The sequence below is a fragment of the Algoriphagus resistens genome (assembly GCF_001442615.1).
In the GTDB taxonomy this organism is placed as follows: domain Bacteria; phylum Bacteroidota; class Bacteroidia; order Cytophagales; family Cyclobacteriaceae; genus Algoriphagus; species Algoriphagus resistens.
In genome coordinates, this window is record NZ_LMXN01000011.1 from 115,343 (window position 1) to 173,013 (window position 57,671).

Sequence of the window (57,671 nt, forward strand, 5' to 3'; positions counted from 1 at the left end):
TTGAGGTTCGTCCACATTTTAAGCTCTTTGTATATCCTTCTTTTGAGGCACTTGAACAGATAAAATTTAATTGAATCGGTGTCTCCAATTGATTTACTGCTGTTTTTCAAATCCAGGAACACATCATGAATGGCGTCTTTAACCAATTCCTCATTACTGTTGATCCGCAACCCATAGCTATACAAAGTGTCAAAAAAACGTTCATAAATAAGGATGAAAGCGGAATTGTTGCCAGACTTAAATCCTTTCCAAAGCTCAAGGTCAGTGGAAAACGGTGGATTTTCTTCTTTACGGCTATTCTCCATTTCCGATCCTCCGGTAACAGGGTTTGGCAAATTGCTATTCATCAGATAAGAGGGTCTATTGTGCTTTAAAGGAAAGAATAATTTTTCTCAATTAAAATCTGATTAACAGCTTACATTCCTCAAGTTCAGCTAATTCTGGGCTACTTGCTGAATTCCTTGCCGCATATAGCCTGATTTTACCAATGATTTAAACAGGCCGAAGTCGCCTTGAGGATACTGTCGTAATAAGGGGGTTCTAGCCGGATGTAATCCTGTTTTTCTATCGAAAGGGGCATACTACAAAAGAGATTTCCCATAGGGCGCCGTTTGAATGTATGCAATTGATTTCCCAGCCAATTTTTAATCTGGTTTTATTTACGGGATTTAACGACTAAATTTGTAACCTTTGACTCGTCAAAAAAACCTAAAAACTCAATATGGCTTGGTTTAAAAGAACTGACAAAGGCATCAAAACATCTACAGCTGAGAAGAAAGATGCACCCGATGGCCTTTGGTTTAAGACCCCAAATGGAAATATCATCCATACCAGAGAGCTCAAGAATAACGCTTATGTATGCCCAGATGATGATTTTCATGTGAAAATCGGGTCGAAGGAATATTTTGAAATTCTTTTTGACAGCAACAAATTCAAGGAACTGGATGCCAATATGACATCTGGGGACCCTCTGAAATTCACAGATACCAAACCTTACGTTTCCCGCATAGAGGCTACGATTAAAAAAACAGAGCTGAATGACGCTGTGAGGTCTGCCGTGGGCAAAATGAATGGATTGGACATTGTGATTGCCTGTATGGATTTTAATTTCATCGGGGGATCCATGGGTTCTGTAGTGGGAGAAAAAATTGCAAGGGCAATTGATCATTCTCTGAAAAACAAGATCCCTTTTCTGATGATTTCCAAATCTGGTGGTGCCCGCATGATGGAGGCTGGATTTTCCTTGATGCAAATGGCTAAAACATCTGCAAAGCTTGCGTTGTTGGACCAGGCAGGAGTGCCTTACATTTCCATGCTTACCGATCCTACTACCGGTGGGGTTACCGCATCATATGCCATGTTGGGGGATTTCAATATCGCTGAGCCAGAAGCGCTGATAGGTTTTGCAGGACCAAGGGTAATCCGTGAGACAATAGGCAAAGATCTGCCAAAAGGCTTCCAGAGTTCAGAATTTGTGCTGGAGCATGGATTCCTTGATTTCATCGTAGATCGGCGTCAGCTGAAAGGCCGATTGACCACCTTACTAAACCTTTTAAATAATTAATCTGGTTACCACAAAAAGGATTTGATTATTCGGGTCAAATTTGACCTATGATTTAGCCTCTTTTAGTGATTAATAAATATATTTGTGCTCCCGTATTGGGCCAATCCATAAGAAAAATTAAACCAAAATTTCATGGGTTCAGTAATTATCACATCCATTGTAGCTTTTACGATAATCATCTTGCTACTGGTATTTATTCTCCTTTTTGCCCAGTCTAAGCTGGTCAATTCCGGGGATGTCAACATCATCATCAATGGTGACGAGAGCTCTCCAATCGTAACCTCAGCGGGAACCACTCTCCTTTCTACGCTAGGAGGGCAAAAAATCTTCCTTCCTTCCGCTTGCGGTGGTGGCGGTACCTGCGCCATGTGTAAGTGCGTGGTCGAAGAAGGCGGGGGAGAAGTTCTTCCTACCGAAGTAGGCCACTTGAGCAGGGCTGAGCAGCAAAGTAACGTCCGTCTGGCATGTCAGGTGAAGGTGAAAAATGACATGAAGATCCGGGTACCGGAAGAGATTTTCGGTATCAAGAAGTGGGAATGTGAAGTCATCTCCAACTACAACGTTTCTACTTTCATCAAGGAGTTTAAAGTTAAACTTCCTGAAGGCGAGACGCTTGACTTCGAAGCAGGTGGATATATCCAAATCGATGTGCCTGTGATCACAGTGAACTTCAAGGGAATGGATATCACTCCTCATCCTGATCTAGGTCACCCTGCTGACGTGTATCAAAGTGACTGGGATAAATTCGGTCTTTGGGACTTGACGATGAAGAATGACGAGGAGCTGTTCAGAGCTTATTCCATGGCCAATCACCCAGCAGAAGGTAACATTGTGATGTTGACTATCCGTATTGCTACACCACCTTGGGATAGAGCCAATAACAAATGGATGGATGTGAATCCAGGTGTTTGTTCTTCGTATGTGTTCTCCAGAGTCCCTGGTGATAAAGTGACTATCTCCGGGCCATATGGTGAATTCCATATCAATCCTACACAGCGTGAGATGATTTATATCGGTGGTGGTGCAGGTATGGCTCCATTGAGAGCACAGATTTTCCACCTTTTCCATACAGAGAAGACCAGTAGAAAAGTTTCCTACTGGTATGGCGGTAGATCTAAGAAAGAGCTTTTCTACACTCCACAGTTTAGAGATATCGAAAAAGAATTCCCGAATTTCCAATTCAATATTGGATTGTCTGAACCACTTCCGGAGGATAACTGGAAGATCAAGAAGTCACTGGATGACAAAGAAGGTGACGGATATGTTGGATTCATTCACCAAGTATTGTATGACAATTATCTGAAAGATCACCCAGAGCCGGATGAGGTAGAATACTACCTGTGTGGCCCGCCTTTGATGAACTCAGCAGTTTTGAAGCTGCTAGATGATCTGGGAATTCCTCAGGAAAATATCCGATTTGATGACTTCGGAGGTTAATTGAAAACAAAAGATCCCGCTCAGGCGGGATTTTTTGTTTAACCCGAATTCTATTTTAGGATCTGTACTGAGATCCGAAAAGTCAAAATAAATCAAACACTTAGCGAATGAGGCATAGCACAGCTCTGGTGAATGGGTTAAATGAAGCGAAGCGATTGATTTTGCAATAGTTTTGAATCGTTGTAGGAAGTCTAATGCATATTTCGGGTTTAACCCCATTTTTGATTATTTTTACCAGAGACAATCACCCCTTATGAACATTCAATCTTACTTTGATCCTGTAGCCGAGTACCTTTGGCAGAAAAAATATCCTGACAATTCTTTTTTCAAGCAAATCCACTTTTTCGGAGAGGAATTTCCAGACCTCAAAGGAGTACAGATTGCCCTTGTAGGGATCCGGGAAAACCGGGGTCTTGCTAAAATTGAAAGTGCCGATCGGGGAAGCAGCGAAATCAGAGAGAAGCTATACGATCTCAAGAAAGGCTTTGGAGCCTATAGGGTAGCTGATTTGGGAGATTTGATTTCCGGAGAAAAATTAAGTGATACTTACCAGAGGATGCAGGAAGTGGGCGATTTTTTGATGAAACATCAGATACTTCCGATATACTTCGGAGGGTCCCACGATCTGGACTACGGGCAGTACCTGTCTTACCAGAAAATGAAGAAGCTGGTCAGTCTTTTGACCGTCGATGCCAAATTGGACATGGAAGAAGATGGGCCACTAGCAGATCAGCATACTCAGGAAATCATCCTTCATCAGCCTAATTTTCTCTTTTCTTCTGCGCATCTGGCATATCAGAGTTTTCTGGTAGACCCGTCTTTGATCAACGTGATAGAAAAGTTGTATTTTGAACATATACGCTTGGGAGAGTTGAGAAATGAGTTCAAAGAAGTGGAGCCGTTGATACGCAATGCAGATTTGTTAAGCTTCGATTTGTGTGCAATTCAGTCAGCGGATGCTCCAGGTGCAGTGAATGCAGAGCCCTTTGGATTGACAGCCGAGGAGGCCTGCCAGATCTGCTGGTTTGCCGGGACCAATGAGAAGTTGAGTTCTATAGGAATTTATGGGTATGAACCCTATTATGATGATGCGGCCAATAAGACGGCGAAGGTAGTTTCCGTGATGATCTGGTATTTCTTGGAAGGATTTTATTCCCGTAAAGACAGTCTTTCTTTCAAAAGCAGTGATTATACCAAGTACACTGTTTCATTGGACACCAAACCGAATACACTTGTTTTTTATAAAAGCAAAAGAAGCGGCAAATGGTGGATGGAGATTCCCCACAATGAAACAGAGAAATTTGATCGGGTTAGTACAGTGCCTTGCAGTTATGCGGACTATCAGATGGCTCAAAAAGGGGAAATTCCTGAGCGCTGGATCAATGCTCAAATCAAGTTGCTTTAGTGAAGACCTATACCAAGCAGCAACTTGCTCTGCGCAATGGTCAGGATAAGCCCGAAATATGGGTCGCTTACCTAGGGGTAATTTATGATGTAAGTAGTTCCAAACTTTGGAAAAAGGGGATGCACTATGAGCATTGGGCTGGTCAGGATCTTACTGAAGAGCTACCTGATGCTCCTCACACAGAGAAAGTATTTGAAAAATTTCAAGCCATTGGGCAATTAGCATAGATGATTTTAATCGCAGATAGTGGGTCTAGTAAAACTGACTGGAGAGTTATTCATTCAGATCGCAGGATAAGTCAGCACCGCGGTATTGGGTTTAATCCCTATTACCAGACTTCTGAGGAAATGGCGATTCAGATGCAGGATGACGTCCTGATTAACTTGGCCAGTGAAATAGAAGAAGTATTTTTCTATGGTGCAGGGTGCTCCTCTCCTGATAGAAAGCATGAGGTCTCATCTGCTCTTCAGACTGTTTTTCCAAAAGCTATAATCACAGTTGATCATGATCTCACTGCAGCGGCCAAGTCCACCTGTGGTCACCAGCCGGGAATTGCCTGTATTTTGGGCACCGGATCAAATAGTTGTGATTATGATGGAAAGGTAATTATAGACACCCGCCCTGCTCCGGGTTATATTTTCGGAGATGAGGGAGGTGGAGGCTATGTGGGCAGAAAGCTTTTGAAAGATTTTATCAATGATGAAATGCCTGAGGAGATCAAAAAAGAGCTGATTGAAAGTTTTCATCTCACTGCTATTTCCATCCAGGAGCATGTGTATCAGAAACCTTTTCCGAATCGGTACATGGCCAGCTTCTGTAGATTTATCACCGAGCACAAATCCGTTCCTTATTGCTATATGCTCTACTACAATTCCTTTCAGGAGTTCTTCAAGCAGCATGTGATGAAATACAAGGATTACACGGAGAAGCCTGTGAATTTCGTGGGCTCTATCGCATATTACAACAGTGATATCCTTCGCAAAGCTGCCTCAGATGTGCAGATTAATGTAAATCTAATAATTGAAAGCCCGATTGCAGGCTTGACACTTTACCACAAAGAAGAATTAGAGAATAGAGCCTGATCCCGTGCCTACTGGATCACACTGGGATGATTACAAATCCTGCGAGATTCCATATGGCCTTTAAAAGTCAAATTGTAATCATATAAATTAAAAAGCCGCCGTTCGTATCATCACGGATGGCAAGTGTTATATCCAAATTTCGGTTTGTGGGACGCAAACCTAGGCAAAGCAGAAAACAGAGCATGATCAGCATCTGTTAGCAGACAGGTGCAAGATACCGTGACCTTTAAAAAATTACACAATGAAAGTAACTGAAAGTACCTCCCATTATGACAATTTGGAGCAAATGAATTTGTTGGATTTGCTCTATAATATCAATAAGGAAGATAAGAAAGTACCGCTTGCTGTAGAAAAGGTGATTCCGAAAATCAGTGAATTGGTAGACCATATCGTACCACGGATGGAAAAAGGAGGTAGACTGATTTATATCGGGGCTGGCACCAGCGGCAGGCTTGGCGTATTGGATGCTTCCGAATGCCCACCTACGTATGGAGTTCCATTCGATATGGTCTTAGGGCTTATAGCAGGAGGGGATAAAGCGATCAGAAAGGCTGTGGAGAATGCCGAAGATGATCCTGATCAGGCATGGAAGGATATTTTGGAATATGGATTCAATGATCAGGATACCGTTATCGGGATTGCAGCATCCGGAACCACTCCTTATGTCATCGGAGGGGTTAAAACTGCGAGAGCAAATGGACTTTTAACTGGAAGCATTACCTGTAATCCAGACTCTCCACTTTCAAAGGAAGTGGCTCATCCAATAGAAGCAGTAGTTGGGCCTGAGTTTATCACGGGAAGTACACGAATGAAATCCGGCACAGCGCAGAAGCTTATCCTCAATATGATATCCACCACTGTGATGATCAAACTTGGAAAGGTGAAAGGTAATAAAATGGTAGATATGCAGCTTTCGAATGCCAAGTTGGTGCAGCGTGGTACCAAGATGATTATGGAGGCTACGGGGCTTGATGCGGAGAAAGCCAAAGGGCTTTTGCTTAGTGAAGGATCTGTTCGAAAAGCCACCGAATATTTTTATAAAAACCAAAAGTAAGCTTCCCGGAAAATTATTTGAGGAGATGATTAGAAATATCTAGATAGAACGTATCTTTGCAGCCCGATTAAGCGATTGGTTTTCAATTGCTTAATTGTCAACAATCAATCCAGCAGTGATGCTGCAATTCTATGAAAGATAACAATCCAAAAAAGCCGTTTTTCGGCGAAGGGAAAAAAGATTCCAAACCTTCCAATTCAGGACAAAGAGGAGGGTATAAAGGGAAATCAGAGGGATTTAATAAATCCAAAGATTCAGGTTTTTCTAAATCTGGCGCAGGAAAGAAGCCTTTCAGCAAAAGCGACGATGACTTTTCTGATTTCAACAAAAAATCAAGATCCAACAAAAAGGAAGGCTTCAAAACGCTAGGAGAAAAGAAATTCGGTTCTAAATCTAATTTTGGAGCCAAGAAAGAGCAAGGTTCTGACTATTCAGAAAAGAAGGATTTCGGTACTGGAAAGAAACAGTTTTTTGCTAAGAAGGAAGAATCTGAAGGGCCTAAACCCTACAAGAAAGAGTTTAAAACAAGTAAACCCGAGTCCTCAGACAAGCCAGGTGGACTTATTTACAAAGGACGTGGTAGGGATCAAAAGCCGGTTTTTGCGGAAGGAAGACCCACTTACAAGTCTGATAAGAAAGAAACAAGAGGTTTCGGTAAAAAGCGTTTTGTGGATCAGGACACGAACGTAGAAAGACCGGATTATAACTTCGAGAGCCTGCCTCAAAAGAAGAAAAAGCAGGAGAATGAAGAGCATCTTATCCGTCTGAATAAATACATCGCCAATTCAGGTATTTGCAGCAGAAGGGAAGCTGATTCACTTATCAGTCAAGGTTTGGTTACCCTGAACGGAGAGGTTTGTACAGAGCTTGGCCGCAAAGTAAAGAAAACCGACCGTGTAGTATATCAGGGTAGAAAAATCAATCCTGAGAAGCCGGTTTACGTCTTGCTGAATAAACCAAAAGACTTCATCACTACCACTGATGATCCTATGGATCGTAAAACAGTTATGAATCTTGTTGGGAATGCCTGTGAAGAGCGGATATTCCCAGTAGGACGATTGGATAGGAATACCACCGGGTTATTGTTGTTTACCAATGACGGTGAATTGGCTGCTAAACTTTCTCACCCTTCCAATGAAATCAAGAAGATCTATCAGGTGACCCTGGATAAACCCCTTACCAAGAAAGATGAAGAAGCTATCATCGAAGGCTTGACCTTGGAGGATGGAAAAGCTGATGTAGATGATATGCAGGTCTTGTCCTTGGATAGAACTATCCTAGGTCTGGAGATTCACATAGGAAGAAACAGGATTGTCCGTAGAATCTTCGCTCATCTGGGCTATGATGTGACCGCACTTGACCGTGTGGTCTTTGCAGGATTGGACAAAAAAGATCTGAAACGGGGGCATTATAGATTCCTCTCAGAGCAGGAAGTGATCCGCTTGAAGTTCTTTGTATAAGCATTAAAAGCTCCTGAATCGGGAGCTTTTTTCATTTAATGCCATATGCTTGCTTCTCCAGAAGCGCAAATGAAACAGAGCTGACACCAAATGTATAAAGATTTAGGGTAGGACAAGGTGTTAAGAAATCTTCAAGGCTGAGTCTGCCTATGCGCTGGGAAAGTTTCATTTTATTCACTTTATTGCATAAGTCTTTTAGTTAATGAAATCCAAAATCCCGAGGTCATGACCCCGAGAGCAGCGATTCGGGGATAAGCAATTCGGGAGCTGTCATTTACCGAACTTTTATAGCATCCATCCGGGCTTAAATCCGGAAGACAAATCCTAAGTCTATAGTGAAAAGTCAAGGTATTAGGATAGCACGGGTCTTGAAGAAGTGTTCCTGAGGTGTGACTATCTGGGATACTTTGATGTACAGACAAAAATATTAGTCGTCATAGAAAGCGGGAAATTTTGGCGATTATCTGCCTAGGGATATCTGAATATCCGCTATAAAATGGGGACAGTAAATAAGCTACAGCCAATAAGTGCAACTCACAATGGAAGCAGCCATAGATAAGACACCATACTCTTTGTATAAGAATTAAATATTTTTCATATCGGATTTAACTGTTAAAATTAAAATTATGTCTAATCAAATCAGTATTAAAGGAAATGTATCATTTGACCGATCCAGTGATGTTACTTCAACTGTGAAATTGTGGGAAGCAAATAATAAGGAGTCGATTGGGGAATATACCGTGACAGCAGAAGCGAAAGGTAAATTTACCATAAACGCTACTGCCGAATCAGATAACCCTATTTTCTATATCACTGTTGAATTGCATGATCCAAACGTAGTTCTACTGTCAGTTCTGTCTCCGGATTTGAAGGAGGATATTACAAAGAATGGGATTGTAGTAAATGAATTAACGACAGTGGCAGCTGCGTTTACCTGCGCTCAGTTTTTTAACGGACTTCAGCTGTCAGGAAATCTACAAGGAGTAAGGATTGCAGCCAAAAATACCCCAAATCTTGTCAATCCTGTCACAGGATCTTGGGGTGATGTGTTAATAGACCCATTCAACATCACGCAGAATGAGACGCTGGCACGCTTGAATACCTTGGCAGCACTCATCACGGCCAGCGGTACGGTAACTATTGAGGAATACAACTGGCAGAGTGAATTTTTGAAGTATGCAACACCGTTAGGAGGCCAGCGGCCGAAGAATACTGCCGAGGCTATGATTGGTATTGCCCAATCTCCCTGGCTATATCCGGCAGACCTGTTTAACCTTTTTGATGAAGCCTATCCCCAGCCGAAAGATGGCTTCCCTGCAAAGCCCAACAGCAAGGTTCCGGTCAGCCGGAGGAGTTCCCCTTTTGTACCTTATTTGAGTTTTGCCCCAGAGGATTTTGCATTGATTTTAGCTTTTGGCCAGGGTGGAATCTGCGCCCCCGGAAAGCTATCTCTTGATCAAGATGGAAACTTGTGGACTGGTTTGAACTGGATGCCGGGAGCACAGAATGGGGTATACCAAGGTATCGGTGGGGGGCTGGTTAAGCTTGATTCAGCAGGCCGGTTAATGTCACCACCAGTAACCGGTTACACGGGAATGGGGGTTGATGGCGCAGGCTGGGGTACTGCAGTCACCAAGGATGGCACCTGTTGGGTGACAAGTTTTAATGGGGCTATTGGGGTATATAGACTGGAAGACGGTTCACCGGTTGTTGATAAAGTTCCGGAAGAGCTAGCTGGAGCCTTAAACGAGATTGGAGGATTGCAGGGCATTGGTGTTGCACCAAATGGTGATATCTGGATTGTCGGGACCTCATCCAATCAGATGCTTCATTTTCCAGAGGGAGACCTTTCAAAAGGCAGGGTCGTTGTCAATGAAAATCTTACCAAAGTGCTTTCTGCCCCATTTGCGGTTTCGATAGATAATTCCAACCGCGTCTGGATTAGTAATACGAATGGTAAATCGTTGGTGCGCTATTCGCCATCTGAAGAAAACAGTCCGGTGGAACGCTTTATCCTAGCAGGCGGTGGACGTGGTGTGGCACTTGATTCAAAAGGGAATTGCTGGGTAGCCTGTAACACAAGCCCGGACTTTCCTTCTACAACTCCTACAGACGGTGTTTCCATCATCGAAGGATTTGCTCTTGGCTATCCGCACCTCGCACAAACACTTGGACGCAATCATATAACCGGTTCCGTTTTTATGATTCCTTCCGATGCCAATCCGATTGACACGATTGATCCTAACACCCACGAATCTAATTTAACGCCTTATGGAGATGGGGAACTGAATGCACCCTGGGGTATATCAGTTGATGGCAATGATGATGTCTGGGTAGCCAACTTTATGGGTAGAGGAGTATCGTTTATGGCCGGTGCTTCACCTGGCGGACGTACCGAAGCTTTTAAGACAGGTGATTTGATTCATACCATTCATTCCGGTAGTATTCAGATGCTGACCGATGTCGTAGTTGATCAAGCAGGCAATCTCTGGTGTGCCAATAACTGGAACCTGCCCCAAACCGTAATGGAAGCGAAATCTGACCCCGCCTATTCGACATGGGGTGGAGGCTCTGGTGTATTGGTGATCTATGGAATAGCTAAACCAGCTCAGACTCCCCTTGTTGGTCCGGTTAGCGGTGTTCAAAGCCTATAACAATAAAGAGGCTATCTCAAAGCTCTCCGGCCCAAGGCATAGGTATTATCATTTGTAACTACGCTTTGGGCCGGATAGTAGGGTAGGTAAACTCACCCAGTCCAAAATATCTTCTGATCCAATCATAGCTATTTATAAACTGGATAGCATCCGGAAACTGACGTGCCATTGAATGCTCAACACCCAGTATATAGAACGATGGGGGTCATTCTAAAAAGAGGCAATATAAAAGAATATAAATCCAGCCTGACGCAAGCGACACACAGGAGGATGATTATTGTCCGGTGTCTAATGACCGACGTATTAGGGACGAAGCAAACATCCGACACTGGACACCCGATAGTCACCAGGTATCTGTGATAACGAACTTGTTGTACTTAATAAGTAACTGATTTATAGAATTATGTAAAAATGCAACCACGTGAAATCGAGCATGACGAAAGCGTTACGCACTGGGATAATTATTTCCTAGGCGAGATTCCATATATGTGATTATATTTTATAGCAAGATTAGTTCCTCCGCCTAAATTAAAATCAGCCAGCTCCACTAATGAAGTTAACTTTCGGATACTTTTAAACAATACTTCCGAAACGCCATCTGTAACCATGAAGTAAAATTATTTGATGTAACGCGGAAACAATTCCGGGTTAATATTGAATAGATTTCCTAAAAACTCAATGTTTTCATTGCCAAAAATCTGGGACTGGTTCAAACAGTAATAACGGATCATATCATTTGGATAAAGCTTTTTAAGATTATACCAGGAGTTCTTGAAATTTCCCCAATCAAGCACTCTTGAAATCACAAAATCACTATCCTCCTTGTAATCCAATTCATCCAGATTGACATCCCAGAAGATTTCTTTTGGGAAATAGTCCGAAAGGGAAACCCGATTCCTTTTCTTAGATATGTTTATAGCTGAATTCATGATCACTCATTCAATTTCAGAAATAAATGTTGGAATTACCCTTTACGTTGTAAAAAAATGACAAATTATGTTAGAGATTGGTTCTAAACCTGCTAGAAGATAGTTCTTTCGATCTCCTGATCAACATAAAACATTGCAAATTGCATAATTGATTGAACATATTCTACAGACTTCATTGCCAGACCACTATATTATGTAAATAAGGGGAGTAAAATCTAAGAATGAGGGGGATTTAAAGCCTAGCCAGATACCTGTCAGATAATCTTCAACCACTCTTCCCAAATCCGCCTAATCACCTTGAGTAAAAGTATCAGTCTTCGCATTATTGCACCAGTAGCAGGAGAATACCTGATTGTTATTGTTTTTACGGGCAGACGGCTGGTATATGCGTGGAAGCATTATTGCTGCAAGACTTTTGCCTGCCAATCGAAAGTGGGACCTCAAAAGCATCGGAGAACTCGAGCATAACTCTGGAGTTTCACTGTGTTTATTGAATCTTAGGCCTGAATTTCTGGTAATGCCAATCTCCAATAAAAATATCCAAAGCCTGCTTGACAGGATCGGCCAAATCCTTAATTTGGTCACAGCAGAACCCTAAAGACTTGTAATTAATTGTGTTATAGGCTCAATTGGGTAATGTGAGCGTGGTAAATACAGATGTTGAGCGTTAGTTATAATCGTATCATGATCGTATATTTTCGAATCATATCGTATCATTTTCTATCGTATCATGATCGTGTATTTTCGAATCATATCGTAACAAAGGCTTCAAATCATGCCTATCGGCACGCTTCATAGCCAGAACCGTTCTCTGCAATTAAGACAAAGACAATGAGGAAAATTGGAATCATACTCTTAGCATCATTATTCATTTTTAGTTGTAAAAATGAGGAACGAAATACGGATACTAAAGTCATTCATCGAGACCATAAGGTAAAAAGCACTGATGGTGTGGAAATTTTCGTCAGGGAATTTCAAAATTCAGTGAATGATTCTTTATATCCTTATCCACTATTGTTAATTCATGGAGGTGGACCAGGAGTATTAGCTTCATTTGATATAAATGTCCCCAACGGTTCGTTTGCCAAAAAATTAACTGATAAAGGACTTAAAGTTTATATGATGAACATTCGGGGGTGGGAATCATCCACACTGCCCGATTACAATGAAAGTGATTCGACTCTTGTAATTGGAAATCACAAAGAGGCCTACGATGACATTAAAAGTGTTGTTGACTTTATCAAAGAGAAAGAAAAGATTGAAAAGATTTCTTTGTTTGGTTGGGCTACGGGTGGACATTGGGGCGGTTATTTTGCATCTAAGAATTCAAAAGATTTAGCCCACTTCATTTCACTTAATTCCCTCTACGGAGTAAATGCCCCGTGGGAACTGAGACATTTTTTTTGGCAAGAAGAAGATACTACACGTTTCAAAAGAGGCACATTGTTTAGGACTTCTGACAAGCAAGGTCTTGTCAGTAAGTGGATGTCAACTATACCGGCAGAAAATAAGAATGAATGGAGGGATTCCTTGGTAATGGAAGAATATAGGAACACAGCCATAAGTTTTGGAAAAGACACTACTAAAATGACGGTTCCCGGTGGGTACAGAGAAGAAAGCTTTTATATGTCCTTAGGAAAAAAATATTGGACAGCTAAAGAGATATACGTCCCATCATTAATAATTAGAACGGAACTCGATTTTTGGTCGCGACCAGAAGATTTAAAAGCTTTTGGAGAGGACTTGCCATCAACAATAAAAAGACGGATGATTCAAATACCTGGAACTCATTACCTATTCCTTGATAAAATGGAAAAAGGGAAAGGCCAACTTATCAATGAGATAGTAGAATTTGTAAAATCGGAATAAAACTGCAGAGAACCAGACGGTTATTTGATGTCAGAATTATTTATTTGTCTTAAAAAATAAAAGATTGATATGAAACTCTCTTCACAAGCTGAAAGCATCTTGGCTCAAATCAACACTAAAACTAAGTTAGGGGACTTACGGAAAATTGCTAAGGATATCAAAAAGGATCACGAATTAGCTATGGAACTATGGTCAACCGAGAAGTTTTTGCCCAGGCAATTGGCCATCTTGATTATGGACAACAAGCTCCTTTCCCAAGATTTGATTAATAAGCTTGATAAGGATATGCAGTCGCATCCATTTGGTGAGCGAAATCAGCTTATGGACTGGCTAATGGCCAATCAGCTTGCTAGGAATAAAAAGACAATTACGCTGATCCAATCCTGGGAAGATAGTCCTTCTTCACTTCAAAGACGCACTTATTGGTACTATCAAGCAAGATTAAGATGGACAGGACAGAACCCTCCAGAAAATACACCCGACTTACTTTCAGCAATTGAGACCAGTATTGCCATGGAAGAGCCTGAAGTTCAGTGGGCCATGAATTTCACCGCAGGCTGGATTGGAGTCTATGAAAAAAAGTACCGAAATCGGTGTGTCGCCATAGGCGAGAAAACAGGTCTTTATAAGGGTGAAATGGTATCAAAAGGGTGTACTCCCAATTATTTGCCAGAGTTTATTGCAATAGAAAGCAATAAACGAAATATGTAATTAAGTGTGATGACAGGATAATTAAGCTTCATGAAAGAAACTAAAATCATATAAAATGATAAAATGAATATCGAAGAACCAATACTAATAAAAAGACTTCAGAAAGGAGACTTGAACGAGTTTGTTGACCTTGTCAACTTGTTCGAAGAAGTATTTGAGATGAAGAACTTTTCAATTCCTGACGCAAAGCATCTTCAAAACCTTCTCAATCGCAGCGATTTTGATGTTTTCGTGGCTTTTAAGAATGACATAGTTGTAGGTGGCTTAACAACATATGTTTTGGAACAATATTATTCGGAAAAACCTCTTGCATATATCTATGACTTAGCTGTGGACACAAATCTTCAAAGACGCGGAATTGGTAAGAGACTTATAGCGGAAACAAATAAATTCTATAAGGAGAAAGGATTTGAAGAAGTATTTGTACAAGCTGATAAGGTTGATGAATATGCGATTGACTTTTATAGAAAAACCAATCCTTCAAAAGAGGAGCAGGTAGCTCACTTCTCGTACACTTTGAATGAATAGATTAAAAAGCACGAATGCACGATCGGGTAGGCGGACGTGAGCCCACGCTACACTTACATCACGGTGCGCAAGATACAAATCTGCCATGCCTTCAGCATATTTCCTTTTTACGGCGCATAGTACTTACCTGAGCTTGCATATCTACTACCATGACAAGATAGTTCATGGATTACACCTTGATTTAGTGTATATGGCGGGTTGAGAGTCTGCAATAGCGGGCCAGGCAGCAGGTCTGAGCGCGGAAGCATTAGGTGCAGCAAGGCTTTTGGATACTTTTAGCCTCAAAAGTATAAGTGAAAACAACCTCAACTTATCGGCAAAGATCATTACGGAAATTGAGGTTGGCTTACAAATACAATAAGATCCTTTTTCAGTCCTCTTCGTTTTATACCATGTCTATCCCGAGATAGTCGGGAGAGGCTCTAGGGCAGGCTCCCAGTCTCCAACTTCCCTCTCCCTCCAATAAATCTTCCATCCCCCAAACTTTTTACTCCTAAACACCTGTTGTGGAATCAAATTTTAGCCAAAAAGACATGGAATTAGGAATCAGTACTTTTGCCGAACTCACGCCGGATCCAAATACAGGAAAGATCCTTTCTCCCGCACAGCGTATGAAAAACCTAATGGAGGAAATCCAGCTTTCCGATCAGGTAGGCTTGGACGTATATGCCATAGGGGAGCATCACCGCCCAGATTTTGTGGTTTCATCGCCAGCCACAGTTTTGGCAGCCGCAGCAGTCACTACCAAAAACATCAAGCTTTCCTCTGCAGTGACGGTCCTGGGTTCTGAAGATCCCGTTCGTGTTTTCCAGCAATTCGCCCATGTGGATCTGTTGTCTGAAGGACGCGCAGAGATCATGGCGGGTAGAGGGTCTTTTATAGAATCCTTTCCGCTTTTCGGTCAGGACCTGAATGATTATGATGCCATTTTTGCTGAGAAACTAGATTTACTAGTGCAACTGAACAAATCTGAGCAGATCTCTTGGAGGGGGAAATTCCGTCCTGCCATCGCCAATAGAGGTGTTTACCCGAGGCCTTTCCAGCCTGAGATTCCAATCTGGCTGGCAGTAGGTGGCACGCCGCAGTCTGTGGTTCGTGCAGCTGAGAAAGGATTGCCGCTTGCCTTGGCTATTATCGGTGGTAGCCCGGATCGGTTTACTTATTTCACGGATTTGTACAGACAGACCTGGGCCAAAGCCGGCAGAAATCCTGAAGACATACAGATAGCTGTTCATTCCCATGGTTTTATAGGAGAAAGTTCCCCGCAGGCAGCGGACGACTTTTACGGTCCTTATGCCTTGGTGATGACTCAGTTGGGGAAAGAAAGAGGTTGGCCGCCTATGAACAGGGGGCAATTCGAAGCCATGCGTGGCAAAGAGGGGTCTCTGGTTTTGGGAGATCCACAAGAGGTGATTGACAAGATTCTGATGCAACAGGAAATGATGGGCTTGACCCGCTACCTACTTCACCTTAGTGTAGGCACTATGCCCCACGACAAGTTGATGAAAGCCATAGAACTGTATGGTGAAGTCGTTGCCCCCGCAGTCAGAAAAGCACTTCGTAAATAGGGAATTATCTTCCCGAAGAGGGTAGAGGTTCTGTTGGGATTGTATGTTGACTACCTCCGCATGACCTGCAAACCAGCTTATTTTGCATGGCATCGCTTTTGGGGGTTTTAAGAGTACAACCTTAAAACGTATTTGCTATGCCATTTTTAAAACACGAAATCGGAAACGTAAAAGTCAGAATCTTCTACCAGGATTATGGAAAAGGAGATCCTGTCATATTAATTCACGGCTGGCCACTGAGTCACCAGGCATGGGAAGGGCAAATCGCTACTTTGGTAGATGCCGGCTATCGGGTGATTGCCTACGATAGAAGGGGGTTTGGGAAATCGTCCCAGCCTCTGGGTGATTTTGACTACAGCGCATTGACAGTAGATCTCCGGGAACTGATCTTGAAACTCGAACTGACCAATGTGACGCTGGTGGGCTTCAGTATGGGAGGGGGAGAAGTAGTTCGATATTTCACGGATTACAAAGGAGATCGGGTTGTGAAAGCTGTGCTGATCGCATCTATCATACCTTTGGTAGCCCAAAAATCGGATAATCCCGATGGAGTTCCACAGGGGAATCTGGATGAAATCATGCAGAATTTAAAAACAGATCGTATCGGGTTTCTGAAAGGCTTTCATGAGAATTTTTACAATTTCCAGGAATTGAAAGACCGGGTATCACAGGCAAATCTCGATTATGATTTTTCCATTGCCAGCCATGCTTCACCCATTGCCACTACCAAAACTGCTGAAGCCTGGGCTACCACAGATTTCAGGTCTGAGTTGAAAAACGTAGATGTGCCCACCCTGATCGTGCATGGAGACGCGGATAAGATAGTTCCTTTCCAGACCTCTGCCAAGCAGGCAGCAGAAGGAATAACCGATAACGAATACCACCTGATCCCAGATGCTCCACATGGATTAAACCTCACGCACAGGGACGAACTGAATAAATTATTGCTGGCCTTCTTAAAGAAATAGAGCGCCTGGAATAGAGTTAGCCTGTCTGAAAGGCATTACAGTTGGGCAGGCATCTCTTAATATATACCCTTCAACTTGGCAAGGTTAATCTAAACCAGATGAGTGATGATGAACAGATTCTTAATAAACAATTTTACCCCTTCGAATTTTCTCTTGGCAATCATTCTCCTGGTCCCAGGTATATCGTTCGCCCAATACCAGGAAAATATCCCCAAGCCCAGTGGCCCTATTGACTTTTCGGAAACCTCCAACCAAGTCATTTTTATATTAATCCCCTTGCTTATTCTGATCCTATATTTGATTTTTAGACGGAGAATCAAAAAAATCAAAGAAGGAAAAAGAAAGAATAAGTAACTCATCAATGGATAAGCAAAGAATATTTTTTACCGGAGGATCAGGAAAAGCAGGAAAACATGTCATTCCGTACCTATTGAATCAAGGGCATCAAGTGATGAATGTAGATCTCAAACCTTTGGATCATCCTGGAGTTGATAACCTAATCGCTGATATCACCGATTCCGGACAGATGTTTAATGCTATGAGTTCTTATGCTAATCTAGGTGAATTGGAGCCGGGTAATGGCGTGCCAAAATTTGATGCCGTAGTGCATTTTGCGGCAGTACCCAGAATTCTGATTAATCCGGATAATGAAACCTTCAGGGTAAATACCATTGGAACGTACAATGTGATCGAGGCTGCGGTGAAACTGGGGGTCAAAAAGGTGGTTATCGCATCCTCAGAGACTACCTATGGCTTTTGCTTTTCTGATGGGAAAACAGATCCTGACTTTCTGCCCTTGGAGGAGGAGTATGATGTGAATCCGATGGATAGCTATGGGATGTCCAAAGTCGTCAATGAGAAGACTGCCCGGAGTTTCCAGCGCAGGTCTGGTATTGATATTTACGCGCTCCGCATAGGCAATGTGATTGAGCCACATGAATACATAGAGCTGTTTCCATATTATTTTAAACACCCAGAAGTACGTAGAAGAAATGCCTTCAACTACATAGATGCGCGGGATCTGGGTCAGATAGTAGATTTGTGTCTGAAAAAAGACGGGTTGGGCTATCAGGTGTTCAATGCAGCAAACGATCAAAACGGAGCCATTATTCCAAGTAAGGAATTGGCCGAGCGCTTCTTTCCAGGAGTTCCCATCACCCGGGAACTTGGAGAGCATGAAGCACTGTATTCCAACCGTAAGATCCGTGAAGTTTTAGGCTTTAAAGAACAGCATCCTTGGCAGAAGTATTTGGAGTGGGAGTGAGGGGGATGGTTATAAGATAGAGATTATTAATTCGGCTAAAGCCGGAAACTTTTGCCGCTTTTATTAACCGTCAACCAAAGATGGAGGCAATTGATTGGTTTCGATTGCGTCATTGGCACCACCAGAGGAAAGAGAAATCTCAAATAATAGTCTCGAAATGCCTTTGAATAGTCCTGCATCGTGCGATCACTAGGAATATAGCTTTATCCCGTTCCTATTCAGAATAGGTTGACCCAAGTCTTCATCATTCACAATTCATTCTCGGGGATTCTTCTTTAAAAAACTGCATGTGTACCAAATAGTACTCGAATTCCTGTAATCTATTTGCCATCAAAACACAGGGCGGATGTTCCTTTAGCAGATAAGCCATATCTCCAATCTGACTTTTCCATCTTTCAGGGTAAGTAATACTTGATTTCTCCGATAGATTAGCTTCAATCTTTGGATTACATAAGTGCTACCCTCTGCTGGACGGCCACTTCGGCAGATATTCATGATAAACAGGTTTACGGTTTTTGTCTGGATTACAAATTTGATCCATTTGATAACATCCGCTAGTATTCCCTTCCGCATCCGCTTTATGAATCTAAATACCGAAGGACAACTATCATGTTTCAAAATACAATTAATCGGGCATCACTGGGTTAAATTGTATTTTATAATGAAATAATTGTGTTTCTATAGAAATAATTTTTAAAAATTAAATTTTTACATTAGAGTAATAAGTAAGTCATCGATGTAATTATTTATTTGGGGATGTCGAAAACCAATTTTTAAGAGTAGACAACAAACAAAAAACTCAACAATTATGAACCTTATTTCATCTTTACTTGAAGTTGTTCTGGGACTATTGTCAGGTCTTTTAGGAGGCCTTGGACTTTAATCAAGTCATGGATCAACAATCCCGTCTATTATTTTTGTAATACAATAAATATTGCATTAGTGGGAAACAGAAGCCACTTCCATTTGGAGGTGGCTTTTTATTGGTGCGCCCAGCTTGGGTTATACCTACGGTAAGCCGGTACCCTTTTGCACCTACAGCCAGCTAACCTAAGGCAGGAACTTACCAAAGGCAACTTTTTCTTAAAATAAGGAGAAGTAGTAGTAACCCCACTTCTCCTTTTGGATTGTCTTGTGACAGCCTATTTTTTAATCCCGGGATAAAGATTGCTCTCGGGCAACTCAATGGATAAATCCAATAAATACTTCACTACTGAAGCCACATCCACCAAACCCATTTCCTGAATTTCTATATTTTCCCGGATACCTGATCCCCAGGCAATAAAGCCTGTCTCAATCTCATCGAAATCAGGAAAATAGCCGTGCGTTCCACCTCTAGCCGGTTTAAGGATAGCTCCGCTGCTGGATCCTGAAAAGGAGATCCCCTGAATTGGCGCCAAGGCCAAAACTGCATTTGGATCAGCTCCTATACGGTCCAATTCCTCACGGTCAACTACTCTGAACAACTTTTTGATGCTAGCAGGTAAGTCAGCCAGAATTTTCTCCACCTTCATGGCAGTTTCCTGATCGTTTTTATCCTTTAGATGTAAGAAAGCAGAAGCCCCACTGGTATGAAAGGCGGCTTTCCAGTTGCCTCTGTCCTTTGAATCCTCCATCAGACCTGCTTCCACCAACCAGATGTTTGGAGAAATGGAACTGTGCGTATTGACAAATCCATGATCACCTGTGATGATAAATGTAGTCTTATCCATGATCCCGGCGCGATCAGCAGCTTCCATGATTTTTCCAATCGCACGGTCTATAGCTGCAATGGATTTGTACACCATTGGCCCCTCTCTCCCTTCACTATGCTGAAAGTGATCCGCTGCAATGAGATGTATAGTGGTCAGGTTTGGTTTGTAGGTTTCCAGTACATAACCTGCCATTTCTCCCGTTCTGTCCTCTCTATTGAGATAATCACCGTTAAAGGTCTTTTCATTCATTTTGCCCAACACCTGAAGTTCCATCTCTGCCATCAGGCCCTTTGGCGTTTCCATGTCCCGCATAGGTTCTATCCTTCCGCCGTTTTCTAAGCTCCAATATTCCGGTATATTGTAGTCAATCGGAGCATTTACAGATACTGGCCAAAGAAAACTTGCGCTGGTCATGCCAGCCTCTCTAACAGCATGCCAGAGCGTGGGAACTTGGATCAATTCAGTTTCCCAATACCATTTGCCTGTTTGTCCCTCAGGCTCGAACGGGGCGTTGTAATAAATCCCATGCTTTGCAGGGGGAAATCCTGTGATCACAGTGGTATGGGAAGGATAGGTGACAGATGGAAATACACCGGTTACCCCTAAGGATCTTGCCCCTTCTTTAGCCATGCTCTGCAGATTGGGAGCTGGCCATTTTTCTTCCAGATAGAAATCGGGCCTGAAGCCATCAATGGAAATAAGCACTACATGCTCCGCGGGTTTTGATTGTGCTTTCGCCCATGAAAAACCTGAGAGCATAGCAAAGAAGAATAAGGAATATTTTATCGACTTGATAAGTATTGATTTCATGTGTTTATAATTGATTTTTAATGGTCACATGGAATCTCGCACGACTTATAATCATCCCAGTGTGTGACGCTTGAGTCATGCTCGATTTCATAATAATAAATAAGGGTTGAAGAAGTCCACTGATCTTTATACCGCCAGTGGACTTCTAGAAAGTTTTAGAAAAATATTCTACCTGAGATTTGTAATTGGTATGGCGTACCACCCGGAGTGGTCACCCCTACATTTGAGTTGACCTGATATTCATAGGCCTTCTTCTCAGGGTCAAAATTTCTGATGGTCAACAGGTTTTGGTTGCCCAAAGTTTTTGATGTTCCCCACTCCTTATTAAGTAAGTTGGCGACGTTGAAGATGTCAAGACCAAGTTCAATACCTGATTTCTTCTCTCCTGTAAAGAATACTTTCTTGGTTGCCCGCAGATCCCAGTTTCCAAAGTACCCGTTTTCTCCCCCATTTCTGACCGCCACATTTCCCAGACTTTCGCGGATATAATCCTTGGCTAGGTTGTCCGGATTTGCCAAAACATTGTTCATAGCTTCAGCCACTGTCTCCGAAATACCTGGAGCAGATGGATCGAATACAAAAGCCAGGTCATTTGAGTTGACAAAATCCCCGTTTACGTTGCCGTTAACTCTTAGAGAATAGCGGGTTCCTCCAATGCCAGAATACCTTACGCCGACAGTAAATCCCTTGAAAGTTGGCAGCGTCCCATATACGACCACCTTCGTTCTATATTGCCCATTCGAATAGTTCATCATAGACAAGTCCCTGGGATCATCCACTACCATCTGGCTTAAAGTGGCACTGTTTGCCACATTACCATTATAAGAAGTGTTGTCCTTACTGTCATTCCACGTATAACTTGCCGTGACCTGTCCATCTTTGAAATATCGGTAAGTTCCATCTATTACCATGGTATACGTATTGTTTTTTCCCTCGCTATTTAATTCCAATACTCTCCCTATTTTATCTGTTTTTCTGCCCTGTGTCCAGTCTGCATTGCCATTAGAGGTGCTAATCGTTTCTGCAGGCACATAAACTCCCCGGTTACCTTCTTCTGTAAGCCTGAAAAAAGGCTGGTCTACCATGTTTCTATCCACATACATGTAGTTGTTTCTGGCTATAGAGGCAATGAAATTCACCCCCAATCTTAAGCGGTTATTGAAAACTCTATTGTACATCACATTGCCTTTATACACAGTGGGTACTTTTAAGTCCTCGCTGTTCATATTGATAGTAGTCACGGGGGTAATTCCAGGCTGGTTCAACAAATCAACACCAGGAGCAGTACTAGGATCATTTCTATAGGATTCAAAATTTGGTGTAGGTACGTTTTCTCCAGTGATATCTACCGCAAAAATCTTTGTTCCGTCAAACTGCAGGTTGTTGACATCTGAGTAGTTGTTGAGCGCAGAACCGAAAATACCAGCTCCAATTCTCAGGATATCCTGTTGCTTCTCATTGATGTCCCAGGTAAACTGGAATCTTGGCTGGATCTGAAATCCACCTGTTTTTACATCGGTTCTCAATCCCAGCTCATCAAAAACAGTCTGGTTAAATGTAGGACTGTTCTTGTAAGTTGTATAATCGCCACGCAGGCCAAGGATCAGATTCATACCCCTTCCCAGATCAGTTTCGGCCTGTGCATAGATCCCGCCCCCAAAAATACTTTGCTCCACAGTTGGATCTTCAGTTGCTACTTCTCTTGCATATCGGTAAGGCTTCAGGTCTTCAAAATTATCGAGCCCGGTGAAGTAGAATCTTCCATTGAATTCGCTGGTGGCAAGTGAAGTGAGGTCATTCAACAGCAAATCCATGCCAAAGGTATAATTGGTTTTGCCTTTGTTATAGTACAGGTTGTTCACCAACTGATACACATTGGACTCAAACCTTTCCGGCAGGTATCGTTGCCCACCCAACTGTATGGTTGTATTGACATCGCTTCCATCTACTGTGGATTCTACCCGCTGAACGATTGCCCTTGGGATATTAGTACTTGGCAGTTGTGTATTTGGCCTGCCATCATCCAGGGTATAGAGGTACTGAAGTTTTAATTCATTGGTCAGCTTATTGCTGATTTCAGTACGTAGAGATGCCATAAAGCTATTGGCAGTTGATAAGTGATCTCCATATACTTCATACAAGTTGATGGCACTGTTGTCTGAGACTCCCTGACTGTTTAAGTCACGGGAAAAGTTGTTTCTGATTGTCAATAAATTGGATGAATTGATCTGGTAATCTATTCTGGCAAAGGCAGTATGGGAATATCTTTTTTTGCTGAAGCTCCCTGTTTGAGGAGTATCAGAAAGGCCATACTTGTCCCTTCCTATCTGCAGGTACCTATCCAATGATTCTTGGGATAAATTATACCTGTTTTCATCTTCTGCGGTTCTGATGTCAGCGATATAAAGCGGTCTGGCATCCCGCTGTCCATCATATGCAATGAAATAATGCAGTTTGTCTTTGATGATGGGGCCACCAAGGGTAATCCCATATTGCTGAATGGAGAATTCATCCTCTCTTTCATTTCCTCTGGTATCATATTTACTTGCCAGCCAATCTGCCCTGTTAAATAAAAATGCAGAGCCATGGACTGTATTAGTCCCCGTTTTCGTCACCGCACTGATGATACCTCCACCGCTTCTGCCGTTGGTTACATCGTAATCATTGGTGACTACCTCAAACTCCCGGATTGCTTCCATAGAGATTGAAAACGGACCTCTGTTAGTGGATCCGCTGGATAACGGGCTTTTATTGGTCATTCCATCAATCGTATAATTAGTGGAAGAATATAACTGGCCAAGTAAATTACTGCCATTGGACACCGGTGACAGGTTGACCAGTGAATTGAAGTTTCTTCCATTTACCGGTAATGTCGCCATGTCTCTGGCGGTAACGGCTGTAGAACTACCAAACCTATCAACACTGTTACTTAAAGAATTTGCCGTGACGCTGACTTCACTAAGGCTTTGAACTTCCTCATTTAACTCAATGTCAAGTTTGATATGCTCTCCCTGATTGAGTGAATATCCCCTAAAAACTTTGGTTCCATATCCTACATAGGTGCATGTAACAGAATAGTCAGTCCCTAAAGGAAGCTGGTTTATCGTGTAAGAACCTGTGAGGTTGGTGATAGCAGAGGCGGTGAATCCTGTCAGCTCATTTTTAATCAAAAGTGCTGCTCCTATCAGAGGATCTCCATTCACATCTGTGATCTTTCCCGAAATCGATGCATTGGTAGCCTGGGAAAAAGCCTGCGTTCCTGTTCCCCATAACAGGAGAAAGAGAAGGAATCCTGTAACTAAACTGGTAAAATTTCTTGAACTCATAGTATCTGGATATTGGTTTAATTTTATCCAAAACTAGATTCCATACTTAGCCTAAAAATGTTAAAAATTAACATCAGCCTGAGAAGTAACAGAATGATAACAGGAGGAAACAAAATCTAATAATTATTTCATTTTCCTTGCCTGGTTTGTCTCTAATCGGCTAGACGGTAATACACCAAAATCCAGACAGCAATGACACCCTTTGGATCACTTTACTTTAATCCGCGCAGTATTTGCTACAGTCTGTCTGGTGACCCCTATCAAGTCCCCCAGATCTTTTTGGGTTAACAGATCAATTAAGGTATAGGAACTACCATGAACATCTTTGACCTTCAGATCAAAAAAGGAGCTTAAAAAGGTGAGTTTTTCCTGAGCTTTTTTCTCGTGAAGTTTTTTAAGCTTTTTTTCGGCACTGCACCATCGTTTGACCAGGTATGAAATGAACCATTCAGATACTGCAGGGCCCTGAAGTACCATTTCCTTGAAAAAGTCCCTGTTATAAATGCGTATTCTGGTGTCTATTAATGCTTTTGAATATTCGAAAAATTGATTGTTCAGGTATTTTAAATCGCCGAAAAAATCATTTGCCAACAATACATCAAACGTGAATTCTTCCCCATCATCGGTATAACTTCCCAATTTTATTGCCCCATCCAGAATTTCATAGATATAGAGATGGTCGGAAGAAGGGGTATAGATGTAGTCATTCTTCTTTATGGTAGTTTCTCTTATTTTCCCGAAAGACTGGGAGCTGTAGTGGGTAGAAATATAAGCGAAGAAATCAAAGCCTAAATAAGATTCATTAATAGGGCGTACAGGGATGGACATTTTTAAGCTGGATCTTACTCAAAATTACCTCATTGATTTGATGTTAAGGTTAATTGGGGGTGAAGTATTTCTTATTCTTAATTAATATTGGGCCATACTAATGCTCTCAGTTAGGAGATTGCCCTTGGAAGCAGCTGGTTTATTGGAGAAATAGGAAGGCGTTTAAAAAAACTAGTCCCTGAGTGGGCTAGGGGGATCCGTTTGTTTTTTATCCGGACTAAGGGTCCAATAAATGAATTGTCCGAAGTCAATTCAAAGCTGATTTCAGGCCAAGATTTTTGGATACTTTTGTACTCCAAAAGTATCAAGAGAAAATAGCCTCAACGCAATCGATTCAGGTTAATAGGGAGATTAAGGACCACTTACTAATACAAAAGACCCTTGCCCTGTCTACCGGCCAGGAAGGCATTCTCCTGCACTTACTTTCTTATTCCAGATCATTTGTAGGCAGGAGCGATGGTTTAGGACTTTACACAGCGTGGGTTACGCCTCTGGTTCACCCATGGCTAAAATCATGGCATGCTTGCTGCATTGATTCGTTCCTACAGGCAAGGTGCTTACTTGAGCTTCTATTTCTACTAACTACTCAAGACAGTTCATATTTAGCAGCTAGGCTAATCAATAATGGGTACGCCTTTGGGAGCCTGTCCCGATAACGAAGTGTATCGGCAAGTCGTGGCTCTAGCTTAGGGAAGGCTCGATTTCAGCCCCTGCAGTAAATCCCGCTTGGTAATCAATCCCCTTTTTCTCCAGAGAATCTTACCTTTTTTGAAAAGAATGTAATTGGGGATAGAGCGTACCGCAAATTGCTGAGCTAGCTGAGGCCTTTTATCAATATTGATTTTAAGCAGCCTGATTTTTCCATCCAATTCAGTCAGTACTTCGGCGATTATTGGATCCATGGTCTGGCAAGGTCCGCACCAGTCCGCATAGAAATCCACCAAAACAGCATCTTGGCTTTTAATGATTATATCCTTAGGGTTGCGCTTGGGCATATTTCGAAATAAATAAGGAGAAAAGGTATTCTTAGATTAAAGCAAGAATGTCAGTTTGATCGTGCATAGAAGGCTATGGATTTAAAGGGGATTTATCGGCTCTTTAATCTGATTAGCTGTTCGTAACAATCCAAACAGCGGCTAGAAATAAAGAAATAAACTGTCCTAAATTATAAAGTGTCTACTGTGGATGAAAGTTCGGATTAGGTACTGTTCCTCCAGAAGCGGGATAACAAGGAAAAGGAGATCAATATAATTAGTTCAGTGCCCTGATCAGTTGTTTGGGGGCGTTTCAGAAAGAGGGTATCCTCCTCTCCAAGGCTCAAAGAAGGTAAATGATTAGAAAAAAAATACGCACACCTGCACCACTCGCTGGTCACCTAGTGACAAAGGAAAGAACAAAAAAACCGCTAACTCTAGATTGAATTAGCGGTTTGGTAAAGTATAAATACCTAATTAATTTGTTGCTGGAGTGGCTGGAGCTGCCGGCATCTCAAGGCCTAACTTCGCCAATACAAGTTCAGTGAACTTATCTTCTTCTTTGGTATAAAGAAGGATAGGAGCCTGACCTGCTGATTCAGCAAAAATATGCGTGTAGTTGTTTTCAGCAGCCACTGCATTGATGGCATTGATCACTTTGGTCTGAATAGGGGAAAGAAGCTCACCCAGTTTTCTCTGGTAGCTGATCTGGGAGTCATTTTCCATTTTCTGCAGACTAGCTTGAAGGTCTGTCAATTCTTTCTCTTTAGCCGTTCTTGCTTCTTCCGTCATGGTATTCATAGATTGCTGATAAGTCTGAACCTGACGCTGAAAATCTTCTCCTTTTAGTTGCATGGTAGTCTGAAGCTGGGTTTCGTAGTCTTTGATATCAGCGGCTATTTGTTCCATTTCTGGCATCAAATCCATGATAAATTCTACGTTGGTATAACCAATCTTTACCTCTTGCGCCTGAGCTGCAAATCCTACGCAAAGCAAGGCTACTGCGGAAAGGATAACTTTTACTTTCATCATTTCTGTGTTTCTATTTATTTGTTTTCTTCTATTCCCAATTCCTCCAGGACAAACTCCGAATAGTCATGCCTGGGATCTGTATAGATAATCGCCGACGGGGCAGCTGCTTTATCAAATAAGATTCCCAAATTATTTCTTCGGGTCATTCTTTCAATAGCGTCATAGATCTTGGATTGTAAGGGCTGCATCAATTCCGCCTGTTTTTGGAAGTACTGCCCGTCTATTCCGAATATCCTACTGTTGAATTCCTGGGATTCTTTTTGTTTCAATTTAATTTCCTCCAGCCGTTGCTGGTACATTTCTTCGGTGAGAAGTACTTCCTCTGCTTTTAGCTGGACAGTAAGATCCTTGATCTCTTTATCCAAATTTTGTGCCTCTTTCTTCCATTCGGAACTGATGTTCTCTAGCTCCTGCTGGATTACTTTGTAGTCTGGATGCTTGTTTAGAATATATTCCGAATCAATGTATCCGAACTTCTGAGCCGCCAATGGTGCCGTCTGAAGCACAAAGAGCAACAAAAATACAATTTTCAGTGATTTATTCATGAGTTTGGGAAATTAACTGAAAGTCAATCTAAACATTCTTAGAATATCAATTTTTGCATAAATTAACTATTCCCTCCTCCAAAACCATACTTATCTGATCTGCTGGCCAATGGTAAAGTGGAATTGGGAGCCACTTCGGTTAAGCTCTCCAGGAACTCGATCAAACCCATATCCCCAATCAATTCCCAAGAGTCCAAATGCCGGCATAAAGATCCTTGCACCCAGGCCAGCTGATTTCTTAAGATCGTATGGATTGTAGTCCCTGTATGAACCCCAGTTGTTTCCGGCCTCTGCAAAGCCAAGTACAAAGATGGTTGCCGATGGGTTCGGAGAAATCAGGTACCTCACTTCCATCACATACTTATTATATACCACTCCTCCATAAGGTTCTGGATTAGCTGTTCCCCTTGTGAGCCTACCCGGAGTAATGGATTGGTTTTCATATCCCCGAAGACCGATGATTTCCTGGCCTAGGGCAAAGTTGTTCATCGACATACCATCACCACCCATTACGAATCTTTCCAAAGGAATAATACCAATCTTCTGGCTATAGGAGCCTAAGAAGCCCATGTGTGCTCTTGCACTTGCCACCAGTTTTTGCGAGCCAAACAATGGGGTATAAAGCGAAGCATCAAACATCCACTTGTGGTATTCCAGCCACTTATACTTTTCCTCATCAGAGGACTCTGAATTGATATTCTTGTTTAATGAAGAGTAAGGAGGGGTGAAGGCTGTGGATAAAATAATATTGGATCCCCGTCTCGGATAGGTTGGGTTGTCTATGTTATACCGGGCGATGGTGGTATTCCAGGTTAAGCTGTTGGATTTACCTGTAGGATAGCTTAGCCCAAATGAGGTTCCAAACTGGTCAAATTCATATACCTGAAATTGCAGGGAATTACTGATGCTAAAGTTGTCATCTGGCCAGGTTACCCGCTTGGCCAAACCTACGGTCACACCGGTGATTTTGAAGAAGCCCAATTCATCCCCGAAACTGGCTTGGTTGTAGAAATCAACCTGGCGCTGTACGGAATGGTTAAAAGAGAAGCTCAGGGCGTTTGGTTTCTTGCCACCAAACCATGGCTCTGTCAATGACACGGAGTAATTTTGGAAGGAACGGCCATTAGCCTGCACTCTTAGCGAAAGCTTCTGCCCATCACCCACTGGAAGTGGGTCCCACTTGGAGAAGTCTCCGATATTTCGAATGGAGAAGTTGTTGAATGAAAGGCCAACTGTTCCTACGAATCCATAGAATCCACCCCAGCCGCCGGATAATTCGATCTGGTCGTTTGGTCTTTCTTCCAGCTCAAAGGTGATATCCACTGTAGCAGCCTCGAAGTTTGGTCTCAGATCCGGATTGATTTTTTCCGGGTCAAAATACCCTAAGGTAGAAAGCTCACGAATCGTACGGACCAGTAGTTCTCTATTGAATTTTTGTCCGGGAAGAATACGTATTTCACGCATCACTACGTGATCGGACGTACGCTCGTTCCCCTTGATGTTTACACTGTTTACAGTCACTTGAGGACCCTCAAATATCCTCATCTCTATATCGATAGAATCCCCGGCTACATTCACTTCTACCGGATCAATTGTAAAGAATAAGTAGCCGTCATTTTGATACAGAGAGCTAACATCATCCCCTCTGCTAGGGTCGTAGTTCAGCCTTTTGTCCAGTTGTTCTTTGTTATACACATCACCTTTTTGGATTCCAAGCAGGGCTTGTAATACCTGATCGGGATGAATATAGTTTCCGTTGAACGTAATATCTCTATAGTAGTACTTTTTGCCTTCTTCTAAGGCGATATCAATGTTGATTTTGTCCTGACCAAAGTTATAAACTGAGTCTGCGGTTATTTTAGCATCCCGATACCCTTTACTTTGGTAGAAGTTTATCACATTGTCTTTGTCATTTCTGTATTCTTTTGGGATATACTTGGAGCCATTAAAGAAGTTCAGTTTGAAGTTCTTGTTGATGTAATCTTTTACATCTTCATTGGACGCCGAATCAGTATATAGGATTGTATTCTTGATGTCTTCGGCGCTTGCGTCAGATAGTCTCGAGTAGCCGTCCTTGAAGATACTTACCCTTGCATGCTCTTTGGTTTTTTTAAGCTTCTTTTTAAGCTTGGTGTCACTGAGTTCCTGGTTGCCGTAGAATTCTATTGCATTGATCCTTACCTTGGAATTCTGGGCTACATCGAATATCAGTTTTACAGAATTGGGTAGCGTGGTATCTCTTTCCTGCTTGATTTTCACATCCGCATTCATAAAGCCTTTGTCGAGGTAGTATTTTTCGATGGTTCGCTTGGCATTATTAAGCACATCGTCTCTGACTACACGCCCTCTGATATTCACCTTGTCCCGGAGCTCACTTTCCTGGGTTTTGTTCATCCCGGTAAATTCAACACGGGAAAATCTAGGTCTTTCTGTCAGATCAAGAAGTAATGAGATGTCCTCACCTTCTATTTTAGTCACCAGGATTTTAACGTCTCCGATGATCCCTTGCCCCCATAGCTTTTTCAATGCATTTGAGATAGCATCCCCAGGCACCTCGATTTTGTCATCCACTTTCAGTCCGGATAAGGAAATGATGGCGATTTCGTCCAAGGTGGTGAGACCTACAGCTTTTATTTCTGCGATTCTATAGGTTTTGGGCTGCGCGTAATTCAGCTCCAAAATATCAATTGGCTTGCTTGAGGCATAGCGACTTTGGCCCAAACGTATTTGCGCTATTGCTGAACTTGCCCAAACCAGACAAAACAGAATCAGTAAACTTTTTTTCATTAATTACTTAAGATTTAACTTGCTCACCCGTTTTGCCAAATCTCCTTTCCCGTGATTGGTAATCAGAAACTGCAGCAAAGAGGTGCTCTCTTCTAAAATCCGGCCATAGCACAGGAGTGAAATACATCTCTGTGTAGGCCAGTTGCCAAAGCAGAAAATTGCTGATCCGGTATTCACCACTCGTTCTGATCATTAATTCAGGATCAGGATAGTTGGCTGTCTCCAGATGCTCCGCCATTACTTTCTCGGTAATGTCGGCCACATTCAATTTTCCTTCTGAGACTTTTTGAGCAATGTGTTTAGCTGCATGGGTGAGCTCCCAGTGACCACTGTAGCTCAGTGCTAGGATCACTTTGAGTCCGGTATTTTTGGAAGTTGTTTCCTTCACCCTCATCAGTGTTTTATAGGCTGATGGAGGTAGGCTTTCAACATCTCCGATACTTTCTAATTTGAAGTTGCCATTCATTAGCATGGGGACCTCATCAGACATGGTCTTGACCAGAAGTTCCATTAGTCCATCGACTTCAGCTTTCGGTCTTGACCAATTCTCTGTAGAAAACGAGAATAAAGTGAGGTATTTAACCCCCAGGCTATCTGCTCCCTCTATGGCTTCCCTAACTGCCTTGGTGGCATTTTTGTGGCCAAATATACGCATAGCTCCTTTTTTCGTGGCCCAGCGTCCATTGCCGTCCATGATTATCGCGATATGCTTTGGGATGTTTGTTCTGTCAGATATATCCTTCATTCCAGCCGTCTCCGGTTCCTTACTTTTTTGGAGGTACAAAAATGCCATTTCTTTTCCAAATATTCGCCCAAGGGCTCGATTAATTAATATGCGTAGCATTTGGTAGTCATGATGGTATAGCTAATCGTAACCCCTAAGAAGTAGTACCAATCCTTGTCGTAGGGATTACCAAAGTTAATTCCATAGGGCTCATTAGCGGGATTATTGGGGTCATTGAATCTGGGGATTATTGGCTCCTTACTGTCTATTTTATCCAAGTAGTCAGTAAAGGTTGGCCGAAAGCCTAGTTCAGCGGCTAATGTCCAGCGTTCATTTAATTGGTATTTTACCCCTCCCCCAAAAGGAATGACTACTGTTCCCAAATTATACCTGGAAGATACATTGTATTGGAACGTATTCCCTTTAGCAAATGCATAGGTATAGCCTATGCCAAAGAAGGCATAGGGAGAGAAACGGAACTCTGAATTGGTAGTGAGGTAATCCAGAAAATTAAATTCCATCACCGCCGAAGCTTCTATTATTCCAGCTCTAAACCTGCCATCCCGCATCTTTGCTAACTGATCAATAGGTTTGATGCTATCTGCTCCATAAAGAAGCCCACCTGAAATGCCGACACGCAGTGCCCACACATTGTCAAAATTTCTCCTGCCAAACAACGTGCCTTGAGGTCCTAATTGGCCAGGGTCAATTTTCCGAATGATATCACCACTATATGCAGCAACACCCAATCCACCGCCTATTTCGTATTTCTGTGCCTGAATTTCTCCGGTTATGCCCAGAAAAAGCATTGAAAATACAAGTAAGTGGCTGAAAACCTGAAAATTGACCTTTTTCAAGACGATGCAAGATATGAAGTACCTAACGTTTAAAAAACGCATCTCAGTATTTAGCGGGTTAATAATTGTTAAGCTCAAATGGGCCTTGTCTTTATGGACTCTAATTCAGTTTCTCATATCAAAACCCCAATTAAGTTTTTGCCTTAGCGTATCAAAGAAATGATAATGGGGCAACTTTACCAATTTTGCAGAAAAGTTTTCCTTCTTCACACTTAGCTTTACTTCAGAGGAAATTGACGTAGATCGCGAATCCAAAGATATTAAGAATTTCTCAGCCCTGCCCTCTATTTCAAAACTGATCTCACTTTCATCCGAAACAATAATTGGCCTCACATTTAAATTGTGAGGACTTACGGGTGTGATTACCAGGTTCTTAGCCTCTGGAGAAATCAATGGCCCCCCACAACTTAGAGAATAACCGGTAGAACCGGTAGGAGTAGAAACGATCAGCCCATCAGCCCAATAGCTGTTAAGGTATTTTCCGTCTATATAGGTGTGCACTGTGATCATCGAAGAGGTATCACGCTTGTGAATAGTGAATTCATTCAATCCGAAATTCAACCCGTTGAATAACTTTCGATGGCTCTGAAGAGAGATTAAGGATCTGGTCTCTAGCTGGTAATTATTGGCAGCCAGGTCTGCAATGGCTTCAGAAATCTTCTCCGTAGCCACCGTAGCCAAAAAACCCAGCCTTCCGGTATTGAGTCCTAAAATTGGGACTTCGAGATCACCTACTTGGCAGACAGCATCAAGCAAGGTACCGTCTCCACCTATGGAAATCATAAAATCCATGGATGCCATTTCCTCCCTGCTTTCCAGTACCCAATAACTCAATGTGTTATTGCTTAACATGCGCAACTGACGATCAAATTGCTCGGTGGCAAATATCTCAAATTGATGCTTTATAAGTTCGTTGAAAAGTGACTGGACCTCTGAAAACAATTCTGCTTTCAGCACTAAGCCATGAAGGGCAACTTTCATGGGCTAAATATCTAAAAATCTCAGCAAGTTACCGATTCTATCCTCTTCACTGCTCACGCCGCTCTCTTCCTGATAGTGATCTATAATTTTATATCCGAATCGCTCAAGCGTCGCTTTGATGTGCCGAAGTTCTGGTTGATCAAGCTTCAGTGTGAGCTTGATCTTGCTATCATCCAAGGGATCAGTGGTGATAAATGAACTCAGTACCTTTGTGTTTTCTGTTTCGATGATTCTGGAGATCTCCGCCAGGCTATAATCGGTCATGCCCAAAGAAAGTATAAGTACGCTGCCTTGGGATTTGATAGAAAGACTATCTGCAAATGCAGAAATGGAGTCTTCCATGGTCACAATGCCCAAATAATTGGATTCTCTGTCCAGTACAGCTACTATATTGGAGTTTTGCTCCGAACTGACCCGTAGTACATCATAAATGTGCTTATCTGAAAATACCCAACAGTCAGGATTTGCGGGTTCTATATCAGCAATCAGCGTCTCAGGATTATTTATTTCAAAGATTCTATCTTCTTTTATCAGCCCTAAAAAAAGCCCCTTGTCAATAACCGGAAGCACGTCAGTTCTGATTTCTTCCATCCACGCCAAAGCCATTCCTGTTTTATCAGAAAGTTTCAGAGGAGGAATCAGGTTATTGATGTATTCGTAGGCGTGCATAGAAGAAAGATAGGGAATGAATTTAGAATTTAAAACGTGATAATGCCTATTCTTGTTCCTTTTCTGGGAAAAAACGGGGATTCGCCCAGATTATAAAAACAAATAGTTGTAAATAATCCCGAGTACGACACCTCCGGCGATGATTAGCGGAGAGGAGATTTTAGTGAATTGAAGCAAAACGTAGGTGGCTAGAATAAACAGAATATTCAGCGTATTTGCTTCAAGGGGCTCGAAGAGCAAATAGGCAGCTGCGATTAGCATTCCACAGGATACGGCATTGATTCCTTCCAAAGCCGCTCTTACCGGACGGTATTTTTTCAGCTGATCCCAAAATCTGATTACAAAGAAAATAAGGAATATGCCCGGTAGGAAAATTCCGGCGGCAGCTATTAATCCTCCCGCAAAAAAACCAACTGTACCGAATTCTCTCATCGAAAGAGCCCCTACATACGAAGAAATGCTAAAAGTAGGGCCAGGAATACCCTGGGAAATTGCATATCCTGTAAGAAATTCCTCTGAACTAAGGAAGTGTTTAAAGTCTACAAATTCAGTATATAAGTAGGGGACAAGTACCTGACCCCCACCGAAGATCAAACTTCCGTTTCGATAGAAGTTCTCGAAAAGGATAATGGGTTGATATTTAGTGACAGCACCTAAAGCCGCTGCCACTACCAAGACTCCCCCCCAAAGGTAGAAGTTGGCCCACTCGATTTTTAGTGGGGTATCTTTTTGCAGTTCGGGTTGTTGCTTGTATTTGATAGAGGTGCTTAGTCCACCTATAATTAAAAGTACTGGGAAAATATATGGTGAGTTGTAGAAGAATGAGACAAAAGCCGAGATCAATACGAGAACCATGGCTTCAGTAGTCTTTATGGTTTTCCCAATTATCTTTTGCGCAGCAAAAATGATAAAACCTATAGCCATAGGCTGAATAAATCGGGCAAAATCCAACGCGCCGGGAGTATTTTCCTGAAGAAAGTAAATGAGCATTGCCGCAAAGATCATGAGCAAAGTCGCCGGCAAAATCCAGACTATGAGCGCAAGATAAGCCAGGTTGGGACCGCCTACCCGATAGGCAATGGCACAGATCAGTTGGGTGGAAGATGGGCCCGGGAGCATGTTGCATAGTGCATTTAGCTCCCATAGCTCCTCTTCTTGAATGTAGGCTTTTCTCTTGATCATACGCTCTAGCAGCATCGCAAGAAATGCCTGCGGCCCACCGAATGCCGTAAGAGAAAGCGTAAGAATGTCTTTCAGAAATAAGTAATATCGGACCTGCTTTACCGACATCCCTTATTTTCTCAAGCCAAGTTCACGAAGCCTCTCCTCCAAAAATTCTCCTGCAGTAGCATCTTCAAATTGTTTTGGATGCTCGTCATCTACACAGCTATCAAGACAGGTAAGATCCATCTCTGAGCGGGGATGCATAAAGAATGGTATAGAATATCTGCTGGTATTCATCTTTTCCCTAGGTGGATTGACCACCCGGTGGATGGTGGATTTAAGTTTTTTATTAGTCAATCTCTCCAGCATATCTCCCACATTTACTACCAGCTGATCAGGAAGTGCAGTGATGGGAATCCATTTCCCATCTCTTCGCAACACTTGCAGTCCGTCTGCACTTGCGCCCATTAATAGGGTAATCAAATTGATATCGCCATGCTCCGCCGCCCTAACGGCATCTGCGGGGACCTCATCTGGGTTTTCTATTGGGAAATAATGGATTTGCCTCAAGATGGAATTACCATGCGCGACTTTGTCCCCAAAGTAATTCTCATCCAGATCCAAAGAAAGTGCGATGGCTTGAAGCATGGCCTTTCCCGCATTTTCAAGCGTGCGAAAAGCTTCATTTGCATCGTTTTGAAATTCGGGCAGCTCCTCAGGCCAGATATTTGGTGGATATTCTGACTTGATCGGATCAGTATCCGGGATTCGGCTTAGTTCTTGCCCTACATGATAAAATTCCTTCAAGTCCCCTGTATTTCTGCCTTTGGCATGCTCTTTTCCCTTGCCCGTATATCCACGCTGAAATCCTATCTCCGGTTTCTCATACTTGGATTTGATCGCATCAGGCAGGTTGAAAAAAGCTTTGATAGATCCATAAAGTCTATCTTGGAGATCTTGTGATAAGCCGTGATTCTTGATTGCCACAAAACCAATGTTTTGGTAAGCTTCACCAAGCTTCTGTACAAATGCCGTTTTTTGCGCTGGAGTACCAGAAGTAAAATCAGCTAAATCTAAACTCGGGATCTCATCAAATAGGATTTCCATGTAGGGATGTATTATAGTTCAAGGTCTAATTTATCTTTAAAATTAAATATCTTTAATCTCAATTTACACGCAGTATGAATAAAATCCTGACTTTACTCTCGTTGATTTTTCTTTTCTCAGCTTGTTCTTCTGAGAAGGAAAGGATCAATGAGGAAATAGTAGCTATGCCACCTAGCCAAGATGCTCAGGTATCTTCCACACCGCAGGTGAAATTGTTTCAATATGAAGATCAGGCAGCATATCCCGATGCAATACTTGAATTATATTCCCCCTTGGGAAATCAAACCTTCAAACCAGGGAAGGTGCCTTTTGAGTTTAATATCAAGAATTTTCCATTTGATCTAAACGCCACTAAAGAATTTAAACTTTTCAATATCTTAAATGGAGGGGATCCGATAGGGTTTTACGCTCCGATTTTTCAAAGAGACCTTACAATAGGCAGTTATCGTGTGGTTGCCTATTTGGTAGATGAGGAAGGATTGGCATTAAAAAACTTTGGAAATTATGTGGATAGGGATTTTCAGGTGGGAGAATCCAGGCCTTTCCCGTATTCAGGAGAGCCTTACTTAGCCTTGAATCTCCCCCGTTCAGAACAGGTTTATGAAACCGGGAGCGAAGTGATCATTGATTTTTTGGTGGTAGGAGGGGATATGAAGCTGGATGGGCTAAAAGTGGCAATTGAGGTGAATGACTTAAGCTATGAAATTGATCATATGGCTCCGGTCAGGATAGAGAATCTTCAGCCCGGGAGCTATCAGGTTAAAATTAGATTACTTCGGTCGGACGGAAAAGAACTCGAGGGGCCATTTTCAAGTGTGAGTAGAGACATCATTGTCGGTTAACATGCTTATCTTTGGGGCTTCAATTTCAAAGATTTTAAGATGCTTTTAGTTAATCAAATTCGGGAAAACTACGCCGGGGTACTTGCCGGACTTCAAAAGAGAAATTTTCAAGATGCCGAATCTGTCCTAAACAGGGCGGTGGAACTGGACGAGTTAAGAAAATCCACTCAGGCAGAGCGTGATCAGATACAAAGTGAGTCCAAGGCAATTTCGAAGCAGATTGGAGCATTGATGCGTGAGGGAAAGGCAGAAGAAGCAGTGCTAATCCGGGAAAAAACAGCTGAGCTAAAACTTCAGGTTAAGGATCTGGAGGATCAAAACTCCAAAGCTGAAGATGAGCTGAAAGCCTTGCTTTATACCATTCCTAATGTTCCCCATAGTTCTGTGCCAGCTGGAAAATCAGCCGAAGACAATGAGGTGGTACTGGAAAACGGGGCTATTCCTGAATTGAATGAGGACAAGCTGCCACATTGGGAGCTTATCAAAAAGTATGACATCATCGACTTCGATCTTGGGGCTAAAATCACCGGAGCGGGATTTCCGGTTTATAAAGGTAAGGGAGCAAGGCTACAACGGGCATTGATCAATTTCTTTCTGGATGAAGCACTGGCGCAGGGCTACTATGAGATACAGCCACCGATTTTGGTGAATGAAGACTCTGGCTATGGCACAGGTCAGCTGCCGGATAAGGAAGGTCAAATGTATTATGCAGATGCTGATAACCTGTATTTGATCCCAACAGGAGAAGTCCCGATCACTAATATTTACCGTGATGTGATACTTTCTGAAAGCGATCTTCCGATAAAAAATGTAGGGCACTCTCCTTGTTTCCGAAGAGAAGCGGGGAGTTGGGGGGCGCATGTGAGAGGTCTGAACAGACTTCATCAGTTTGATAAAGTAGAAATCGTGCAGATCACGCATCCTGATAAATCCTATGAAACCTTGGAAAACATGAGTAGCTATGTGCAGGGACTATTGCAAAAGCTGGAATTGCCTTATCGTGTGCTCAGACTTTGTGGAGGAGACATGGGCTTCACTTCTGCTTTGACCTACGATATGGAGGTATTTTCTGCTGCCCAGGAGAGATGGCTGGAAGTGAGTTCTGTTTCCAACTTTGAGACATATCAATCTAATCGGTTGAAGTTGCGTTTCAAAGGAGCAGATAAGAAAACCCATCTGGCCCATTCACTGAATGGAAGCGCATTGGCATTGCCAAGAATCGTAGCTTCTATTCTGGAGAATAACCAAACTCCAGATGGGATCAATATGCCAAAAGTGCTTCATCCATACTTGGGATTTGATAAGATCTCTTAAAAAATCCATACTTAGAAAAAGCGTGAAGAGACCTTCACGCTTTTTTTCTTATCTCTTGATTCTTATCTCTAAGCTCTGATTTTAAAGTCTCAAAGAGTGTCTCACTGCCGGAAAATGGGCTATTGAATAGCGGTTATAAGAATACAAACGGAGACAACTTAGCACTTTTTACTTCTCACATTAGATACGCTACCCTACATTCTCTTCAAAAAGTCTTTCCAACGTTTTCTCCAAATCCTCCGCATAACCAGAATGCGGCCTTGAAGTTTGGATGATAGAGCTTCTCACTGCGGTAAGCCAACGGAATCTTGACGCTAAATCCATAGTGCCTATATTTCCTCCGTTGACCGATCCAGTGCAAATTTTTTCAAAAGAAGCCAGATTCAATTGGATCATTTCCACATCTGCCAGTGGGTCAAGTATAAGTAACTTCTTTGTGTCTAACTGGATTTTACATCCTAGGAAATCTCTCTTCCAATGACAGAGTACTACGCCGACGTTGATGAACTCTTCCCGCTCCACACGCGGTACTACGCGGATGATGGCATATTCATATAAGTGCTGTTCTTGCATCTTGCGCTTCTTTTATGAATTGATCAGAATAGGAAAGGCGGAGATCGAGAAAGTCCTGATAAACCTTTCTGATCACGGTAGAATTCTCAGAGTCACCCCCGGCAAGTAACCACTCCTCTGGAATGGCATTTACAATTGTTTTGATTTTGTCGGGTGTCAAAACCTTTTTAACGGCTTCATTTACTTCCTCAAGCTCTGAGGCTTCAGGAAGAAGTACGTGGTTTTTGATAATAGGAAATGGCCCCTCAGCATTTTTTTTCCAGTTGATCCAGGCATGCTGAAATAGAAAAGAAGCACCATGATCTATCAGCCATAGCTCCCGGTTCCACATAAGCATATTTGTGTTTCTGAATGTCCGGTCCACATTGGTAATGAACATATCCAGCCACACGATCTGGGAAGCAAGATAGGGATCAACACGCATGGCAACAGGATCGTAATTGATCGCCCCTGAAAGGAAATGTAAAGCTAGATTAAGTCCCTGGCTTCCTTTGAGAAGATCCTGGATTTCTTCATCTCCTTCAGATCTGCCAAAAGCAGGATCCAAATTGGCAAAGACTAATTCTGGTACTTTCAGTCCCAATGCCCTTGCAATTTCTCCACCCAGCAATTCTGCGATAAGAGCTTTCTCCCGCTGGCCAGCTCCGCGGAATTTTAGCACATATTTGAACCCATCATCCGCATCGGCAAGGGCTGGCAAGGAGCCCCCTTCCCGTAGAGGCAAAATATATCGGATCACGCTTACGGTGCGAAGTGTTAGTTTTTCAATCATTGGATTTCTAATTGAGACTTTTTGCCTTCCAAAGAAAAAGTATCTGAATGATGCTATTCTTCATTGAAATACAGGACAAAATCTCAGGTATCAAAATTATAGCGTATGTGTAGGCGAATTCAAATTAATTCTTCTACGTGCTTTTGAATATTTTCTGATAATTTTTTCATAGGCAAGTCATTCGCATCATTGCCAAACGGTTCTTCGATTTCTTCAGCAACTAATTCCAAGCTGGCCAAAACATAGAATATAAATGTTACGATGGGAGCAGCATAATATCCTAGGGAAAACACATAGCCTAGCGGCAAAGTAAGAACGTAAGCCAAAATAAATTTCTTGATAAATGAGCTGTAGGAATAAGGAATGGGAGTGTTCTTAATCCGTTCACAAGCTCCACAGATATCTGTGAAGGAGACCAACTCCTGGTTCAGAATGATCAGTTGATCACCGGTTATTTTTTTGTCTTTGTAGAGATCATTTACCTTGGCAAACATCAGCTTAGCTACTTGGTTGGGGACATGTTTTTCCGGGTCGATCTCAGGCTTTATCTCTTCATCCTTCTCATCATCCAGCATATACATAGTCACCTTATTCTGTAGATGCTCTTTCAGCGCAAAAGCATAAATAGGGATAGTCCTTCGGAAAAAGCGCCTGTAGTCTTCGTCTTTATTGTCCAGGATACCAGCTAGTTTGAGCGCCAGGTTTCTACTGTTGTTGACCAGTTGCCCCCATAGCTTCCTTCCTTCCCACCACCTGTCGTAGGCTGTATTTGTGCGGAAAACCAATAGTAGAGAAATGACAAAACTCAACAAGCTGTGCATGATCGGGATATTCTGAACCCAGCTGTTTTTTCCGATCTTGAGGTAATCCATCTCCAGCCAGGCTATTCCTAGGGAGTATATAAAAATTACGACCATGAATGGTCCCAGCTTGACCAGTGTGTCGGACTTTTGGACTAAAAATAAAATTTTAAACCAGTCTTTAGGATTGTACCCTTTCATATGATTATAATTTGTCTTTTAAAGGCCATTTGGAATCTCGCATGGTAGGTAATCATCTCTGTGTGCCATCTGCGACATGCTCGATTTCATAATGTCATCCTAGTGGGGGATATATACTAAAAGGAGAAAAGTAGGAATTAACTGCCTTTTTTCACAAAAAGTAACAGTCTATTTGGTACGAATCAATTGTTGGTGAATTTTCAATACCTGGGGAATCAGGAGTTTATTGTCCGAATTCCTGATTACAAAGTCAGCCAGTTCGTTTTTCTGCTCGTCTGGAAGCTGTTGGTTGATGATTTGATTTACCTGCTCCTCAGAGCGAAAAGGGTCTCTCATCAGCGTTCTGGCAATACGTACTTTTAGAGGCGAGCTTACATTGATCACATAATCCAATGAAAGATTGCTTCCTGTTTCGAAAATCAACGCTGCTTCTTTCAATACATACGCTGAGGTCTTTATTGAGGCCCAATCGGAAAAATCCTTTCCTACTGCAGGATGAACCAGGGCGTTGATAGTCTTTACTTTCTCTGGATCTGAGAAGACTGTTTTGGCCAGGAAATTTCGGTCTAAGCTTCCGTCAGGTAAGTAGGATTTATCACCGAATGCATCTTTAATCTGGCTTTTTAAGCGCTCATCATTTCCCATAAGCCATTTAGCTCTATCATCAGCGGAATAGATGGGAATGCCAAGGATAGAAAAAATCTTTGCTACTGTGGATTTCCCTGATCCGATCCCACCGGTGATTCCGACTAAAAGGGGAGACTTCTTACTCATAGCTGAGTTTTAGGATAGCTGGAGTTACCACGACCTGATCCAGGTAATCGGGCATAGGCCTCACTTGAACGGTAATAGTGCTGTCTTTCTTATTCCTTTTGTAATAGTCCAATACAGCTTCGAATTCAATGTCTTTTAATTCGGAGACTTTCCGTCCGTCCACAAGGTAGGATATCATAATTACCACATCTTCATCTGCGAGTGTGACTGAGCTCGGGAAGTGTGTTTTGCTGATTTTAAGCCTTTTATTTCCTTCAAGAAATTCAATAACCTCGAATTTTACGCTGACTTCCCTCTCTTCTATCTGCACTAGATCATTCAACGAATCTGGAGCCTCAAGAGTGATTTTCTTCTCAATGGATTTGTTGATGCGACTTTCGTCCAGATCTATACTAAAAATCGCGCTCATGCTATCCAGAATAGAGCTAGGGCCTTTGAGCGTAATGGTTTCTGGGTTAAATGTAATCTGATCGATAATCCGATAATTCCTGGCCATCGTAAAGCTTGTAGAATCAAGAACTGGTTTCACTTGGATGGATTTAACTTTGTCAATGTTAAACTTGAGTGAATCCTCAAGTACAGAGACTAGTTGGGTAGGAGAAAGGAATTCCCCAAGTGACCTTTTTAGGTCAGCAGTGAGAATGTAGTCGTTTGCAGTGGGATTATTGAGTTCTATCGGATAAGCGTCGCTGTTGAAATTGAAGTACTTTCTGAGTAGATCCCAGCCGTCTCCTGAGATTTCTATCTCCAACGTTTTTGGAAGGCCGGCTACAGCGATATATTCGGTTTGATCATAAATAAGCTCAACGGGAAAATCGACCACAGTAGTGTAGTCGTCCTTGTTGAGGGCGTTTAAAATCCAAAAAGTGGTAGCTGCTGCGATGCAGAGAACTACCACTTTCAGATTAGAGAGTTTTTTTGGAGAAATCCTTTTTGGGGATTTTTTAGTTTCCGGCAAAATTCAATTTATTTTTTTGTTTCTGTCTTTTTTGAGAAATCAAGGGATATCGCAGACTTTTCCACTTTCACTTTAAGGCCCCGGTCTAGTTCCATCAGGACTACATCGCCTTCCACAGAACTTACTTTACCATGAAGCCCACCAATGGTTACCACTTCATCGCCTTTTTTTATTTCTTCAATAAATTTCTTGCTTTCCTTTTGTTTCTTTTGCTGTGGTCTGATCATAAAGAAATACATGATCAGAATAATAGAACCGAATAGGAAAACCTGTCCTAAAATCCCACTGCCACCTGCTGCTGCCTGAGCTAATACTGTAGAAATCATAATTATCGTTTAACCGGGCCTACGGGTGTGGAGGCTCCTGCAATTTTTGGAGTAACTGAACCTTTCAATCTCAATCGGGTAACAGTAGGGTTGGTGTTTGCTTGAATACTAACGGTAGGGGCTTGTGTTCCTGACTTCGAAGCTGAGTTGAATACTACTTTTACAAAACCCTCGTCACCTGGCTTCACCGGAGCCTTGGACCAATCGGGAGAAGTACATCCACAAGATGCAGTAATGTTGGAGATTACCAATGGCGCTTGTCCATTATTGGTGAATTTGAAGATATGCTCTACCACTTGGCCTTCATTTATCGTACCAAAATCATATTCCATTTCCGGAAACTGAAATGAACCTAATGTGGCAGGATCAGCCGCTTGAGTAGACTGCGCATTCACCGGAGTAACTGCTGTGCTACTTGTTTCCAGTTGGGCTATTTTATCTTCAAGAGCTTTTATCTTTGCATCCTGGTCACTTTTCTGGTTACATGAAGTTCCCAATGCAAGCATGACGGTAAATACCGCCATATTCATTACGTTGATTTTCATATTGGCTAATTATTTCCTTGGTTGATTTGATCTATTAATTTATTAACGTCACTAAGCAGGTTCTCTGCTTTGTTCTTTGCTTCGGAGATTACACGCTTACCCTCAGTTTTTGCCTCGTTGAGGTGCATTTCTTTACCATCTACTAAATCATCTATCAACTCTTCCAACTCCTTCTTGTATTTGGAAAGTTTGAAAGAAAGCCGATCACGGGTATTTGTTCCCGTATCAGGCGCAAAAAGTACTCCAACTGCTGCGCCTACGCCTGCACCGATTAGGAATGCGATGAGTGAATTACTGCTCTTGCTCATAGTTATATTATTTATTGTCCAAAAGGCCTCTACCGCTCTTACGTATTTCTCCGCTATCGGTTAACTCTTTCGCCATCACATCCAACAAACCGTTGACAAATTGCTTGCTTTTGGGCGTGCTATACGTTTTTGAAATGTCTATATACTCGTTAATACTTACTTTGACCGGGATGCTAGGGAAATTTTTCATCTCTGCTATCGCCATCGAAATAATCACTTTATCTGTGAAAGCGAGCCTGTCAATATCCCAGTTTTTGGTTTTTTGAGTGATCAGTGCCTTACTACTGGCGTCATTCTCAATGGTGAAGTTAAAGATATTTTGAAAAAACTCCTTATCCTCATCCCAGTTCATGGCAATCTCAGGCATTTCACTTTCATTTTCTTCATTGAGGTTGGCAGCATTTTTCAATACTTTGGATGCCAAGCTCCTTACCACAGATTTGTCTTCAGTCCAGTTAAGGTCTTTTTCTGAGAAGAAATTCAAAATCACTTCATTTTTGAAAAGGACTTTTTTCAGCAAATCATCTACCACCTCAAAATCTTGTTCCATTGTAGGACTTTCCAACTGAAGATAAGCCTGGTACTGCTCGGAGGGCTTCACATAGTCCCTAAACCATTCTCTGATTTCAAGCTCCACATCGTCTAAATTGGCATTGTTTCTAGCCACCGCAGCTCTGTAGGAATCAGATTCCCGCAAAGATGCCAGCACCTTGTTGCTGGGAAAGTTGAGTTCATTCCCAAAACCAACAGGATTGTTGCCTGCGAATTTCTTTTTCTTTTCAATCTCTTTTTCTACATGTCCCGCAAATGCCTGCAAAAGCTCAATGGCCAATAAGTATAACTGAGGGATACGTTCTGCAGATACCACCATATTCTTCAGGAGAAACTGGTGATCTTTTTCATTCGACTCATGATATTTTTTTAAAGCATCCAAAACCACTTGTTTGATTTTACGGCTTGCTTCGCTTGATTTGAGTAAGTCCCTCGAAGTTAGATTTTGATCAAAAAGCTTGATTGCTTCTTCTGCCTCTTTAGTAAGGGCAGTTTTATCTTGCACTTCCATACTGTTCAGATCCGGCATAAATGAGGCTCGGATAAAATCTTTCGCAAGGTTGAGATTGGAACCTTTGCACTGCTCATATGCATATAGATTTTGAAAAGCCTTTACTCTGAGTATTCTTCTGTTTAGCATGTCTTCGAAATGAGTTGCAAATATAGGTAATTTGATGTGGCTATCACCTAGTTGGATGGGACAAAAAAACCACCGAAAGCTATTCCCGGTGGTTTTAAAATAGATTTTCTATTGCTTAAAAAGAGAGCTTCACTTTTCCGATTGCTTCAATCCTTGCTTTTGCAGTCTCAATGGCAGCTTGTTGCGCCGGGATATTTTCTTTTTCAGATTTATTCAAAATACCCAAACACGTATCATAGATTTTCTCAGTCTGCTTGTAAACGGTTTCCCGGTCATAGCCGCCAAAGTACTCAGCACCTACATTAATTACGCCCCCTGCGTTGATCAGGAAGTCTGGAGCGTACACAATCCCTTTTTCTACCAGGATTCTACCATGCCTTGCTTCATCCTTGAGTTGGTTGTTGGCACCACCCGCTATTACGGCACATTTCAATCGGTCGATGGTCTGATCGTTGATTGTGGCACCCAGTGCACAGGGTGAGTAAATGTCCATCTCCAGGTCATAAATTACATTCGGATCCACTACCTGGGCCCCAGTGGCTTTTGCCACTGCCAATAGCTTGTCCTCAAAGATGTCTGTTACCAATACATTGGCCCCTTCTTTGATCAGGTGCTCAATCAGGTATTTGCCTACCTGCCCTACTCCCTGTACACCGATTCGTTTCCCTTCGAGGGATTCTGAGCCAAATGCTTTCTTTGCGGCGGCTTTTATCCCCATATATACACCATACGCCGTGACTGGTGAAGGATCTCCACCACCCCCCTTGATTTCTGGAAGACCTGTGACATGGCGGGTTTCCATCCCTATGAATTCCATGTCAGAAGTGTTCATATTTACGTCCTCAGCAGTCACGTACCTGCCGCCAAGGCTTTGGACAAACCTGCCGAACCGCCTAAGGAAGGCTTCATTTTTCAATTTTGGATCACCCAAAATCACTGCTTTTCCCCCGCCAAGATTCAATCCGGCAAGGGCATTTTTGAAGGTCATTCCCCTAGAAAGACGAAGAACATCTGTAATCGCTTCTTCTTCAGAAGTATAAGGCCACATACGGGTGCCACCTAATGCGGGGCCCAAAGTGGTGTTGTGAATCCCGATCAATGCCTTGAGGCCGGTGGCTTCATCGTGGCAGATCACCAATTGTTCGTGATCCATCGTGGTGATTTGGCCAAAGATTGAACCTTCACGTACGGTTTCGGTAGCTTTAATCTCTAACATATGAACTTAGCTTTTTAGAATGTGTTATATTTGGGTACTCCTTTGTGAAAATAGCCGATACAAAATTAAATGCTTTTATTGGCCTTCAAAGGATTAATATACCCAGTTTTCCTAATCTATTTCCTTCATTTTAAAATTTTTATTTGGTGAAACCACTTTGGAGACTCAATAAGTATCTGTACAAATACAAGGGTTTGATCCTTTTAGGGATACTATTTACGGTGATATCAAATATTTTCGTAATTATTCCCGCGCAACTGGTTCGGCTTGCAATAGATTATGTGGTTGAAAGTTTTTCTGTTTATCAGCCTTTGGCACAGGGTGGAATGGGAGAACAAGCACAGGATATTTTCCTGAAATTTGTTGTGGTATTTGGCGTCTTGATCCTGGCGATGGCTTTGCTGAGGGGGATTTTCTTGTTTTTTATCCGGCAGACACTCATTATCATGTCCAGAAAAGTGGAATATGATATGAAAAATGAGATCTATGAACACTATCAAAAACTGCCGCTGAGTTTCTATAGAAAAAATAGTACGGGGGATTTGATGGCCAGGATCACAGAGGATGTAAGTCGTGTCCGCATGTACCTTGGACCTGCTATTATGTATGGTTTGAATCTGTTGATTCTTTTTCCGCTGGTGATCTCTTACATGATCACGGTCAATCCAATGCTGACCTTATATGTGCTTTTGCCGCTACCGGTACTTTCTCTGAGCATCTATTATGTGAATAATATGATCAATGAGCGGTCTGAGAAAATCCAACGAAGCTTAAGCGGCTTGAGCACATTTGTACAGGAAGCTTTTTCGGGAATACGTGTGCTTAAAGCTTTCGTCAGGGAAAGTGACAGTGCAAACGACTTTGCGACGGCAAGTGAAGACTATAAGGTTAAGTCTATTAGCCTGACCCGGGTGAATGCTTTATTCTTTCCCATAATAATGGCTTTGGTAGGAATCTCTACCATCGTTACTGTCTATGCAGGAGGCCTTCAGGTGATCAGCGGAGAAATAGGTTATGGGGTAATTGCGGAATTTATTCTGTATGTAAATATACTGACCTGGCCTGTAACATCTTTGGGATGGGTGACAAGTATTGTGCAACGGGCGGCAGCCTCCCAGACTAGGATCAATGAGTTTCTGGACGAAAAGAATGATATACTGAGTACAGCAAATATCAAAATAGATATCCAGGGAACTGTGGAAGTTGAGCATGTGTCATTTGAATATCCGGATTCTGGGATTTATGCCCTTAAGGATATAAGCTTCCAAATCAAAGAAGGGCAGACATTGGGAATCATAGGTACCACTGGTTCTGGGAAATCCACAATAGCCAATCTATTGATGCGCATGTACGACCCTACATCCGGTGTGATCAAGATTGATGGAAAGCCCATAGATGCATTTGATATCTCTAACCTGCGCAGACAGATCGGTTATGTCCCTCAGGATGTTTTCTTGTTTTCAGACAGTATCGGGAATAACATTGCTTTCGGTATAGAAAAACCGGATCCTAAAATTATTGAGCAGGCGGCGAAAGATGCTGATGTGTATCAGAATATCGTGGAATTCCCCAAAGGATTTGAAACTATGCTGGGAGAGCGGGGAATTACGCTTTCCGGAGGCCAGAAGCAGCGCGTATCAATTGCACGGGCGATAGCGAAGGAACCTAAGATTCTCATTCTGGATGATTGCCTTTCTGCAGTAGATACTAAAACCGAAAATGTGATCTTGACGGCGCTTAAGAATATCATGCAAAACCGTACTTCCATTATTATTTCCCATCGGGTATCTTCTGCCAAACTTGCAGACCAGATCATCGTGCTGGACGACGGTAAAGTAATAGAACGTGGAAATCATGCCTCGCTCATGAAGCAAAAAGGAGTTTATGCTGAGCTTTATGAGAAGCAGACCCAAGCCGGCGAATCTATTGAAAATTAGATTTTACAGTTCATATTCCTGATCAAGTAAAGTAGCTTTCAGGAAAAGTAGTTAACTTGGTGGGTATCAGTTTATCTAAATAGCTGCAGCCATGGAAGAAAAGAAATCCACCACCCAAGACATTGAAAAAGTCCTTAAAGAAATTGGTGATAAAATAGAAGAGCTTGTCAAAAAGGGCGCTGAAGCAGGATTGGATGCTAAGGACGAAATCGAAAAGAAGATCAAAGACCTAAAGGAGAACAAGACTACCCTGGAAGCGGAGTTTAGAAAAGGCAAAGAGATTCTTGAACGTGAGTATAACGAGCGTAAGGATGATCTCAAGCCGAAACTGGAAGAATCAAAGGGCTTGTTTAAAGAAGGATTGAAACAGATTGCACTGGCATTTAAGACACTTTTTCGCAAGAAATAACGAGTTGGATAGCGAATTTCTGATAAAAGAGAAAATGCCCGGGAAAATTTTCCCGGGCATTTTCGTTATTTTTCTGCGAGTGCATTACATCGGTCATAAGAGGGATCCAGATCAATGAATATATCCTCCTTCGCTGTTATAAACCATTTACTAAGTAAATCCTCTTCTTTTTTGCGAAGAGTGGCCGCTTTGAGTTTTTCATAATCATCCTCCATATTCGCCCGGTGAGCAGGATACTTAGCCTTGTAGTAGAGAATTCGGACTTTCTTTCCTTCTCTGGGATCATCAAACTGCATGGGCTTGGTGATATCGCCGACCTGCATAGTATCTATAGTAAAGAAAAGAAGAGGATCCTCAAGTGTACGCAGGGAAAGACGGCTCGAATTGGTGGATGGGTCGGTAAAAAAACCACCATTGTCGGAAGTGCTTCTGTCATCAGAGAAGTCTTTGGCGGCTTTGGCGAAATCTAATCTGCCCGCCTGAATTTCTGTTTTTAGGCTATCAAGGTATCTTTCAGCTTTTTCAACATCTTCAGAGGTGGCTTTAGGGGACATTAATATATGTCGGGTATTATAGGTGTTGTTTTTGATTTCCAACAATTGTATGATATGAAACCCATAATCTGTTTCTATAGGATCAGAAATTTCTCCTGGCTTAAGGCCCAAAGCCGCGCCTTCATATTCAGGGACCATTTGTCCCTTGGTTGAAAAACCCAGGTCCCCTCCATTGGCCGCTGATCCGGGATCTTCAGAATATTTTCTGGCTAAATCTGCAAAGTCAGCTTTCCCTTCCCCAATGTCTTTTTTGAATTGGACAAGCTGATCGTAGACATCCTGTTTTGTTTGAGAATTTACTTCAGGTTTTATCACGATTTGGCCTACTGTTGCCTCAGAAGTGAACAAGGGTAAAGAGTCTGTAGGGATGCTGTTGAAAAACTGTTTCACATCGTTTGGGGAAACAGTCAGTCCTTCAGTGATCTGCGTTCTCATTCGTTGTACAATCAGTTGTTCTTTGATTACATCCTCTATCTCAGCCTTAAGTTGGTCAGAAGTCTTTCCATACGCTTGTACAAGCGTCTCCTCATCGCCTCCAAATTGTTGCATGACCATATTGAATCGTTGGTCTGTCTGAAGCATCACTTCTGCATCTGTGACGATCACCGAATCAACTTCCGCTTTGGCTACCATCAATTTATTGATCATTAAGGATTCAAATACCTGACAGCGGGTAGGAGCCACTTGCCCCTGCTGATTTTGTGATAATGCCTCTAAGTACGCTTTCTGTACATCTGATTCGAGTAAGATATAGTTGTCCACTTTAGCCACAATTTTGTCAAGAACCTGTCCTGTCTGGGCAGCTTCTTGTGCAAATGATGCGGTGAACAGCAGACTGGCAATTAGGGTGAACGTAAGTTGGTTTAGCAATTTCATGGATTTTTTTTCCGTCTTTTGATACTTTGATGGCGGTTTTCTAGGGTGGATTATTATTGATTCAAAGCTATGAAAGTTTCCTCCTTCGCTTTAGGGTTGATATTGACCGGATATTTTTTACGCAGTGATTCCACGAGGGTTTTATCCAGATGCTCCTGGTAATCCCGTATAATCAACCCACGTGTTTCTTCGAATTTTTTTGGTCCCGGGTTGGTCTTTTCTCCCAAGATTACGATATGCAAATGCCCGTTTGCCTCAAGCTCTTGATAGTCCATATTCATGTCAGCTTTAGACAATACAGGATGTTCGCTGTATTCGATGTTGCCTGTTTCTGTTTGGTAGGCCAAAGAATTGGAGCTTTCATAACTGCTCTCAAAAGAAGAGATAAGTTCAGCTGAAAGAGGATTACCTTGAAGGAGTTTACGGGCGGCGTCCAATTGGGTCATGTCAAGGATTTTAACGATGTAGGCATTTACTCGGCCTTTCCACTGGTAATTTTGGATGTTCTTTTCATAAAATGCTTTTTGCGACACCGTATCCAAGAGGCCTTTTTGCCATACTTCCTCATTCATAAGGGAGAAAAGCAGGATTCCATCTCTATACTCTTTCAAAAGCATTTGATATTCCTTATTGTTTGCCTCCAAATCAGCTTCTTCTGCCTTATTTAATTCGAATGCCGCAAAGCGCTCGTACCAGGCATCAAATGTTCCTGTCTTATTCTTTAGTGTGATCTCTTCTTCAGCCATAAAATCTGCAAGGTTCTGGGCAGTGAAACTTTTGCCCATCAGCGTAAATAATTGATCACTGACCAGATTTTTTTCTGAAAGAGTCTGAGCAAATTCATCCTCGGCAATATTGTTTAATTCCCCCCTTAATTTGGCTATGTTGACTTCGTGTTCATCGAAATTGTAGCGGGATTTCTGAATAGCCATTACCTGTGACTGGATCATCGTGGAGCGGGAATCTCTTAAGATTCTCGAGCGGATGCTCTCTTCCATGGATTCAAAGCTTTCCACAGGTTTTTTATCCTCTAATCTTAAAATATGGTAGCCGTATTTTGTTCGGACAGGAGGAGATACTTCGCCTAATTCAGTCAATGAAAATGCTGCCATTTCAAATTCCGGAATCATCGACCCAACACGAAACCAAGGCAGTATTCCACCTTTCTGACTGCTCGCAGGGTCTTCTGAATAGTTTTTTACAATATCCTCCCAGACAGTATTTTCCTTCTGGATTTCATTGTAGATATCGGCGACTTTGCGCTTGGCTAGATCTTCACCATTAGCATTGGTCTCATCTATTCTTACCAAAATATGTGACACGCGCACTTGGCCGGGATTGGGCTGGCGATCTTTTACATTAATAATATGGTAACCAAAGTTGGTCAGGACCGGAGACGAAACTTGCCCGGGCTGAAGTGAGAAAGCAGCATCCTCGAAAGGCTGAACCATCTGGAGCGCTGTAAAGTAGCCAAGATCCCCTTTGTTCACCTGAGCAGAAGGATCATCCGAATATTCTACCGCAAGCTCAGTGATATTGCCGCCTTTTTTAATTTCATCTTCAATTTTCAAGGCCATGCGAAGTACGATCAAGCTATCTTCCTTAGTGGCATTTGGGGGAAATTGAAGAAGGATATGACTGGCCCGGATAATTTCCTGCATCCTGGAGTAGGCCTTTCTCAGTTCGCCTTCTTCCAATGAATTTCGGATTAGGAAGGGAGCCTTGATGTTTTCGCGGAAGGATTCAAATTCTCTGATGAATTCTTCTGTATGATCTAACCCTTTGGCTTCCGCCTCGCGGACCTTTAGTTTGTAATTGATGAAAAGATCAAGGTTCTCATCAAATTCTTCTCTGGACATTCCCGGTGTACCGGATTCAGATTTATTGCCTCTCGATAGTAAATAGATCAACTCATCCTTATCTACCGTCTTATCCCCTATAGTCAATAAGGGGTCATCCTGTTCAGAGGCCTGTACAAAGGCAATCGCTGACGTGAAAGGCTCAAATGTTAGGAGGAAGGTAAATATAAGGGCCGAAATGGTTCGGTTTGTCATGCGTTAAATGGCAGAATATGAATGCAATTTTACAAATTTATTAGGAATTCAAGTCAAATGCCCCGAATACTAAGCATTTAACAAGAATTAGGATTGAAACCATTTGATCAGCCGACAGGTATTTGTGCCTTTGCTGGACTCGAACTCGATTTCATCCATTATCTTCTTGACCAAAATTATGCCTAAACCACCTTTTCTCTTTTCTCCTTTTACTTTATCAAGGTCAGGAACTTCATAATCGAGCATATTAAAGGCTTTACCTTCATCGGTAATTTCAAAAATCAATTTGCCGGTATTTTGTTTGATTTTGAGCTGGATATAGTCAAGCGCATTGCACTTGTGGGAGTGGATGATCAGATTGGCACATACCTCTTCCACTGCCAGTGTGATCTGGTGTTGGTCAATGTCAGACATATGCAGTTGCCCCAGCGTCTTTTTTAGAAAGACCCGCAGCTCAGAAAGTGCTGTAGTTTGACAGGATATCTTCATCTGATGTTCCATCTCAGGCAAGCAATGCTGTTTTCTTATCAGGATAAATACGGATAAGCTGATCTAATCCCAAAATCTTAAATACTTCAAAAACGCGGTCAGAGAGTGAATAGATTTTCATGTCAATTTCTTTTTCCTGAAAATCCTCCAGATAAGACATGAATACACCCAAGCCCGCTGAGGAAATGTATTCCAGACCTGCGCCATCCACCAAAATAGACTTGCTTCCATTGGTAACCAGTTGGGTGATTGCCTCATCGAGTATTACCGAGTTGCTGGCATCCACTTCACCTTTAAGCAGCAATATATTGTGTCCATTTTCTTCTTGGTTTTCTATCTTTAGCATTTTCTAGCTTTCTTTATTTTGTTCGGCAAATTTCACCACCATAATCGAATAATCATCATCTATCAATCCGTTACCGCCGACGAAGGCATGTAAGGAATCAATGATTTTAGACTGGATTTCTGGTGGGTTTTGTTTGTGATAAACTTCTAATAAGGTTTTGATGCGCTCATAACCGAATTGATGGGATTTTTCATTTTTAGCTTCTACTATACCATCTGTGAATAGAACTAGTACGTCACCTGACTGATAGGTGAATGTCTTTTCCACAACGTGTTTTTCATAGTGCATGTTTCTTAAAATACCCAAACCCAGGCCATCTATCTCTAAATAGTCAGCTTTGTTTTCTTTTACCTGATGAAAAAGCGTTGGGACATGACCGGCACGTGAATGACAGATGGTTTGTTTCGCAGTATTGATGATGAAAATCGACGCAGTGATGAAATGGTTTTTTTCCAGGCATTTACCCAATGCAGCATTAGCCTTGATCATAAAATCCGCTGGGCTGAGATTCAGCTGGATAAGACTTTGGAAAATACCTTTCATCTGAGACATATGAAATGCCGCAGAAGTTCCCTTCCCTGACACATCTCCAATAATGAGCACATAGCGATCCTCATCCAGTTTATACGTATCGTAATAATCCCCTCCCACCTCATCTGCCGCATTGGAGTAGGCACAGATATCAAAGAATTGATTGTGATCCAATCTGGTTGGGAGCAGCGATTTCTGTACACGTTGGGCTATTTTCAATTCCTCTTGATAGCGTTCGTTTAAAATTGCCTGGTTGAGCAACCGATGATTTTCTACCGCAATACACGCCTGTCTGCCAAAAGTGCTGATGATGTTAAGCATTTCTTTGTTGAATCCATCCTTGACTTCTTTACAAAGCACGATTTTTCCTATTATGGATTTATTGATTACCAAAGGTACCAAGAGGACGGATTCAAATTTAGGATGATCTAGCCTGAGGGTCAAAGGACTCAGATTGTCCAGGCGCTTTTCAGCAGCCCATTCTTGGGCAGGCTTACGCTGCTGGATCAGATCCGAGATCTCTTCTCTGGTCTTTCGGTCTATAAAGCGCTCCTGGAAAATACCGTCTGGGAATTCCTCGCTGGTCATTGCCAACCAGGCAGCGTCAGCATATGCTGCACTCATACAGGAATCCATTAGAATATCCAGGACTTGCTCTTCATTTTCTTCAGGCTGTATGGATTGGCTCAAGCGTTGAAAATTGATCGCTTCGGTGAGTTTTTGCTCAAAAACTGAAGAAGTGGGAAGATTGAAAAGAGTTACCAGAAAACTGAGAACCGCATAGATTAACACAAACCAGAACAGAGAAATCAGAAATAAACTCCCGGTAAGATTTATAGGATAAACCCATTGATCTTCACGTACAAATGTGCGCCAGATGAGATAGCCTACTGAAGCGATAATGACAGAAAGGAAAAGCAGGGATTTCCACTTTTCTTTGAAAGTCAGGTAAGGAATCCATTTTAAGTTAGTCGACAGGATTATCGCTAGTATCCCCAACAGAACCAAGCCAAAAAAGAAAGGATACTCATTGGCACCTCTGTCAAAAAATACTAAAAACATGGCTAATAACATAGCTATCTCGTAAGCTTGCCATTGTTTTACTACGCGTTTAGTTTTTTGGTAAAGTATAAGGTGTTGCCACAAAAGTGATGTAGATACTAGAAATATCGTCACCAGGCCGAAATGTACGTGATAGAAGAAGGTTTCAAGAAATGGGTCCTTGGCAAGCTTACTTTCACCCAGAGAACCATAAAACAATTCAATGATTATATAAATCGCCACTGCAAAAATCCCGGTAGATGCTCCTCTCCATATTAAATTGAGAAAATCACTTTGGGTACTTTTTGTGATCGAATGCTTATAAAAACCATAAATGGTTATGAAAAATAAGGTCTGCAGAATCCAGGTGAATTCGATAGCAATACCGGGATCCATCTGATTGAGAATTCCGACAAGCCTTACCAGATTCACAAATAGCAGGGCAAGCCATACCAGGATGGCGAGCAACAAGCTTAGTTTTCCGATATGGATTGGTGGTAGTTTGATCATGGATGTGCTTCCACAATAATACTCATTCGGATTGGAAAATTATGATGGTGTATTAGTACAAACTACGGGGGGATGTTAAAAAGCCTAAATCGACAAGGCTGGAAGTGTATCCCCAAGAGCTTTTACATACATACCAAATCCACAATGACTCCGGTGCCATACTCCTTATCGATTAGCGCAAGTACTTTACTTTTATTCATTAGTAATTCCTTCTTAATTGGTCCTGAGCTTAGTTTGACAAAAAGTTTTTTGTCTCGGATAAATACGGAGGTTGTTCGGTCTGCAATGGTTTTACCCACTAAAAGCGACCAATCATGAACCAATGATTTTTCTCTGAATTTACCTTCTAATCTGTATGCTTTGAGTAGATCATTGAATGCTGACTCAAGTGGTGCTACTTCCTTTTTTCTGCTGAAATATCCGTCTGTACTCATATTGTTTGCTGATCTCAAACGAAAAGTGCCGCTGCAATACTATCTGCAAGGAGTTTTCCGCTTTTGCTCAAAGATAGGTTTTTATCCTTCCAAATGAGCCACCCCTCAGAATCCATCTGAGCTAAAATGGCTTTTTTGGAGAAAAGGAGGTTTTCCCCAAATTCTTTTTGGATAACCCGAAAGTCTATTCCCCACAACGTCCTCAATCCCGTAAGTATATATTCGTTTAACCGTTCCTCCTCGGATAGATTGTCCACTGTAAATGGAATAGCTCCACTCTCCAAGCATTTCAGATAGCGCGGGTTGTTAGAAGGATTTACGCCCCTGTTTTTCCCATCAAAAGAATGGGCGCTTGGCCCCACTCCCAAATAGGGGATGCCTTTCCAGTAGTTTGTATTGTGCAAAGCGAATTGCCCGGGCTTGCCGAAGTTAGACACTTCATATTGAATATAGCCGGCTCTATCGGTTTGTTCCTGAAGAATTTCAAATTGCTCCGCTACAAAATCCTCATCAGCCGGCAGGAATTTCCCTTTTTCAGTCCAGTTGCCCAGCGCAGTTTTGGGTTCTACCGTGAGGGCATAGCTGGAAAGATGTCCCGGATCCTGGGAGAGAGCTTCGGATAAATCCCGGGTCCACAATTCGTGGTTTGCCTGTGGGTAACCGTAAATCAAATCCAGACTGAATTTCCCAAATCCTGCTTTTCTTGCTTTCGTTATCGCTGATCTGGATTCTGCCGCAGAATGCGCACGATTGTAGAAAGTCAGGACTTTCTCATCGAAACTCTGAATTCCCAGACTTAGTCGATCTATGCCCAGACTTTTCCACGAACTTAAATTCCCTCCATTCAAATTGTCCGGGTTTGCCTCCAATGTCACTTCCTGCCAATCCGAATTGTACGTTTTTGAAATCTGGTTTAGGATTTTTTCAATCAGTTTTGGAGGTAAAAGGGAGGGGGTTCCCCCACCAAAATAGATAGTTTCTACCTTTTTATTTTGAAGGTATTCGGATCGTAATTCCAATTCACGACAGATCATTGCGGCCATCCGATCCATGGTTGCCAGATTGGTGCTAAAATGAAAATCGCAATAATTGCAAGCCTGCCTACAAAATGGAACGTGTATATATATGCCAGCCAAAGTGAATTGTATTATTTTGCAAATATAACCAATCCGACTCAGTCCTTTGAAAACCTCTTTTTTGGCATACTTCTTTTTTTTCTTTGCCGGAGGATTGATTTGCGAAGCCCAGAATAACTATTGGATAAAGTGGTCAACTGATGATCCCCAGCACTATGTCGACTGGGTAGCCTTTACCTCTAAAATAGCCCGTGATAAGTACCTCGATTCTGTTCAGAATTCTTTTCAAAAAGAAGGGTACCTCGGTCTTTCTGTGAAAAGGGAATCAATATCCCGTGATTCTTTGCAGGTGCAGATCATGTGCGGGAAGAAATACTATTGGGAGTCAATATCCGAAGGGAATGTGCCAAAAGCACTGTATCAGAATCTGCGCCCTATTACCCGTGCATATTCCTCAGCATCAGATTGGATGCGCAATGTGATCAATGGAGCCGAGAATAGCGGCTTTCCATTTGCTCAAATAAAACTTGACAGCATCCGGCGAAATGGCAACGCGCTTTCTGCCGTTTTTGCCTATGATGCTGGTCCGCTCATACATTGGGATAGTGTGAAAGTAGCCGGGGCTACTAAAACGCAGGCAAGGTATGTACAGAATATAACGGGAATCCGGCCTGGACAGCCTTTTTCACAAAAGCAGCTCGATGAGGCAAATCAGGCGCTCAGCCGCTCTCCTTATTTTGAGCAGACACGCTCCCCCATAGTCGATTTTCAGATCAAAAAGGCTCAGCCGACATTTACGTTACGTGATAGAAATACCAATGTACTGGATGGGATAATTGGGCTGTTGCCTAATGCAAATGAGCCCGGCAAAATGCTTATAACAGGGCAGCTGGATTTGGAGCTATACCATCTGGGTGGAGTAGGAAGAGATGTGGCGGTGCACTGGCAGCGCCTGAACGTAGAAACACAGTCTTTGGACATCTCTGCCAAAGAATCATTTTTGTTTAACTCCCCATTGGATATCCGGGTAGGATTTAATTTACTCAAGCAGGATTCCACTTTTTTGAATAGGTACTTAAGTTTGGATTTTGGCTATCATCTGAGCACAAAAAGTTACCTGCGCTTTTTTACAGTTAGACAAGCGAGTGATATTTTGAGTACGGAAGCTTTTGGTGATGTGACGGAGCTTCCGGATGTAGCAGATTATCGGTGGAATCAGTATGGCTTAGGTTGGGCCTGGGATAAACTGGACTCCCCTGATTTCCCGAGAAGGGGATTTTTGGTAAGTGGTGAATTTGGTTTGGGGAATAAGAGAATTCTGGAAAACACGGGGTTTCCTACTGAGGTTTATTTGAATTTGGATAAGGACAATCCCCAGTACTTGGGAAAGGGGGAGATTCAAACACATATTTTCGTCCGGCCAGGCTTTGGGATGTGGATTAGGGGAAGCGCGGCTTTCATCCAAAATCAAAATCTCTTGTTGAATGATTTGTTTCGATTAGGAGGATTGAAGAGTATCCGTGGCTTCAATGAAAATTTCTTTTATGCGCAGTCTTATGGCTACATAAATATGGAGCAGCGGCTTTTTTTTGGAGAAAACTC

General features: G+C 42.2%; 51 protein-coding genes (2 of these 51 running past the window's edge). 19 read left to right on the forward strand and 32 right to left on the reverse strand.

What is annotated here, in order from left to right:
- Positions 1-347 carry the 5' portion of an RNA polymerase sigma factor gene (locus tag AS141_RS18050; RefSeq protein ID WP_057939094.1) on the reverse strand. Its footprint begins 301 nt before the window's first position, so the window shows 347 of its 648 coding nt (coding positions 1-347); it begins with the start codon at positions 345-347; the stop codon falls past the left edge of the window.
- A 374-nt stretch (positions 348-721) separates the two neighbouring features.
- Between AS141_RS18050 and accD the strand changes: the two genes are divergently transcribed.
- The 8 genes from accD to AS141_RS18090 all read left to right on the forward strand — a co-directional run bounded on the left by accD (position 722) and on the right by AS141_RS18090 (position 10,656).
- On the forward strand, positions 722-1,564 hold the full coding sequence (accD, locus tag AS141_RS18055) for an acetyl-CoA carboxylase, carboxyltransferase subunit beta (RefSeq protein WP_057939095.1): 843 nt from the start codon (positions 722-724) through the stop codon (positions 1,562-1,564).
- 132 nt (positions 1,565-1,696) lie between these two features.
- Positions 1,697-3,001, forward strand: a complete 1,305-nt coding sequence (gene nqrF, locus AS141_RS18060) for an NADH:ubiquinone reductase (Na(+)-transporting) subunit F (protein WP_057939096.1) — start codon at positions 1,697-1,699, stop codon at positions 2,999-3,001.
- A 253-nt stretch (positions 3,002-3,254) separates the two neighbouring features.
- Positions 3,255-4,406: a formimidoylglutamase gene (locus AS141_RS18065; protein WP_057939097.1), complete on the forward strand. Its 1,152-nt coding sequence runs from the start codon at positions 3,255-3,257 to the stop codon at positions 4,404-4,406.
- Positions 4,406-4,633, forward strand: coding sequence for a cytochrome b5 domain-containing protein (locus AS141_RS18070; RefSeq protein WP_057939098.1), 228 nt, complete (start codon positions 4,406-4,408; stop codon positions 4,631-4,633). Before AS141_RS18065 ends, AS141_RS18070 begins: the two co-directional genes overlap by 1 nt.
- Entirely contained in the window at positions 4,634-5,488 is an 855-nt protein-coding gene (locus tag AS141_RS18075; protein WP_057939099.1) for a hypothetical protein, read from the forward strand.
- 241 nt (positions 5,489-5,729) lie between these two features.
- Complete coding sequence (gene murQ, locus AS141_RS18080) at positions 5,730-6,542, forward strand: N-acetylmuramic acid 6-phosphate etherase (RefSeq protein WP_057939100.1); 813 nt, start codon at positions 5,730-5,732, stop codon at positions 6,540-6,542.
- Positions 6,543-6,673: 131 nt separating this feature from the next.
- Positions 6,674-8,002 carry a pseudouridine synthase gene (locus tag AS141_RS18085; protein WP_057939101.1) on the forward strand — a complete coding sequence of 443 codons (1,329 nt, stop codon included), beginning with the start codon at positions 6,674-6,676 and terminating at the stop codon, positions 8,000-8,002.
- 626 nt (positions 8,003-8,628) lie between these two features.
- Positions 8,629-10,656, forward strand: a complete 2,028-nt coding sequence (locus tag AS141_RS18090) for a Vgb family protein (RefSeq protein ID WP_057939102.1) — start codon at positions 8,629-8,631, stop codon at positions 10,654-10,656.
- 617 nt (positions 10,657-11,273) lie between these two features.
- Here the strand turns inward: AS141_RS18090 and AS141_RS18095 are convergent.
- The gene (locus AS141_RS18095) at positions 11,274-11,585 is read right to left on the reverse strand and encodes a DUF6922 domain-containing protein (protein ID WP_057939103.1); all 312 of its coding nucleotides are present in this window, start codon (positions 11,583-11,585) and stop codon (positions 11,274-11,276) included.
- An 831-nt stretch (positions 11,586-12,416) separates the two neighbouring features.
- Here AS141_RS18095 and AS141_RS18105 point away from each other — a divergent pair.
- From AS141_RS18105 to AS141_RS18135, 6 genes are all read left to right on the forward strand, one after another.
- Positions 12,417-13,454, forward strand: a complete 1,038-nt coding sequence (locus AS141_RS18105) for an alpha/beta fold hydrolase (protein ID WP_057939105.1) — start codon at positions 12,417-12,419, stop codon at positions 13,452-13,454.
- A gap of 69 nt (positions 13,455-13,523) precedes the next feature.
- Positions 13,524-14,165 carry a DNA alkylation repair protein gene (locus tag AS141_RS18110; protein ID WP_057939106.1) on the forward strand — a complete coding sequence of 214 codons (642 nt, stop codon included), beginning with the start codon at positions 13,524-13,526 and terminating at the stop codon, positions 14,163-14,165.
- 63 nt (positions 14,166-14,228) lie between these two features.
- Positions 14,229-14,693, forward strand: coding sequence for a GNAT family N-acetyltransferase (locus tag AS141_RS18115; RefSeq protein ID WP_057939107.1), 465 nt, complete (start codon positions 14,229-14,231; stop codon positions 14,691-14,693).
- A 533-nt stretch (positions 14,694-15,226) separates the two neighbouring features.
- Positions 15,227-16,261 (forward strand): LLM class flavin-dependent oxidoreductase, encoded by a 1,035-nt coding sequence (locus tag AS141_RS18120; protein WP_057939108.1) that lies wholly within the window; start codon positions 15,227-15,229, stop codon positions 16,259-16,261.
- Between the two features lie 137 nt (positions 16,262-16,398).
- Positions 16,399-17,229, forward strand: a complete 831-nt coding sequence (locus tag AS141_RS18125; protein WP_057939109.1) for an alpha/beta fold hydrolase — start codon at positions 16,399-16,401, stop codon at positions 17,227-17,229.
- Between the two features lie 361 nt (positions 17,230-17,590).
- A complete protein-coding gene (locus AS141_RS18135) occupies positions 17,591-18,493 on the forward strand; it encodes an NAD-dependent epimerase/dehydratase family protein (protein ID WP_057939111.1) in 903 nt (300 codons plus the stop codon).
- A 1,142-nt stretch (positions 18,494-19,635) separates the two neighbouring features.
- Here the strand turns inward: AS141_RS18135 and AS141_RS18145 are convergent.
- The 13 genes from AS141_RS18145 to AS141_RS18210 form a co-directional block, all read right to left on the reverse strand.
- Complete coding sequence (locus AS141_RS18145) at positions 19,636-20,997, reverse strand: alkaline phosphatase family protein (RefSeq protein WP_057939113.1); 1,362 nt, start codon at positions 20,995-20,997, stop codon at positions 19,636-19,638.
- Positions 20,998-21,152: 155 nt separating this feature from the next.
- Positions 21,153-24,323 carry a TonB-dependent receptor gene (locus AS141_RS18150; RefSeq protein ID WP_057939114.1) on the reverse strand — a complete coding sequence of 1,057 codons (3,171 nt, stop codon included), beginning with the start codon at positions 24,321-24,323 and terminating at the stop codon, positions 21,153-21,155.
- Positions 24,324-24,530: 207 nt separating this feature from the next.
- Complete coding sequence (locus tag AS141_RS18155) at positions 24,531-25,151, reverse strand: Crp/Fnr family transcriptional regulator (RefSeq protein WP_057939115.1); 621 nt, start codon at positions 25,149-25,151, stop codon at positions 24,531-24,533.
- A 686-nt stretch (positions 25,152-25,837) separates the two neighbouring features.
- Positions 25,838-26,146 carry a thioredoxin gene (gene trxA, locus AS141_RS18165; protein ID WP_057939117.1) on the reverse strand — a complete coding sequence of 103 codons (309 nt, stop codon included), beginning with the start codon at positions 26,144-26,146 and terminating at the stop codon, positions 25,838-25,840.
- Between the two features lie 456 nt (positions 26,147-26,602).
- Positions 26,603-27,157 carry an OmpH family outer membrane protein gene (locus AS141_RS18170; RefSeq protein ID WP_057939118.1) on the reverse strand — a complete coding sequence of 185 codons (555 nt, stop codon included), beginning with the start codon at positions 27,155-27,157 and terminating at the stop codon, positions 26,603-26,605.
- A gap of 14 nt (positions 27,158-27,171) precedes the next feature.
- Complete coding sequence (locus tag AS141_RS18175) at positions 27,172-27,702, reverse strand: OmpH family outer membrane protein (protein ID WP_057939119.1); 531 nt, start codon at positions 27,700-27,702, stop codon at positions 27,172-27,174.
- A 90-nt stretch (positions 27,703-27,792) separates the two neighbouring features.
- Positions 27,793-30,489 carry a BamA/OMP85 family outer membrane protein gene (locus AS141_RS18180; protein WP_057939120.1) on the reverse strand — a complete coding sequence of 899 codons (2,697 nt, stop codon included), beginning with the start codon at positions 30,487-30,489 and terminating at the stop codon, positions 27,793-27,795.
- Positions 30,490-30,496: 7 nt separating this feature from the next.
- Positions 30,497-31,234 carry an isoprenyl transferase gene (locus AS141_RS18185; RefSeq protein ID WP_057939186.1) on the reverse strand — a complete coding sequence of 246 codons (738 nt, stop codon included), beginning with the start codon at positions 31,232-31,234 and terminating at the stop codon, positions 30,497-30,499.
- 83 nt (positions 31,235-31,317) lie between these two features.
- On the reverse strand, positions 31,318-32,070 hold the full coding sequence (gene porG / locus AS141_RS18190) for a type IX secretion system protein PorG (protein WP_057939121.1): 753 nt from the start codon (positions 32,068-32,070) through the stop codon (positions 31,318-31,320).
- Positions 32,071-32,175: 105 nt separating this feature from the next.
- Positions 32,176-33,051 (reverse strand): NAD kinase, encoded by an 876-nt coding sequence (locus AS141_RS18195; RefSeq protein WP_057939122.1) that lies wholly within the window; start codon positions 33,049-33,051, stop codon positions 32,176-32,178.
- Positions 33,052-33,054: 3 nt separating this feature from the next.
- A complete protein-coding gene (locus AS141_RS18200) occupies positions 33,055-33,720 on the reverse strand; it encodes a CBS domain-containing protein (protein ID WP_057939123.1) in 666 nt (221 codons plus the stop codon).
- Positions 33,721-33,810: 90 nt separating this feature from the next.
- The gene (chrA, locus tag AS141_RS18205) at positions 33,811-35,010 is read right to left on the reverse strand and encodes a chromate efflux transporter (RefSeq protein WP_057939124.1); all 1,200 of its coding nucleotides are present in this window, start codon (positions 35,008-35,010) and stop codon (positions 33,811-33,813) included.
- 3 nt (positions 35,011-35,013) lie between these two features.
- Complete coding sequence (locus tag AS141_RS18210) at positions 35,014-35,991, reverse strand: isopenicillin N synthase family dioxygenase (RefSeq protein WP_057939125.1); 978 nt, start codon at positions 35,989-35,991, stop codon at positions 35,014-35,016.
- Between the two features lie 74 nt (positions 35,992-36,065).
- Between AS141_RS18210 and AS141_RS18215 the strand changes: the two genes are divergently transcribed.
- Together AS141_RS18215 and serS are read left to right on the forward strand one after the other, a co-directional pair.
- On the forward strand, positions 36,066-36,833 hold the full coding sequence (locus AS141_RS18215) for a hypothetical protein (protein WP_057939126.1): 768 nt from the start codon (positions 36,066-36,068) through the stop codon (positions 36,831-36,833).
- A gap of 39 nt (positions 36,834-36,872) precedes the next feature.
- Complete coding sequence (gene serS, locus AS141_RS18220) at positions 36,873-38,147, forward strand: serine--tRNA ligase (protein ID WP_057939127.1); 1,275 nt, start codon at positions 36,873-36,875, stop codon at positions 38,145-38,147.
- A 189-nt stretch (positions 38,148-38,336) separates the two neighbouring features.
- On the opposite strand, the gene AS141_RS18225 is transcribed toward serS, so the two are convergent.
- The 10 genes from AS141_RS18225 to AS141_RS18270 all read right to left on the reverse strand — a co-directional run bounded on the left by AS141_RS18225 (position 38,337) and on the right by AS141_RS18270 (position 45,812).
- Positions 38,337-38,720, reverse strand: coding sequence for a DUF3037 domain-containing protein (locus tag AS141_RS18225; protein WP_057939128.1), 384 nt, complete (start codon positions 38,718-38,720; stop codon positions 38,337-38,339).
- On the reverse strand, positions 38,698-39,492 hold the full coding sequence (locus AS141_RS18230; protein WP_057939129.1) for a HipA family kinase: 795 nt from the start codon (positions 39,490-39,492) through the stop codon (positions 38,698-38,700). Before AS141_RS18230 ends, AS141_RS18225 begins: the two co-directional genes overlap by 23 nt.
- A gap of 119 nt (positions 39,493-39,611) precedes the next feature.
- Positions 39,612-40,493, reverse strand: coding sequence for a bestrophin family protein (locus tag AS141_RS18235; protein WP_057939130.1), 882 nt, complete (start codon positions 40,491-40,493; stop codon positions 39,612-39,614).
- Positions 40,494-40,661: 168 nt separating this feature from the next.
- On the reverse strand, positions 40,662-41,267 hold the full coding sequence (gene coaE / locus AS141_RS18240; protein WP_057939131.1) for a dephospho-CoA kinase: 606 nt from the start codon (positions 41,265-41,267) through the stop codon (positions 40,662-40,664).
- On the reverse strand, positions 41,260-42,225 hold the full coding sequence (locus AS141_RS18245; protein WP_057939132.1) for a CdaR family protein: 966 nt from the start codon (positions 42,223-42,225) through the stop codon (positions 41,260-41,262). The genes coaE and AS141_RS18245 overlap by 8 nt, the downstream gene beginning before the upstream one ends.
- A gap of 8 nt (positions 42,226-42,233) precedes the next feature.
- Positions 42,234-42,551, reverse strand: coding sequence for a preprotein translocase subunit YajC (gene yajC / locus AS141_RS18250; RefSeq protein WP_057939133.1), 318 nt, complete (start codon positions 42,549-42,551; stop codon positions 42,234-42,236).
- A 2-nt stretch (positions 42,552-42,553) separates the two neighbouring features.
- Positions 42,554-43,096 carry a DUF1573 domain-containing protein gene (locus tag AS141_RS18255; protein WP_057939134.1) on the reverse strand — a complete coding sequence of 181 codons (543 nt, stop codon included), beginning with the start codon at positions 43,094-43,096 and terminating at the stop codon, positions 42,554-42,556.
- A gap of 5 nt (positions 43,097-43,101) precedes the next feature.
- A complete protein-coding gene (locus tag AS141_RS18260; RefSeq protein ID WP_057939135.1) occupies positions 43,102-43,404 on the reverse strand; it encodes a YtxH domain-containing protein in 303 nt (100 codons plus the stop codon).
- A gap of 7 nt (positions 43,405-43,411) precedes the next feature.
- On the reverse strand, positions 43,412-44,596 hold the full coding sequence (gene nusB, locus AS141_RS18265; protein WP_057939136.1) for a transcription antitermination factor NusB: 1,185 nt from the start codon (positions 44,594-44,596) through the stop codon (positions 43,412-43,414).
- 115 nt (positions 44,597-44,711) lie between these two features.
- Positions 44,712-45,812 carry a Glu/Leu/Phe/Val dehydrogenase dimerization domain-containing protein gene (locus tag AS141_RS18270; protein ID WP_057939137.1) on the reverse strand — a complete coding sequence of 367 codons (1,101 nt, stop codon included), beginning with the start codon at positions 45,810-45,812 and terminating at the stop codon, positions 44,712-44,714.
- Positions 45,813-45,958: 146 nt separating this feature from the next.
- Here AS141_RS18270 and AS141_RS18275 point away from each other — a divergent pair, with 146 nt between their 5' ends.
- The gene (locus AS141_RS18275; RefSeq protein WP_057939187.1) at positions 45,959-47,749 is read left to right on the forward strand and encodes an ABC transporter ATP-binding protein; all 1,791 of its coding nucleotides are present in this window, start codon (positions 45,959-45,961) and stop codon (positions 47,747-47,749) included.
- 91 nt (positions 47,750-47,840) lie between these two features.
- Positions 47,841-48,158, forward strand: a complete 318-nt coding sequence (locus AS141_RS18280; protein WP_057939138.1) for a hypothetical protein — start codon at positions 47,841-47,843, stop codon at positions 48,156-48,158.
- A gap of 65 nt (positions 48,159-48,223) precedes the next feature.
- Here AS141_RS18280 and AS141_RS18285 read toward each other — a convergent pair whose 3' ends face one another.
- The 7 genes from AS141_RS18285 to hemW all read right to left on the reverse strand — a co-directional run bounded on the left by AS141_RS18285 (position 48,224) and on the right by hemW (position 56,129).
- Complete coding sequence (locus AS141_RS18285) at positions 48,224-49,588, reverse strand: peptidylprolyl isomerase (RefSeq protein ID WP_057939139.1); 1,365 nt, start codon at positions 49,586-49,588, stop codon at positions 48,224-48,226.
- A gap of 53 nt (positions 49,589-49,641) precedes the next feature.
- Positions 49,642-51,642 (reverse strand): peptidylprolyl isomerase, encoded by a 2,001-nt coding sequence (locus AS141_RS18290; RefSeq protein WP_057939140.1) that lies wholly within the window; start codon positions 51,640-51,642, stop codon positions 49,642-49,644.
- A gap of 87 nt (positions 51,643-51,729) precedes the next feature.
- Positions 51,730-52,143 (reverse strand): ATP-binding protein, encoded by a 414-nt coding sequence (locus tag AS141_RS18295; RefSeq protein WP_057939141.1) that lies wholly within the window; start codon positions 52,141-52,143, stop codon positions 51,730-51,732.
- A gap of 1 nt (position 52,144) precedes the next feature.
- Positions 52,145-52,477 (reverse strand): STAS domain-containing protein, encoded by a 333-nt coding sequence (locus AS141_RS18300; RefSeq protein WP_057939142.1) that lies wholly within the window; start codon positions 52,475-52,477, stop codon positions 52,145-52,147.
- 3 nt (positions 52,478-52,480) lie between these two features.
- Positions 52,481-54,559, reverse strand: a complete 2,079-nt coding sequence (locus tag AS141_RS18305; protein WP_057939143.1) for a GAF domain-containing SpoIIE family protein phosphatase — start codon at positions 54,557-54,559, stop codon at positions 52,481-52,483.
- A gap of 122 nt (positions 54,560-54,681) precedes the next feature.
- Positions 54,682-54,993, reverse strand: coding sequence for a DUF721 domain-containing protein (locus AS141_RS18310; RefSeq protein WP_057939144.1), 312 nt, complete (start codon positions 54,991-54,993; stop codon positions 54,682-54,684).
- Between the two features lie 14 nt (positions 54,994-55,007).
- Positions 55,008-56,129, reverse strand: a complete 1,122-nt coding sequence (gene hemW / locus AS141_RS18315) for a radical SAM family heme chaperone HemW (protein ID WP_057939145.1) — start codon at positions 56,127-56,129, stop codon at positions 55,008-55,010.
- A 61-nt stretch (positions 56,130-56,190) separates the two neighbouring features.
- On the opposite strand from hemW, the gene AS141_RS18320 reads away from it, so the two are divergent.
- Positions 56,191-57,671, forward strand: partial view of a POTRA domain-containing protein gene (locus AS141_RS18320; protein WP_198293580.1) — the 5' portion only. The gene runs 208 nt beyond the window's last position; only the first 1,481 of its 1,689 coding nucleotides appear in the window; it begins with the start codon at positions 56,191-56,193; the stop codon falls past the right edge of the window.

Coding starts and splice junctions, on each gene's coding strand:
- AS141_RS18065 (WP_057939097.1), top strand. CDS start 3,255: ATGAACATTCAATCTTACTTTGATCCTGTAGCCGAGTACCTTTGGCAG.
- AS141_RS18230 (WP_057939129.1), bottom strand. CDS start 39,492: ATGATTGAAAAACTAACACTTCGCACCGTAAGCGTGATCCGATATATT.
- AS141_RS18305 (WP_057939143.1), bottom strand. CDS start 54,559: ATGATCAAACTACCACCAATCCATATCGGAAAACTAAGCTTGTTGCTC.
- AS141_RS18095 (WP_057939103.1), bottom strand. CDS start 11,585: ATGAATTCAGCTATAAACATATCTAAGAAAAGGAATCGGGTTTCCCTT.
- AS141_RS18175 (WP_057939119.1), bottom strand. CDS start 27,702: ATGAATAAATCACTGAAAATTGTATTTTTGTTGCTCTTTGTGCTTCAG.
- AS141_RS18255 (WP_057939134.1), bottom strand. CDS start 43,096: ATGAAAATCAACGTAATGAATATGGCGGTATTTACCGTCATGCTTGCA.
- AS141_RS18260 (WP_057939135.1), bottom strand. CDS start 43,404: ATGAGCAAGAGCAGTAATTCACTCATCGCATTCCTAATCGGTGCAGGC.
- AS141_RS18280 (WP_057939138.1), top strand. CDS start 47,841: ATGGAAGAAAAGAAATCCACCACCCAAGACATTGAAAAAGTCCTTAAA.
- serS (WP_057939127.1), top strand. CDS start 36,873: ATGCTTTTAGTTAATCAAATTCGGGAAAACTACGCCGGGGTACTTGCC.
- accD (WP_057939095.1), top strand. CDS start 722: ATGGCTTGGTTTAAAAGAACTGACAAAGGCATCAAAACATCTACAGCT.
- AS141_RS18195 (WP_057939122.1), bottom strand. CDS start 33,051: ATGAAAGTTGCCCTTCATGGCTTAGTGCTGAAAGCAGAATTGTTTTCA.
- yajC (WP_057939133.1), bottom strand. CDS start 42,551: ATGATTTCTACAGTATTAGCTCAGGCAGCAGCAGGTGGCAGTGGGATT.
- AS141_RS18110 (WP_057939106.1), top strand. CDS start 13,524: ATGAAACTCTCTTCACAAGCTGAAAGCATCTTGGCTCAAATCAACACT.
- AS141_RS18215 (WP_057939126.1), top strand. CDS start 36,066: ATGAATAAAATCCTGACTTTACTCTCGTTGATTTTTCTTTTCTCAGCT.
- AS141_RS18125 (WP_057939109.1), top strand. CDS start 16,399: ATGCCATTTTTAAAACACGAAATCGGAAACGTAAAAGTCAGAATCTTC.
- AS141_RS18085 (WP_057939101.1), top strand. CDS start 6,674: ATGAAAGATAACAATCCAAAAAAGCCGTTTTTCGGCGAAGGGAAAAAA.
- AS141_RS18295 (WP_057939141.1), bottom strand. CDS start 52,143: ATGGAACATCAGATGAAGATATCCTGTCAAACTACAGCACTTTCTGAG.
- AS141_RS18120 (WP_057939108.1), top strand. CDS start 15,227: ATGGAATTAGGAATCAGTACTTTTGCCGAACTCACGCCGGATCCAAAT.
- AS141_RS18210 (WP_057939125.1), bottom strand. CDS start 35,991: ATGGAAATCCTATTTGATGAGATCCCGAGTTTAGATTTAGCTGATTTT.
- murQ (WP_057939100.1), top strand. CDS start 5,730: ATGAAAGTAACTGAAAGTACCTCCCATTATGACAATTTGGAGCAAATG.
- AS141_RS18180 (WP_057939120.1), bottom strand. CDS start 30,489: ATGAAAAAAAGTTTACTGATTCTGTTTTGTCTGGTTTGGGCAAGTTCA.
- AS141_RS18170 (WP_057939118.1), bottom strand. CDS start 27,157: ATGATGAAAGTAAAAGTTATCCTTTCCGCAGTAGCCTTGCTTTGCGTA.
- trxA (WP_057939117.1), bottom strand. CDS start 26,146: ATGCCCAAGCGCAACCCTAAGGATATAATCATTAAAAGCCAAGATGCT.
- AS141_RS18300 (WP_057939142.1), bottom strand. CDS start 52,477: ATGCTAAAGATAGAAAACCAAGAAGAAAATGGACACAATATATTGCTG.
- AS141_RS18150 (WP_057939114.1), bottom strand. CDS start 24,323: ATGAGTTCAAGAAATTTTACCAGTTTAGTTACAGGATTCCTTCTCTTT.
- AS141_RS18135 (WP_057939111.1), top strand. CDS start 17,591: ATGGATAAGCAAAGAATATTTTTTACCGGAGGATCAGGAAAAGCAGGA.
- AS141_RS18200 (WP_057939123.1), bottom strand. CDS start 33,720: ATGCACGCCTACGAATACATCAATAACCTGATTCCTCCTCTGAAACTT.
- AS141_RS18270 (WP_057939137.1), bottom strand. CDS start 45,812: ATGTTAGAGATTAAAGCTACCGAAACCGTACGTGAAGGTTCAATCTTT.
- AS141_RS18235 (WP_057939130.1), bottom strand. CDS start 40,493: ATGAAAGGGTACAATCCTAAAGACTGGTTTAAAATTTTATTTTTAGTC.
- AS141_RS18155 (WP_057939115.1), bottom strand. CDS start 25,151: ATGTCCATCCCTGTACGCCCTATTAATGAATCTTATTTAGGCTTTGAT.
- AS141_RS18310 (WP_057939144.1), bottom strand. CDS start 54,993: ATGAGTACAGACGGATATTTCAGCAGAAAAAAGGAAGTAGCACCACTT.
- nusB (WP_057939136.1), bottom strand. CDS start 44,596: ATGCTAAACAGAAGAATACTCAGAGTAAAGGCTTTTCAAAATCTATAT.
- AS141_RS18115 (WP_057939107.1), top strand. CDS start 14,229: ATGAATATCGAAGAACCAATACTAATAAAAAGACTTCAGAAAGGAGAC.
- nqrF (WP_057939096.1), top strand. CDS start 1,697: ATGGGTTCAGTAATTATCACATCCATTGTAGCTTTTACGATAATCATC.
- AS141_RS18225 (WP_057939128.1), bottom strand. CDS start 38,720: ATGCAAGAACAGCACTTATATGAATATGCCATCATCCGCGTAGTACCG.
- AS141_RS18145 (WP_057939113.1), bottom strand. CDS start 20,997: ATGAAATCAATACTTATCAAGTCGATAAAATATTCCTTATTCTTCTTT.
- AS141_RS18185 (WP_057939186.1), bottom strand. CDS start 31,234: ATGAAGGATATATCTGACAGAACAAACATCCCAAAGCATATCGCGATA.
- coaE (WP_057939131.1), bottom strand. CDS start 41,267: ATGAGTAAGAAGTCTCCCCTTTTAGTCGGAATCACCGGTGGGATCGGA.
- AS141_RS18290 (WP_057939140.1), bottom strand. CDS start 51,642: ATGACAAACCGAACCATTTCGGCCCTTATATTTACCTTCCTCCTAACA.
- chrA (WP_057939124.1), bottom strand. CDS start 35,010: ATGTCGGTAAAGCAGGTCCGATATTACTTATTTCTGAAAGACATTCTT.
- AS141_RS18285 (WP_057939139.1), bottom strand. CDS start 49,588: ATGAAATTGCTAAACCAACTTACGTTCACCCTAATTGCCAGTCTGCTG.
- AS141_RS18105 (WP_057939105.1), top strand. CDS start 12,417: ATGAGGAAAATTGGAATCATACTCTTAGCATCATTATTCATTTTTAGT.
- AS141_RS18090 (WP_057939102.1), top strand. CDS start 8,629: ATGTCTAATCAAATCAGTATTAAAGGAAATGTATCATTTGACCGATCC.
- AS141_RS18075 (WP_057939099.1), top strand. CDS start 4,634: ATGATTTTAATCGCAGATAGTGGGTCTAGTAAAACTGACTGGAGAGTT.